At 72.1% G+C, this 56,985-nt stretch carries 53 protein-coding genes and 1 tRNA gene (2 of these 54 running past the window's edge); 39 read left to right on the top strand and 15 right to left on the bottom strand.

The features are described 5' to 3' along the window. Positions 1-1,133, top strand: part of the annotated coding region (locus ACH4PY_RS24165; RefSeq protein WP_398186492.1) for a polymorphic toxin-type HINT domain-containing protein (this coding region is incomplete at its 5' end). The annotated region extends 452 nt beyond the left edge of the window; 1,133 of its 1,585 annotated nt are in view. Positions 1,134-1,559: 426 nt separating this feature from the next. Here the strand turns inward: ACH4PY_RS24165 and ACH4PY_RS24160 are convergent. After that, positions 1,560-1,982 carry a hypothetical protein gene (locus tag ACH4PY_RS24160; protein WP_398186489.1) on the bottom strand — a complete coding sequence of 141 codons (423 nt, stop codon included), beginning with the start codon at positions 1,980-1,982 and terminating at the stop codon, positions 1,560-1,562. Between the two features lie 59 nt (positions 1,983-2,041). On the opposite strand from ACH4PY_RS24160, the gene ACH4PY_RS24155 reads away from it, so the two are divergent. The 3 genes from ACH4PY_RS24155 (at position 2,042) to ACH4PY_RS24145 (ending at position 3,736) form a co-directional block, all read left to right on the top strand. After that, the gene (locus ACH4PY_RS24155) at positions 2,042-2,809 is read left to right on the top strand and encodes a transposase (protein WP_398186486.1); all 768 of its coding nucleotides are present in this window, start codon (positions 2,042-2,044) and stop codon (positions 2,807-2,809) included. A 120-nt stretch (positions 2,810-2,929) separates the two neighbouring features. Further along, a complete protein-coding gene (locus ACH4PY_RS24150; protein ID WP_398186519.1) occupies positions 2,930-3,154 on the top strand; it encodes a GNAT family N-acetyltransferase in 225 nt (74 codons plus the stop codon). A gap of 18 nt (positions 3,155-3,172) precedes the next feature. Then, entirely contained in the window at positions 3,173-3,736 is a 564-nt protein-coding gene (locus ACH4PY_RS24145) for a hypothetical protein (RefSeq protein ID WP_398186483.1), read from the top strand. Positions 3,737-3,937: 201 nt separating this feature from the next. Here the strand turns inward: ACH4PY_RS24145 and ACH4PY_RS24140 are convergent. After that, positions 3,938-4,009, bottom strand: a tRNA-Arg gene (locus ACH4PY_RS24140). A 139-nt stretch (positions 4,010-4,148) separates the two neighbouring features. Between ACH4PY_RS24140 and ACH4PY_RS24135 the strand changes: the two genes are divergently transcribed. From ACH4PY_RS24135 to ACH4PY_RS24015, 25 genes are all read left to right on the top strand, one after another. After that, positions 4,149-4,604, top strand: a complete 456-nt coding sequence (locus ACH4PY_RS24135; protein ID WP_398186480.1) for a response regulator transcription factor — start codon at positions 4,149-4,151, stop codon at positions 4,602-4,604. A 77-nt stretch (positions 4,605-4,681) separates the two neighbouring features. Further along, positions 4,682-5,896, top strand: coding sequence for an ArgS-related anticodon-binding protein NrtL (gene nrtL, locus ACH4PY_RS24130; protein WP_398186477.1), 1,215 nt, complete (start codon positions 4,682-4,684; stop codon positions 5,894-5,896). Positions 5,897-5,911: 15 nt separating this feature from the next. Beyond that, positions 5,912-7,303, top strand: a complete 1,392-nt coding sequence (gene lysA, locus ACH4PY_RS24125; RefSeq protein WP_398186475.1) for a diaminopimelate decarboxylase — start codon at positions 5,912-5,914, stop codon at positions 7,301-7,303. A 259-nt stretch (positions 7,304-7,562) separates the two neighbouring features. Further along, on the top strand, positions 7,563-8,924 hold the full coding sequence (locus ACH4PY_RS24120; RefSeq protein WP_398186472.1) for a homoserine dehydrogenase: 1,362 nt from the start codon (positions 7,563-7,565) through the stop codon (positions 8,922-8,924). A 6-nt stretch (positions 8,925-8,930) separates the two neighbouring features. After that, complete coding sequence (gene thrC, locus ACH4PY_RS24115) at positions 8,931-10,022, top strand: threonine synthase (RefSeq protein ID WP_398186469.1); 1,092 nt, start codon at positions 8,931-8,933, stop codon at positions 10,020-10,022. 486 nt (positions 10,023-10,508) lie between these two features. Next, positions 10,509-11,432 (top strand): homoserine kinase, encoded by a 924-nt coding sequence (gene thrB, locus ACH4PY_RS24110; RefSeq protein WP_398186466.1) that lies wholly within the window; start codon positions 10,509-10,511, stop codon positions 11,430-11,432. Positions 11,433-11,793: 361 nt separating this feature from the next. Beyond that, a complete protein-coding gene (gene rho, locus ACH4PY_RS24105; RefSeq protein WP_398186464.1) occupies positions 11,794-13,833 on the top strand; it encodes a transcription termination factor Rho in 2,040 nt (679 codons plus the stop codon). Between the two features lie 339 nt (positions 13,834-14,172). Beyond that, positions 14,173-15,945: a trypsin-like serine protease gene (locus ACH4PY_RS24100; protein ID WP_398186462.1), complete on the top strand. Its 1,773-nt coding sequence runs from the start codon at positions 14,173-14,175 to the stop codon at positions 15,943-15,945. 143 nt (positions 15,946-16,088) lie between these two features. After that, positions 16,089-17,216, top strand: coding sequence for an LCP family protein (locus ACH4PY_RS24095; RefSeq protein ID WP_398186459.1), 1,128 nt, complete (start codon positions 16,089-16,091; stop codon positions 17,214-17,216). Positions 17,217-17,377: 161 nt separating this feature from the next. Further along, the gene (rpmE, locus tag ACH4PY_RS24090; protein WP_031518487.1) at positions 17,378-17,605 is read left to right on the top strand and encodes a 50S ribosomal protein L31; all 228 of its coding nucleotides are present in this window, start codon (positions 17,378-17,380) and stop codon (positions 17,603-17,605) included. A 115-nt stretch (positions 17,606-17,720) separates the two neighbouring features. Further along, the gene (prfA, locus tag ACH4PY_RS24085) at positions 17,721-18,800 is read left to right on the top strand and encodes a peptide chain release factor 1 (protein WP_398186517.1); all 1,080 of its coding nucleotides are present in this window, start codon (positions 17,721-17,723) and stop codon (positions 18,798-18,800) included. Positions 18,801-18,813: 13 nt separating this feature from the next. After that, positions 18,814-19,659 (top strand): peptide chain release factor N(5)-glutamine methyltransferase, encoded by an 846-nt coding sequence (gene prmC, locus ACH4PY_RS24080; protein WP_398186456.1) that lies wholly within the window; start codon positions 18,814-18,816, stop codon positions 19,657-19,659. Between the two features lie 79 nt (positions 19,660-19,738). Beyond that, complete coding sequence (locus ACH4PY_RS24075; protein WP_398186453.1) at positions 19,739-20,386, top strand: L-threonylcarbamoyladenylate synthase; 648 nt, start codon at positions 19,739-19,741, stop codon at positions 20,384-20,386. Further along, on the top strand, positions 20,383-21,057 hold the full coding sequence (locus ACH4PY_RS24070; protein WP_398186450.1) for a protein-tyrosine-phosphatase: 675 nt from the start codon (positions 20,383-20,385) through the stop codon (positions 21,055-21,057). Before ACH4PY_RS24075 ends, ACH4PY_RS24070 begins: the two co-directional genes overlap by 4 nt. A 226-nt stretch (positions 21,058-21,283) precedes the next feature. Next, positions 21,284-22,639, top strand: coding sequence for an MraY family glycosyltransferase (locus tag ACH4PY_RS24065; RefSeq protein ID WP_398186447.1), 1,356 nt, complete (start codon positions 21,284-21,286; stop codon positions 22,637-22,639). A 269-nt stretch (positions 22,640-22,908) separates the two neighbouring features. Then, entirely contained in the window at positions 22,909-23,334 is a 426-nt protein-coding gene (locus ACH4PY_RS24060; protein ID WP_398186444.1) for a hypothetical protein, read from the top strand. A 322-nt stretch (positions 23,335-23,656) separates the two neighbouring features. Beyond that, positions 23,657-24,463 carry a F0F1 ATP synthase subunit A gene (atpB, locus tag ACH4PY_RS24055; RefSeq protein ID WP_398186441.1) on the top strand — a complete coding sequence of 269 codons (807 nt, stop codon included), beginning with the start codon at positions 23,657-23,659 and terminating at the stop codon, positions 24,461-24,463. Positions 24,464-24,552: 89 nt separating this feature from the next. Next, entirely contained in the window at positions 24,553-24,798 is a 246-nt protein-coding gene (atpE, locus tag ACH4PY_RS24050; RefSeq protein ID WP_398186439.1) for an ATP synthase F0 subunit C, read from the top strand. A 43-nt stretch (positions 24,799-24,841) separates the two neighbouring features. Beyond that, positions 24,842-25,390, top strand: coding sequence for a F0F1 ATP synthase subunit B (locus ACH4PY_RS24045; protein WP_398186436.1), 549 nt, complete (start codon positions 24,842-24,844; stop codon positions 25,388-25,390). Continuing rightward, complete coding sequence (locus tag ACH4PY_RS24040; protein WP_398186433.1) at positions 25,387-26,205, top strand: F0F1 ATP synthase subunit delta; 819 nt, start codon at positions 25,387-25,389, stop codon at positions 26,203-26,205. The genes ACH4PY_RS24045 and ACH4PY_RS24040 overlap by 4 nt, the downstream gene beginning before the upstream one ends. A gap of 110 nt (positions 26,206-26,315) precedes the next feature. Further along, positions 26,316-27,887 carry a F0F1 ATP synthase subunit alpha gene (gene atpA, locus ACH4PY_RS24035; RefSeq protein ID WP_398186430.1) on the top strand — a complete coding sequence of 524 codons (1,572 nt, stop codon included), beginning with the start codon at positions 26,316-26,318 and terminating at the stop codon, positions 27,885-27,887. Between the two features lie 4 nt (positions 27,888-27,891). Beyond that, complete coding sequence (locus tag ACH4PY_RS24030) at positions 27,892-28,806, top strand: F0F1 ATP synthase subunit gamma (RefSeq protein WP_398186427.1); 915 nt, start codon at positions 27,892-27,894, stop codon at positions 28,804-28,806. 4 nt (positions 28,807-28,810) lie between these two features. After that, positions 28,811-30,250, top strand: a complete 1,440-nt coding sequence (gene atpD, locus ACH4PY_RS24025) for a F0F1 ATP synthase subunit beta (protein WP_398186424.1) — start codon at positions 28,811-28,813, stop codon at positions 30,248-30,250. A gap of 106 nt (positions 30,251-30,356) precedes the next feature. After that, positions 30,357-30,731, top strand: a complete 375-nt coding sequence (locus ACH4PY_RS24020; protein ID WP_031518457.1) for a F0F1 ATP synthase subunit epsilon — start codon at positions 30,357-30,359, stop codon at positions 30,729-30,731. A 187-nt stretch (positions 30,732-30,918) separates the two neighbouring features. Then, positions 30,919-31,365, top strand: coding sequence for a DUF2550 domain-containing protein (locus ACH4PY_RS24015; protein WP_398186419.1), 447 nt, complete (start codon positions 30,919-30,921; stop codon positions 31,363-31,365). Positions 31,366-31,377: 12 nt separating this feature from the next. On the opposite strand, the gene ACH4PY_RS24010 is transcribed toward ACH4PY_RS24015, so the two are convergent. Then, positions 31,378-31,950 (bottom strand): cob(I)yrinic acid a,c-diamide adenosyltransferase, encoded by a 573-nt coding sequence (locus tag ACH4PY_RS24010; RefSeq protein ID WP_398186416.1) that lies wholly within the window; start codon positions 31,948-31,950, stop codon positions 31,378-31,380. Positions 31,951-32,119: 169 nt separating this feature from the next. Here ACH4PY_RS24010 and ACH4PY_RS24005 point away from each other — a divergent pair, with 169 nt between their 5' ends. The 3 genes from ACH4PY_RS24005 to ACH4PY_RS23995 all read left to right on the top strand — a co-directional run bounded on the left by ACH4PY_RS24005 (position 32,120) and on the right by ACH4PY_RS23995 (position 36,236). Then, a complete protein-coding gene (locus ACH4PY_RS24005; protein WP_398186413.1) occupies positions 32,120-32,968 on the top strand; it encodes a 3-hydroxyacyl-CoA dehydrogenase family protein in 849 nt (282 codons plus the stop codon). A 154-nt stretch (positions 32,969-33,122) separates the two neighbouring features. Then, on the top strand, positions 33,123-33,443 hold the full coding sequence (locus ACH4PY_RS24000) for an STAS domain-containing protein (protein WP_398186411.1): 321 nt from the start codon (positions 33,123-33,125) through the stop codon (positions 33,441-33,443). A gap of 150 nt (positions 33,444-33,593) precedes the next feature. Further along, positions 33,594-36,236, top strand: coding sequence for an ATP-binding protein (locus ACH4PY_RS23995; protein ID WP_398186408.1), 2,643 nt, complete (start codon positions 33,594-33,596; stop codon positions 36,234-36,236). A gap of 555 nt (positions 36,237-36,791) precedes the next feature. On the opposite strand, the gene nucS is transcribed toward ACH4PY_RS23995, so the two are convergent. Beyond that, on the bottom strand, positions 36,792-37,454 hold the full coding sequence (gene nucS / locus ACH4PY_RS23990) for an endonuclease NucS (protein ID WP_398186406.1): 663 nt from the start codon (positions 37,452-37,454) through the stop codon (positions 36,792-36,794). 330 nt (positions 37,455-37,784) lie between these two features. Here nucS and ACH4PY_RS23985 point away from each other — a divergent pair, with 330 nt between their 5' ends. Beyond that, entirely contained in the window at positions 37,785-38,177 is a 393-nt protein-coding gene (locus tag ACH4PY_RS23985) for an SCO5389 family protein (protein ID WP_398186403.1), read from the top strand. Positions 38,178-38,227: 50 nt separating this feature from the next. Here the strand turns inward: ACH4PY_RS23985 and ACH4PY_RS23980 are convergent, their stop codons facing one another. Beyond that, on the bottom strand, positions 38,228-39,253 hold the full coding sequence (locus ACH4PY_RS23980; protein ID WP_398186400.1) for an LLM class flavin-dependent oxidoreductase: 1,026 nt from the start codon (positions 39,251-39,253) through the stop codon (positions 38,228-38,230). A 298-nt stretch (positions 39,254-39,551) separates the two neighbouring features. Here ACH4PY_RS23980 and ACH4PY_RS23975 point away from each other — a divergent pair, with 298 nt between their 5' ends. After that, positions 39,552-39,869, top strand: a complete 318-nt coding sequence (locus tag ACH4PY_RS23975) for an ATP/GTP-binding protein (RefSeq protein WP_398186398.1) — start codon at positions 39,552-39,554, stop codon at positions 39,867-39,869. A gap of 36 nt (positions 39,870-39,905) precedes the next feature. Here ACH4PY_RS23975 and ACH4PY_RS23970 read toward each other — a convergent pair whose 3' ends face one another. The 5 genes from ACH4PY_RS23970 to mce form a co-directional block, all read right to left on the bottom strand. Beyond that, complete coding sequence (locus tag ACH4PY_RS23970; RefSeq protein WP_398186396.1) at positions 39,906-40,679, bottom strand: ABC transporter permease; 774 nt, start codon at positions 40,677-40,679, stop codon at positions 39,906-39,908. 1 nt (position 40,680) lies between these two features. Beyond that, a complete protein-coding gene (locus ACH4PY_RS23965) occupies positions 40,681-41,721 on the bottom strand; it encodes an ABC transporter ATP-binding protein (RefSeq protein WP_398186393.1) in 1,041 nt (346 codons plus the stop codon). 135 nt (positions 41,722-41,856) lie between these two features. Further along, positions 41,857-42,792, bottom strand: a complete 936-nt coding sequence (locus ACH4PY_RS23960; RefSeq protein ID WP_398186390.1) for a cellulose-binding protein — start codon at positions 42,790-42,792, stop codon at positions 41,857-41,859. 105 nt (positions 42,793-42,897) lie between these two features. Continuing rightward, positions 42,898-46,461: a polarized growth protein Scy gene (scy, locus tag ACH4PY_RS23955; RefSeq protein ID WP_398186387.1), complete on the bottom strand. Its 3,564-nt coding sequence runs from the start codon at positions 46,459-46,461 to the stop codon at positions 42,898-42,900. 177 nt (positions 46,462-46,638) lie between these two features. Further along, positions 46,639-47,121 (bottom strand): methylmalonyl-CoA epimerase, encoded by a 483-nt coding sequence (gene mce / locus ACH4PY_RS23950; RefSeq protein WP_398186384.1) that lies wholly within the window; start codon positions 47,119-47,121, stop codon positions 46,639-46,641. A gap of 137 nt (positions 47,122-47,258) precedes the next feature. On the opposite strand from mce, the gene ACH4PY_RS23945 reads away from it, so the two are divergent. Then, positions 47,259-48,464, top strand: a complete 1,206-nt coding sequence (locus ACH4PY_RS23945) for an acetyl-CoA C-acetyltransferase (RefSeq protein WP_398186381.1) — start codon at positions 47,259-47,261, stop codon at positions 48,462-48,464. Positions 48,465-48,484: 20 nt separating this feature from the next. Further along, positions 48,485-49,441 (top strand): methylmalonyl Co-A mutase-associated GTPase MeaB, encoded by a 957-nt coding sequence (gene meaB, locus ACH4PY_RS23940; protein ID WP_398186377.1) that lies wholly within the window; start codon positions 48,485-48,487, stop codon positions 49,439-49,441. A gap of 10 nt (positions 49,442-49,451) precedes the next feature. Here meaB and ACH4PY_RS23935 read toward each other — a convergent pair whose 3' ends face one another. Both ACH4PY_RS23935 and murJ read right to left on the bottom strand, forming a co-directional pair. Then, positions 49,452-50,012 carry a PadR family transcriptional regulator gene (locus ACH4PY_RS23935; protein ID WP_398186374.1) on the bottom strand — a complete coding sequence of 187 codons (561 nt, stop codon included), beginning with the start codon at positions 50,010-50,012 and terminating at the stop codon, positions 49,452-49,454. A 115-nt stretch (positions 50,013-50,127) separates the two neighbouring features. Then, entirely contained in the window at positions 50,128-51,669 is a 1,542-nt protein-coding gene (gene murJ / locus ACH4PY_RS23930) for a murein biosynthesis integral membrane protein MurJ (protein WP_398186514.1), read from the bottom strand. Positions 51,670-52,143: 474 nt separating this feature from the next. Between murJ and ACH4PY_RS23925 the strand changes: the two genes are divergently transcribed. Beyond that, on the top strand, positions 52,144-53,358 hold the full coding sequence (locus ACH4PY_RS23925) for a lipid II:glycine glycyltransferase FemX (RefSeq protein WP_398186512.1): 1,215 nt from the start codon (positions 52,144-52,146) through the stop codon (positions 53,356-53,358). Between the two features lie 58 nt (positions 53,359-53,416). Here the strand turns inward: ACH4PY_RS23925 and ACH4PY_RS23920 are convergent, their stop codons facing one another. After that, positions 53,417-54,778, bottom strand: coding sequence for an MFS transporter (locus ACH4PY_RS23920; protein WP_398186371.1), 1,362 nt, complete (start codon positions 54,776-54,778; stop codon positions 53,417-53,419). Positions 54,779-54,847: 69 nt separating this feature from the next. On the opposite strand from ACH4PY_RS23920, the gene ACH4PY_RS23915 reads away from it, so the two are divergent. Next, a complete protein-coding gene (locus ACH4PY_RS23915) occupies positions 54,848-55,834 on the top strand; it encodes a DUF5937 family protein (RefSeq protein WP_398186509.1) in 987 nt (328 codons plus the stop codon). A gap of 117 nt (positions 55,835-55,951) precedes the next feature. Here ACH4PY_RS23915 and ACH4PY_RS23910 read toward each other — a convergent pair whose 3' ends face one another. Next, positions 55,952-56,245 (bottom strand): MTH1187 family thiamine-binding protein, encoded by a 294-nt coding sequence (locus ACH4PY_RS23910; RefSeq protein WP_398186368.1) that lies wholly within the window; start codon positions 56,243-56,245, stop codon positions 55,952-55,954. Continuing rightward, positions 56,242-56,592 (bottom strand): DUF3817 domain-containing protein, encoded by a 351-nt coding sequence (locus ACH4PY_RS23905; RefSeq protein ID WP_398186364.1) that lies wholly within the window; start codon positions 56,590-56,592, stop codon positions 56,242-56,244. Before ACH4PY_RS23905 ends, ACH4PY_RS23910 begins: the two co-directional genes overlap by 4 nt. Before the next feature lie 232 nt (positions 56,593-56,824). Here ACH4PY_RS23905 and ACH4PY_RS23900 point away from each other — a divergent pair, with 232 nt between their 5' ends. After that, positions 56,825-56,985 carry the start of a DUF2127 domain-containing protein gene (locus tag ACH4PY_RS23900; RefSeq protein ID WP_398186361.1) on the top strand. Its footprint extends 655 nt past the window's final position, so only the first 161 of its 816 coding nucleotides appear in the window; it begins with the start codon at positions 56,825-56,827; the stop codon falls past the right edge of the window.

The raw sequence follows: 56,985 nt of genomic DNA, 5'->3' as shown, positions 1-56,985 counted from the left end.
TCTACATGAAGGATCCGCACTGGATGGATCCCGGCAGCGGGGCCAACAACGGGATTATCCTCAGTCTGGACAGGGCGATCCACGGTTCATATTCGTGGAAGGACCTGCTCAAGGCTTTCAAGGGCCCCCTGGCCGGAACGGCTGTAGCCGTAATCGGGACAGTCCTCTGCCCCGAGTCCGCCGGCGTGGGCTGCACGGTCGCAGTCGGCGCTGCCGCCGGGCTTGCGTCACAATGTGTCAACGACTGCGACAATGCTGAAGCTCTTGCGCTCGCTGCTGCAGCAGGTGCGGCAACGGCGTATGCAGGCGCCAAAATGAATGGGCTTGGAGCAGCCTGCAACAGCTTCTCAGCCGACACGAAGGTCTTGCTCGCGAACGGCAAGACCAAGGCGATCAAGGATGTTAAGAAGGGCGACGCCGTTGAAGCGGCGGACCCCGACAGCGGTCACCATCAAGGTCCACGGCCGGTAACAGCCACCATGGTCCACCACGATAACAATCTCGTTGACCTGACGATCAGTACCCCTGACGGCCACACCTCTGTCCTTCACACCACGACCGAGCACCCGTTCTGGGACGCCACCTTCCACGGCTGGGTGAACGCGATCGACCTCGTCGCAGGCCATCGTCTCGCCACCGCGTCCGGCCAGTCCGCGACCGTTACCGCGGTGGAGGCAACCCCCGGAGTAGCCGATCGCTACAACCTCACCGTGGAGCAGCTCCACACGTACTATGTGCTGGCAGGTGCAACGCCGGTACTCGTTCATAATTCGAGCTGTCCTTCATCTATCGCCCTTGGGCTTACTGAGACGGATGACAATCCATTTGCGCTCGCGGACTTCGCGGACAGCACTGGGGCCAAGATGTATAGCGATTGGCCTCAGGGTCAGAACTGGACAACGACTGTCCGGCAAGCCCTTGACCCGAAGAGTGGCGTGCAGATTCACTTTAATCTCGACGGGATTGACGACCCGGCCGAATTTGCGCGGCCGGCGGAAGGCTTGAAGGATCCGGAGATCGGCGGGTATACCGCTTGGGAGCTCGCGCAAATCAAGTCCGCTCCTGCCTCCGTTCAAGCTAGGGTTACGTGGTATTCCAATGGAGATGTAGTTCCCAATCCGTTCGGAGGTTAAAGGCTGTGGCGTTCGTGCCTGAAGACTCACGGGAAGGCCTACCGCTGCACTTCAAGCGGTCATTCCGCCTCTGGTGTTACGAGGTCTCCCATCGTCGACTCGTCCTGCGTGGCGAAGGTGGGGGTGAGTCCGAGGGCACCCTAGAGGTCGAGTTCCTTGACGTGTTGGGAGCGAAGGTTAGATCCAACTACGGAGACCTTGTGATGAGTGAGGCGGTTGACGCCTTGGAGATCGACCAATTTGTCGATGTGCCTGAACGTCATAGCTCTCGGTATCTCAGGCTCACGGTCTCGGATGGTATCCATGATGGATTTGTGGTCTGCGGCTCATTTCATATTCATGCAGGCGGCTGAATCTCGCGTTGGTGCAGCTCTTGTATAAATATCCCTAAGGGCTGTCCCGAAAACGCCGCGCGAGAAGACGCCGTTACGGACGGCTCTCCGCGTCGTGAGCCGGTGACAGCCCTACCAGTGCGTCTACGGCCTCGCCAGCGTTCGGCGTGGCGAGTACGAGTACGGGGTCGGGCTTCCGAAGGAGGAGGCCGCTCCAGACTCGGAAAGTAGGACGGCCCTCCGGCTCGGCGGTGTCGAAGGAGATGGACCCCGCCAGCTCGTTCACGTCATGTGCGGCACGCATCCAGAACGTTGGACCGTCCACGAACCGAAGAAAGTTGTGGCTGGTGAACGGATACCACTGGCTCAACGCGCTCGCCCTGGCGGCCAGCACCAACTCCTCTGCGACAGGAGGAACCCACGAGTCGGTTCCTTGCACCGCGGCGTCGGCGGACCGCGCGCATTCCTCCACCCAGTCCCAGGCATCTGCCAGCGACCACGGGGCGTTCGTCTCCATCCACCAAGTCTGGCGCGATGTAGAGGCGGTCACGTTGGATACGATGAGATGATCTTGGTGTGGCTGGTGTGATCACGGCGTCAGAGCCGTCCTGGATAGCCCCGTTCACCGGGCTGAGCCCGCGCTGCTTCGGCGAGCTGATGACCGTGGTGCGGTGTGAGGTCTCGGACAAGCCGCGGCGCGGGAGGCCGTGGAGCCTGACATTGGAGGACCGGGTGCTGCTGGTCGCGGCGTATTGGCGCACCAACTTGACGCTGCGCCAACTCGCCCTGCTGTTCGGCGTCTCGAAGTCTGCCGCCGACCGAATCATCAACTATCTCGGGCCAAAACTTGCACTCCGGCCGAGGCAGCGCTTCGTGAAGGACACCGTCCTGATTGTGGACGGCACCCTGGTGCCCACCCGCGACCACTCGGTGGCCGAGCAGTCGAAGAACTACCGCTACTCCACGAACCACCAGGTTGTCATCGATGCCGACACCCGGCTCGTCGTGGTCGTCGGCCGGCCGCTGCCCGGCAACCGCAACGACTGCAAGGCATGGGAGGAATCCGGAGCGAAGGCTGCCGTCGGCACGACGGTGACCATCGCGGACGGAGGCTATCCGGGCACCGGACTGGTGATGCCCCACCGCCGCCGCAAGGGCGAAGAGTTGCCCGGCTGGAAGCAGGCCCACAACAAGTCCCACAAACAGGTTCGCGCCCGCGTCGAGCACGTCTTCGCCCGCATGAAGACCTGGAAGATCCTCCGCGACTGCCGCCTCAAAGGCGACGGCGTCCACCACGCCATGCTGGGCATCGCTCAGATGCACAACCTCGCCCTCGCCGGATAAACCACCCCGGCCACATAGCAGCCCACCAAGCCCGAGGACCTCAGAGATCATTTACGGGACAGCCCTTAGGTATTTGATCCGTTTCCTTCTTTGCTTGGCGGCCTTATGTAATGCCATCGGATCGCAAAGAGAGAAGCCCCCCGGATGTGGGTGGATTCCAGTGACCACTACTTCAGGGAGGACGACAGGGAAGCGTGCTTCATCCGCATCGACGGCGCCCTGGCCGGGTTCAGCATGACGCGAGGGCTCGATGACAGCGTCCGGGAGGTGAGCGAGTTCTTCGTCCTGCGCCGGCACCGCCGGCTGGGTGCGGGCCGCATCATGGTCACCGGTGACGACGAATAGCCGGAAGGAGCGGTGTCCGTGAGCGGGGACTCGGCCTTGACCACGCTGTGGCAGCAGCAGTGGCCGTACTGCCTTCCGGTCGGGTACAAGCTTCGGGGCCCTTATCGGGACGTCTGGGTGCGCTTTCACAGCTTGCCCGAGTCGAAGAGGTATGCAGAGGACGAGGCCGAGTACGCCGTCGTCCTGGACCGCTACAACACCGTTCTCGACGAACTGTTCGCAGGTGCGGACGTGTACGTGATCATCCCGGTGTGGACGGCCGGACCCGATGTCCCGCCGTCCCGGCCGGGTGCCGACTACTGGTGCGGTCTGCTGACGGAGGACGACCCGGACCCGGACTTCCGCACGTACTCCCACCTCTTCGTTGAACGTCGCCTCTGGCAGCGCGGCTGCATCGATGAGCTGCTGCGCGACGTGGCCGACGACAAGGCAGGGGGCGTCATGATCACCGACATCGGTATGCGGCGCATTTATCACCCCTACGACGGTGGCGCCGATGTCTTCGGCGCTACATCCCGAGAACGAGACAGTATCCGGGATCGTCATGTCGACTGGCTCTCCAGCCATCCGTCCGGACTCTGAACCACTCGATCTGTGTTCTCACCAGCCCCGTGAAGTGCGCGAACGAGCCCAAGATCCACACGCTATTACAACGTGATCACTGACATCGGGCTGCGTTCGGCCGCTCCCGGCTGCGCACGGGCCGGGAAAGCAGAGAACCTCGCGCACAGCGTTTCGGCTGGTCGCGAGGCGGATGGTCAAGTATCTCAATCGTCACCTGGGTGCCCCCGGCAGGATTCGAACCTGCGCACACGGCTCCGGAGGCCGTTGCTCTATCCCCTGAGCTACGGGGGCGACGGGAAGAACACTACCAGGGTGGAGGGGGTGGGGCGGACAGGGTTTGTGGGGGGTGACGTAGGGGTGGGCGGGGTGGGAGGGGGAGAAATGGGCAAAACGCGGACGCATCAGGAGTCGCGCGCCTACGCTTCGGGGTGTGGCGGGAGCGACCGGCCGGGTGCTTGTTGTGGATGACAACAAGGTGATCCGGCAGTTGATCAGGGTCAACCTGGAGCTGGAGGGCTTCGAGGTCGTGACCGCGGCCGATGGTGCCGAGTGCCTGGAAATAGTGCACAGCGTGCGGCCGGACGTCGTGACGCTGGATGTCGTCATGCCGCGGCTGGACGGGGTGCGGACGGCGGCGCGGCTGCGGGCGGACGCGGATCCGTGGACGCGGGGGGTCGGGATCGTCATGGTCAGCGGCGGCACCGCGCCGGAGGGGGTCGGGGGGCCGGGCGGGGCGGACGCCTTTGTCGGCAAGCCCTTCGAGCCCGCCGATCTTGTCGAGACGGTACGGCGGCTGGTCCGGCGGCGGGGTCCGGGTGCCCCCGGGGGGACGGGGGAGGCCGGTGAGCCGCGGGGGCAGGCCGCGGCCACTCCCGGTGGCGGGTGAGCCGTCCGTGGCGGGGGAGGTGACCTGGGGGAAATCCGCTCGGCGTGGGTGGGGGGTTCTCGCCTACGCTGTCCCCCGTGACCCCCGCTGAGCTGTCCTGGACCGTGCTGACCACGGTCAGGCGTGCCGTCGCGGCGGACGAACTGCGGGTGGACGTGCCCGAGAAGGTCGTCGTGCAGCGGCCGCCGCGGCCCGGGTGCGGCGACTACGCCACCAACGTCGCGCTCCAGCTCGCCGGGGCCGCCGGGCGCAGCCCGTACGAGGTCGCCGCCATCCTCGCGCCGCGGCTCGCCCGTGAACCGGGCATCGCCCAGGTCGAGATCGCCGGTGCGGGTTTCCTCAACATCACCCTCAGCGCGCGGGCCTACGCCGATGTCGTACGGCAGGTGCGGGAGCAGGGCGCGGCGGTGTACGGGCACGGGGACGGGCTCGCCGGGCAGCGCGTCACCGTCGTCCCGGACGCCGAGGGCGGGGAGGGCGGGGAGGCGGGCGTGGCTCCGCTGCGGGCCGGGGTCGTCGCGGAGGCCGTCAACGCCCTCCTGCGGGCCGCCGGTGCCGAGCCGGGGCCCCCCGAGCCCCTCCGCGTCACCGAGCCGGGCGGCGACGGTACGGCGCCGGCCCTCCGCGGCACGGGCGCCCCGTCTCCCGTCCCCGGCGGCCAGCAGGAGCCCGCGCCCAACGTCCCCGGCGGCCGCGCCGAGCCCGCCCCCAACGTCCCCGGCGGCCAGCAGAAGGGCGCCCCCCGCAGCCACGCCGAGCCCGCTCCCGGCGTACCCGGCGGTCACGCCGAGCCCGCCCCCGGCCCCCACCTCGGCCCCGACGCGCTGCGCTGGGCCCTTCTGCGGCCCCCCGCGGAGGACGTGCCGCGGCTCGACGCGCGCACCCTGCTCGCCCAGCGCGAAGCGAATCCGCTCTTCCGGGTGCGCTACGCGCACGCCCGTACCCGCGCGCTGCTGCGCAACGCCCAGGACCTGGGCGTACGTATCGAGGACCCGGCGGACGACGACCCGTACCGGCATCCGGCCGAGACGGAGCTGCTCGGGCTCGTCGCCGATTTTCCGCGGGTCGTCGAGACCGCCGCCCGCCGCCGTGCGCCCGATCGGCTCGCCCGGCATCTGGAGCGGCTGGCCGACGCGTATCTGCGCTTCCAGGACGAGTGCCCCGTGCTGCCGAAGGGGGACGAGAAACCCTCGGCCGTCCACGCTGCCCGGACCCGCCTCGCCGACGCGACCGGCATCGTGCTCGCCGACGGCCTGCACCTGCTCGGCATCAGCGCACCCGACCACCTCTGAGAAACCGAGAGACCAGTGAGCCGTTCCGCACACCCCGCCGGGCCCCGCCACGCCGACGTCCTGCCCGAGGGGCACTACACCGCTCCGCCCGCGGACCTGAACCACCTCGAACCGCAGGTGTGGTCCCGCACCGTGACCCGTAACGCCGACGGCGCCGTCGAGGTCGGCGGGCTGGACGTGCGCGATCTCGCCGCCGAGTACGGGACGCCCGCGTACATCCTGGACGAGGCGGACTTCCGGGCCCGCTGCCGCGCCTGGCGGGCCGCCTTCGGGACGGAGGCCGACGTCTTCTACGCCGGGAAGGCCTTCCTGTCCCGCGCCGTCGTGCGCTGGATCGACGAGGAGGGGCTGAACCTCGACGTGTGCTCCGGCGGCGAGCTGGCCGTCGCGCTCGACGCGGGCATGCCCGCCGACCGGATCGCGATGCACGGCAACAACAAGAGCAGCGCCGAGATCGACCGGGCGGTCGCCGCCGGGGTCGGCCGGATCGTCGTGGACTCCTTCCAGGAGATCGTCCGGGTCGCCGCGGCCGCCGAGCGGCACGGGCGGCGGCAGCGCGTGCAGATCCGCGTCACGGTCGGCGTCGAGGCGCACACCCACGAGTTCATCGCGACCGCGCACGAGGACCAGAAGTTCGGCCTGCCGCTGGCCGGCGGACAGGCCGCGGAGGCGGTGCGCCGGGTGCTGAAGCTGGAGAGCCTGGAGCTGGTCGGGCTGCACAGCCACATCGGCTCGCAGATCTTCGACATGTCCGGCTTCGAGGTCGCCGCCCGCCGAGTGGTCGGGCTGCTCGCCGAGATCCGCGACGAGCACGGGGTGCAGCTCCCGGAGATCGACCTCGGCGGCGGCCTCGGCATCGCCTACACGCCCGACGACGACCCGGCCGAGCCGCACCAGATCGCCAAGTCGCTCGCCGACATCGTCACCCGTGAGTGCGAGGCGGCCGGGCTGGAGCGCCCGCGGCTGTCGGTCGAGCCGGGCCGCGCGATCGTCGGCCCGACCGCCTTCACGCTGTACGAGGTGGGCACCGTCAAGCCGCTGGAGGCGCTGCGGACGTACGTCAGCGTCGACGGCGGCATGTCGGACAACATCCGTACCGCGCTCTACGACGCCGAGTACAGCGTGGCGCTCGTCTCGCGGCGCAGCGACGCCGCCCCGATGCTCAGCCGGGTCGTCGGCAAGCACTGCGAGAGCGGCGACATCGTCGTGAAGGACGCCTTCCTGCCCGCCGACCTGACGCCCGGCGACCTCGTCGCGGTGCCCGCCACCGGCGCGTACTGCCGCTCGATGGCCAGCAACTACAACCACGCGCTGCGCCCGCCGGTCGTCGCGGTGGCCGACGGGCAGGGGCGGGTGATCGTCCGCCGTGAGACGGAGGAGGACCTGCTGCGCCTCGACGTCGGCTGAGGCACAGGGCGGCGGGCGGTCCGATGACAGGATCTGCGGTCCGGGCGCGGCGCGCGGGGCGAAATGCCGCGCGCCCGTCCGCCCCTACCGCAAATCTCACGGTCCGCCGGGACGGTCTCGCATTCCGGACAGGGCGTGGCTTCTCCCTACCGGTGGGTGAGACTGGTGGCCTCCACGCCGTACGGTCCGGGCCCGGACCGGGACCGCGCGGGGGCGACACGGGAAACCACACGGGAAACCGTACGAGAGACGAGGTCGGATGATGCGTACGCGTCCGCTGAAGGTGGCGTTGCTGGGCTGCGGTGTGGTCGGCTCCGAGGTGACGCGCATCATCACGACGCAGACGGCCGACCTCGCCGCCCGCATCGGCGCCCCGATCGAGCTGGCCGGCATCGCCGTGCGCCGCCCCAACCGGGTGCGCGCCGGGGTGCCCGCCGAGCTGCTCACCACGGACGCCACCGCGCTCGTCAAACGCGGCGACATCGACGTCGTCGTCGAGGTCATCGGCGGCATCGAGCCGGTCCGCACGCTCATCACGACCGCCTTCGAGCACGGCGCCTCCGTCGTCTCGGCCAACAAGGCGCTGCTCGCCGCGGACGGCGCGAACCTGCACGCCAAGGCCGCCGAGCACGGCGTGGACCTCTACTACGAGGCCGCCGTCGCCGGTGCCATCCCGCTGATCCGGCCGCTGCGCGAGTCGCTGGCCGGCGACAAGGTCAACCGGGTGCTCGGCATCGTCAACGGCACCACCAACTTCATCCTCGACAAGATGGACAGCACCGGCGCCGGCTACAGCGAGGCGCTGGACGAGGCCACCGCGCTGGGATACGCGGAGGCCGACCCCACCGCCGACGTCGAGGGCTTCGACGCGGCGGCCAAGGCCGCGATCCTGTCCGGGATCGCCTTCCACACCCGGGTCACCATCGACGACGTCCACCGCGAGGGCCTGACCGAGGTCACCGCGGCCGACATCGCCTCGGCGAAGAAGATGGGCTGCACCGTCAAGCTGCTGGCCATCTGCGAGCGCGCCGCCGACGGCCGCTCCGTCACGGCCAGGGTGCACCCGGCGATGATCCCCCTCAGCCACCCCCTGGCGTCCGTCCGCGGCGCCTACAACGCCGTCTTCGTCGAGGCGGAGGCGGCGGGGCAGCTGATGTTCTACGGTCCCGGCGCGGGCGGTGCACCCACCGCCTCCGCCGTACTCGGCGACCTGGTGGCCGCCTGCCGCAACAAACTGGCAGGGACCACGGGAGCCGGCGAGTCCGCGTACACGCAACTGCCGGTGAGCCCGATGGGCGATGTGGTCACCCGTTACCACATCAGCCTTGACGTGGCGGACAAACCGGGCGTCCTCGCACAGGTCGCCACGGTGTTCGCCGAGCACGACGTGTCCATCGACACGGTGCGGCAGCAGGGCAGGAGCCAGAGCGGCGGCGACACCAACGACGGTGCCGCTGCCGAACAGCAGACCGGTGCGGTACGGCGCGCGGGCGGCGAGGCCTCGCTCGTCGTCGTCACCCACCGCGCACCGGACGCCGCACTGTCGGCGACGGTCGAGAGCCTGCGCAAACTCGACACCGTACGCGGCGTCGCCAGCATCATGCGTGTGGAAGGGGAGTAGCCCGCTATGAACGCAACCATCGACCAGCCCCGAATGTCCGGCACCCACCAGTGGCGCGGCATCATCGAGGAGTACCGCGACCGGCTCCCGGTCACCGCGGACACCCCGGTGGTCACGCTGCTGGAGGGTGGCACCCCGCTCGTCCCGGCCCAGCTGCTGTCGGAGCGCACCGGGTGCGACGTGTACCTCAAGGTCGAGGGCGCGAACCCGACCGGGTCCTTCAAGGACCGCGGCATGACCATGGCCATCACCAAGGCCAAGGAGGACGGCGCCCAGGCCGTCATCTGCGCCTCCACCGGCAACACCTCCGCCTCCGCCGCCGCCTACGCCGTCCGCGCGGGCATGGTGTGCGCGGTGCTCGTGCCGCAGGGCAAGATCGCGCTCGGCAAGATGGGCCAGGCGCTCGTCCACGGCAGCCGCATCCTCCAGGTCGACGGCAACTTCGACGACTGCCTCGACCTCGCCCGCGGCCTGAGCGAGAAGTACCCGGTCGCGCTCGTCAACTCCGTCAACCCGGTACGCATCGAGGGCCAGAAGACCGCGGCCTTCGAGGTCGTCGACGCGCTCGGCGACGCCCCCGACCTGCACCTGCTGCCGGTCGGCAACGCGGGCAACATCACCGCCTACTGGCGTGGCTACAAGGAGTACGCCGCCGACGGCGTCTCCACCCGCACCCCGCGCATGTGGGGCTTCCAGGCGGCCGGCTCCGCCCCGATCGTCAACGGCGCGCCGGTGCGCTCCCCGCAGACGATCGCGACCGCGATCCGGATCGGCAACCCCGCGTCCTGGCAGTACGCGGAGGCCGCGCGCGACGAGTCCGGCGGCCTCATCGAGGCGGTGACGGACCGGCAGATCCTCTCCGCGTACCGCCTGCTGGCGGCGAAGGAGGGCGTCTTCGTCGAGCCCGCCTCGGCAGCGTCGGTCGCGGGCCTGCTCAAGGCGGCGGAGGAGGGCAAGGTCGATCCCGGCCAGCGCATCGTCTGCACGGTCACCGGAAACGGCCTCAAGGACCCGGACTGGGCCGTCGCCGGCGCCCCGGCCCCGCTGACCGTCCCCGTCGACGCGGACGCCGCCGCCCAGAGCCTCGGCCTGGCGTAAGAGCTCGCCCCGTCAGGGGCGCGGGGAACTGCGCGCGCAACCATCCACCGGCCGGTGGTCCGGAACGGACCGGACTGCCCCTTTCGGTCGGTGACGACGTGCACCACCGTGGTGGGTTGGCCGCGCAGTTCTCCCCCAGGCTCCGCCTGGGAGGTGCCCCCACGCGCCCCTAAAAACGCTCGCCCGGCGCGGCAAGAGCCTGCTCGCACCGCCGTGCCCGGCGAGAACGCGCCGCCCCGCGCAGCAGGGGAAACCCGGTGGGGCGCAGGGGGCGCCCGGGAAGCCACGCCGGCGAGGCGACACGCATCGCGCGCTGTGCGTGCGCCCTATGTCGCAGGAGAACCTTCCTTCGATAAGCTGGGACCCAGCGGCACCGCAGCGTGCCCCTATCCGGCGGATGCCAACCCCGCATCGCCACTCCCGCCCCGCCGCCCGGCAATGGTGCCGCGCCCGGAGGGCGTACCGCACAAGGAGATTCGTCGAACGATGGCCGGTCCCGCGTTCCGCGCTGCCGCTGTACGAGTGCGCGTCCCCGCGACCAGCGCGAACCTCGGGCCCGGGTTCGACGCATTCGGGCTGGCCCTCGGGCTCTACGACGACGTCGTGGTGCGGGTCGCGGATTCCGGGCTGCACGTCGACATTGCCGGCGAGGGCGCCGACACGCTCGCGCGCGACGAGAAACACCTGGTCGTCCGCTCGCTGCGGACCGCTTTCGACCTGCTCGGCGGCCAGCCGCGCGGCCTGGAGGTGGTGTGCGCCAACCGCATTCCGCACGGCCGCGGCCTCGGCTCGTCCTCGGCCGCGATCTGCGCGGGCATCATCGCCGCGCGGGCGGTGACGATAGGCGGCGCGTCCGCGCTGGACGACACCGCACTGCTGGAGCTGGCGACGGAGATCGAGGGGCACCCGGACAACGTCGCGGCGTGTCTGCTCGGCGGTTTCACGCTGGCCTGGAGCGAGGGCGGGGCGGCGCGGGCGATCCGGATGGACCCGGCGCAGTCGCTGGTCCCGGTGGTCTTCGTGCCCGCCGATCCGGTGCTGACGGAGACCGCGCGCGGCCTGCTGCCGCGTACCGTCCCGCATGTGGACGCGGCGGCCAACGCCGGGCGCGCCGCACTGCTCGTGGAGGCGCTGACCAGGCGCCCCGAGCTGCTGCTGCCGGCCACCGAGGATCGGCTGCACCAGGACTACCGCACCCCGGCGATGCCGGAGACGCTGGCGCTGGTGAACCGTCTGCGCGGCGAGGGCGTCCCTGCTGTCGTGTCGGGCGCGGGGCCGACGGTCCTGGCGCTGACCGACGAGGGGGCCGCCGACAAGGTCTCCCGGCACGCGGGCGAGGGATGGGCGGCGCACCGCCTGTCGCTGGACGCTGCCGGGGCGTGTGTACTGCCGCTCGCCGGGGGGCAGTGACACGATTGCCGGGCGTGAGAGGGGGAATGTTTGTTGGATCCGGTAGTGTTAATCTCAAGCCTGCATTCGGAGCCCGATGGGCAGGATGCACCGTGTCCCTTCCGTGGGACCGCTTTTCTTCCGGGAGCCTCCCACACCGCATAGGGCACGGTCCGAGCAGTCGGATTCCTGACCCGCGCGATGCTGAGCACGCTCCGGATATTCGGTACGAGTTCCCTCCGTGCCGAAGGCACGTACGTATTTCTGCCGCCATCAGGCGGACCACCGCCCCGGTTCTGGACAGCGGGAACGCCCAGATCCGGACAGCACGACCGGTCGCCGAGCCAGACAGGCCGACGTCCGCTCCAGGGAAGGACCCTTCGTGAGCGACACCACCGATCTGATGGGCGTGCGCGCAGATGACACTGTCGCCTCGTCCGATGCCGCCGCGTCCGCGGGCGGTGCTGCCACGGCCAGCCCGTCGCGCCGCCGCCGGACCGGGACCGGCCTGGACGGCATGGTGCTGGCCGAACTGCAGCAGCTCGCCTCCGGGCTCGGCATCAAGGGCACCGCGCGCATGCGCAAGAGCCAGCTGATCGAGACCATCAAGGAGCGCCAGGCCGGCGGCGGAGCCGCGCAGGCGGCCGCCCCCGCGGCCGGCGACGGCGCGGCGGAGAAGCCCAAGCGGCGCGCGACGTCCAAGGCGCGTCTGGAGCAGACCGGCGACGACACCGCCGCGGCGGCCGCGGGCGGCGCCCGTGCCGCGACCGCGACGGCCACCGCGGCGCCGGAGCAGCGCGAGCAGCGGCAGGAGTCCCAGCAGATCGAGATCCCCGGCCAGCCGGCCGGGGAGCAGGCCAAGGCCGCGAAGAGCGACCAGAAGGCCGACCAGCGGGCGGAGAAGGCCGAGCAGGCCGCCGACACCGCCGAGGGCCGCGCCGACACCAAGGGCGAGGCCAAGCAGGGCGACGGCAAGGGCGGCGACGACCGCCAGGAGCGCCGCCGCGGCGACCGCCGGGAGCGGCAGCGCGACCGCCAGCGCAACCGTGAGGACGGCGGCGGCCAGGGCGGCGGCCGGCAGCAGCAGGGCCAGGGCCAGGGCCAGGGTCAGGGCGGCGGTCAGGGCCAGCAGCAGGGCCAGGGCGGCGGCGGTCAGGGCGGCGCCCAGGACGACGACGACTTCGGTGACGGCCGCGGTCGCCGCCGGGGCCGCTACCGCGACCGCAGAGGGCGTGGGAACCGCCGCGAGGAGTTCGGCGGCGGCGAGCCGCAGGTCGCCGACGACGATGTGCTGATCCCGGTCGCGGGCATCCTCGACATCCTCGACAACTACGCGTTCATCCGCACCTCCGGCTACCTGCCGGGCCCGAACGACGTCTACGTCTCGCTCGCCCAGGTGCGCAAGAACGGGCTGCGCAAGGGCGACCACGTCACCGGTGCGGTCCGGCAGCCCAAGGACGGCGAGCGGCGCGAGAAGTTCAACGCGCTGGTGCGGCTGGACTCCGCGAACGGCATGGCGGCCGACTCCGGCCGGGGCCGTCCGGAGTTCAACAAGCTCACCCCGCTCTACCCGCAGGACCGGCTGCGGCTGGAGACCGACCCGGGCGTGCTGACGACCCGGATCATCGACCTGGTCTCGCCGATCGGCAAGGGCCAGCGCGGTCTGATCGTGGCCCCGCCGAAGACCGGCAAGACCATGATCATGCAGGCCATCGCGAACGCGATCACCACCAACAGCCCCGAGTGCCACCTCATGGTGGTCCTGGTGGACGAGCGTCCCGAAGAGGTCACCGACATGCAGCGGTCGGTCAAGGGCGAGGTCATCTCCTCGACCTTCGACCGCCCCGCCGAGGACCACACCACGGTCGCCGAGCTGGCCATCGAGCGCGCCAAGCGCCTGGTGGAGCTGGGCCACGACGTCGTCGTGCTGCTGGACTCGATCACCCGTCTCGGCCGCGCCTACAACCTGGCCGCGCCCGCCTCGGGCCGCATCCTGTCCGGTGGTGTGGACTCCACCGCGCTCTACCCGCCGAAGCGGTTCTTCGGCGCCGCCCGCAACATCGAGGACGGCGGCTCGCTGACGATTCTCGCCACCGCGCTGGTCGAGACCGGCTCGCGGATGGACGAGGTGATCTTCGAGGAGTTCAAGGGCACCGGCAACATGGAGCTCAAGCTCGACCGCAAGCTCTCCGACAAGCGCATCTTCCCCGCGGTGGACGTCGACGCGTCCAGCACCCGCAAGGAGGAGATCCTGCTCGGCGGCGAGGAGCTGGCCATCGTCTGGAAGCTGCGCCGGGTGCTGCACGCCCTGGACCAGCAGCAGGCGATCGAGCTGCTGCTGGACAAGATGAAGCAGACGAAGTCCAACGCGGAGTTCCTCATGCAGATCGCGAAGACCACCCCGGGCCAGAACAACGACTGACCCGCGGCCGTCCCGCACACGGCCCCGCCCGCCGGTACCCCCGGCGGGCGGGGCCGTTTCCGTATCCGGGGGACGGGGGACGGGGGACGGGGGACGGGGGACGGGGGACGGGGGACGCGGACGGGACGGGGGCGCGGGGCTCGCGGATCCGCCGGGTTGCAGCGCTTCCACGGGCTTTCCGCCTGTCTGCGGCGAAAGCACCGAAGTCCGTGGCGGCGGGCTGAAGGCCGGTCATATGCTCGGCGGGCCGCGGCAGACGGGCCCGCGGCGCTTCCACCTGCTCCACCGCTTCTCCTGCCCGTCGCTCTCGACGATGCCTCCCGACGACAGGAGTCGCGGATGTTCCCTGCCCGTACGAGCACCGGCCACCGGCTGCGGCGCCGAGCGCTGCCCGCCGCACTGGCCGCGCTCGGCGCGCTCGCCGCCGGCGCGCTCGCGTCCGCCCCGGCCCGGGCCGACGCGGCCCCGCCGGCGATATCCGCCCCCGCGGCCCCCGCGCCCGCCAGGGCGCACGCCGACGCGCTGCTCAAGCGCGCGATACGTGCGCACGCCGCCACCGCCACCGCCCCGAGGGCCGCGAAGGGCGCGTCGCCCGACACGGTCGGCCCGCACGTCATCGGCGGCACGCCCGCCGGGGCCGGGGCCGCGCCCTGGATGGTCCAGCTCTGGTACGACGACGACAACGGCACCCCGAACAACACCGCCGACGACGACGCGTTCTTCTGCGGCGGCAGCGTCGTGTCGGCCTGGAAGGTCCTGACGGCCGCGCACTGCGTGCAGGGCTACGACATGCCCTCCTTCGCCATCCTGATCACCGGCACCGACCAGCTGCCCACGATCGATCCGGACGGCGCCCTCAACCTGCACGGCGGCACCGAGAACTTCGTCTCCCGCGCCTGGTCGCACCCGTCCTTCAGCGAGACGACGGCCCGCGACGACGTCGGCGTGCTGACCCTGGACCAGGCCACCGGCGCCACCGCGCTGCCGATCGCGGCCCCCGGCGACACCGCCTCGTACGCCGCCGGCACCCCGGCGACGCTCTACGGCTGGGGCCAGACGTCCTCGACCGACACCGACCTCGCGCAGACGCTCCAGAAGGCCTCCCTGCCGGTCACCGCGGACAGCGCCTGCTCCGCGGCCTACGGCAGCCTCTTCGTGCCCTCCGTCATGGTGTGCGCGGGCACCCCGTCGGCCGGCGGTGACGCCGGGACGACGGCGGGCTGCTTCGGCGACTCCGGCGGCCCGCTGGTGGTCGCCGGGCGGATCGTCGGGGTGATGTCCTGGGTCGTCGACGAATGCGTCACCAAGGGCTCCTACAGCGTCTTCAGCCGGGTCTCCGCGCTGTCCGGGGCGATCGCCCAGCGGATGGACGACACGAACCTCTCCGGTGACGGCCAGGCCGACCTGTTCGCCGTCGACGGCAGCGGCAACGGCTGGCTCTACGCGGGCCGCACCAACGCCTTCGCGGCCCGCCAGGCCTGGGGCAGCTACCCGTCCACCACGCTCGTCCGGCAGGACGACTTCGACGTGGACGGGGTGCAGGACCTGATGACGCGCACCTCGGACGGCCGCCTGCACTTCACCGAGTCCGGCCGCGACCCGGTCGTGACCGGCGCCGGGTGGTCCTCGATGGCCTCCATCCTGCTGCCGGGCGACCTCGACGGCGACGGATGGCCCGACCTCGTCGCCACCGACGCCGGCGGCAGCGCGTGGTTCTACCCGGGCGGTGACCAGACCCGTCTGGTCACCCGGTCGCTGATCGGCACCGGCTGGCAGATCTACGGCGGGGACATCTACGGCAAGGGCGACCTGACCGGTGACGGCCGCCCCGACCTGGTCGCCCGCGACAGCTCCGGCACCCTGTGGCTCTACCAGGGCACGGGCAAGGCCCCGGGGGCATGGGCGGCCCGCACCAAGATCGGCACGGGCTGGAACACGTACAACGCCTTCGCCGCCGTCGGTGACGTCACCGGTGACGGCAACGCCGACCTGCTGGCCCGCGACAGCTCCGGCACCCTGTGGATCTACGACGGCACGGGCTCGGCCGCCGCGCCCTACGCGGCCCGGGTCAAGATCGGCGCCGGCTGGAGCGGCTACTCCCTGTTCGGCTGAGGTGACGGCCTGCCGATGACGTCACGCACTCGTCACCGTATGTGACGAAAAAATCGTCCGCGTACCCCCTGACCTGGGGGTACGCGGACGACGCCGGACTCCTGCGGATGCCGACCCCGGCAGGTGCGGCGCACGATGGAGGAATGTCCGGTACAGGCAGCCCCAGGCCTCCGGCCGGCGCCTCGCCCCTGGGGGCGGGAAAGCGCCGGCGGCGCGGGCTGCGGATCACCGCGTGGGTCGCGGCGGGCGTGGTGCTCGCGGGGGCAGGCGCCGCCGGGTACGTGTACACGCGGCTCAACGGCAACATCCACAGCGTGGACATCGACGCCGCGCTCGGCGACGACCGCCCGGTCAAGCTCGGCAACGGCGCGATGGACATCCTGGTGCTCGGCTCGGACTCCCGCTCCGGCGCCAACCGCGAGTACGGCCACGACGGCGGCTCCGCCCGCTCGGACACCGCGATGGTCGTCCACCTGGCCAAGGGCCACAAGCGGGCCACCGTCGTCAGCATCCCGCGCGACACCCTCGTCCACCGCCCCGAGTGCGCCAAGCCCAAGGGCGGCACCGCCCCGGCCGCGCCGCGGGCGATGTTCAACAGCGCCTACGCCGTCGGCGGCCCGGCCTGCGCGGTCAAGACCGTGGAGAAGCTCACCGGCCTGCGCATGGACCACTACGTCGAGGTCGACTTCACCGGCTTCAAGAACCTGGTCAACGCCCTCGGCGGGGTCCCGCTCACCACCACGCAGGCGATCCGCGACCCCAAGAGCCACCTCGACCTCGACGCCGGCGCCCACACCCTGGACGGCGACCAGGCGCTCGGCCTGGTCCGCACCCGGCACGGCATAGCCGACGGCAGCGATCTCGGCCGTATCCAGCTGCAGCAGGCCTTCCTGAAGGCCCTCATGGACCGGGTACGGGGCCTGGGGCTGCTCACCAGCCCCACCAAGCTGTTCTCGGTCGCCGACACCGCCACGAGCGCCGTGACGACCGACACGGGCCTCGGCTCGGTCGGCAAGCTCATGAGCCTGGCGCAGAGCGTGCGCGGCCTGAAGTCCGGGCAGATCCACATGGTGACGCTGCCCGTACGCTTCGCACCCACCGACCGTAACCGGGTGGAGCCCATCCCGAAGAAGGCCGCGACGGTGTGGGCCGCGCTGCGCGCCGACAAGACCGTGCCGCCCTCCGCGCTCACCGGCTCGGCGGCCGACCGGACCGACGCCGGCAAGGTCGTCGGGCCCGACTCCGGGCAGCCCGCGCCGGAAAAGCGCTGACCTGCGGTAAGGCCTGATCGTCAGGGACGGGAATGATCCGCGCCCGGACCTGGTTTTGGGAGATGCGGCCAGTGCTGGCAGACTGGTCCGCTGGCCCCGGTTCACGCTGACGCAAACCCGCCAAGCGACCCGGCGCCCTCCCGACACCAAGGAGCAACCCAGTGAAGCGCGACATCCACCCCGAGTATGTCGAGACCCAGGTGACCTGCACCTGCGGCGCCTCGTTCACCACCCGGAGCACCGAGACCAGCGGCCAGATCCGCGCCGAGGTCTGCTCCGAGTGCCACCCGTTCTACACGGGCAAGCAGAAGATCCTCGACACCGGTGGCCGGGTGGCCCGCTTCGAGGCCCGCTTCGGCAAGGCCGCCGCGGCCGGCAAGAAGAAGTAGCGACCCGCAAGCGCCGGTTTTCGGTCGCCCGAGCCAGGGCGACCGGACCGGCGCTTTGTCGTCCCACTGACTCTTTCCGGCTCCTTTTCCGGACTCTTCCACGCAGGGATTGATGATGTTCGAGGCGGTCGAGGATCTGATCGGCGAGCACGCCGACCTCGAGAAGCAGCTTGCCGACCCCGGGGTGCACGCCGACCAGGCGAACGCCCGCAAGCTCACCAAGCGCTACGCGGAGCTGACACCCATCGTCAGCACGTACCGTGCGTGGCGGCAGACCGGCGAGGACATCGAGACCGCGCGGGAGCTGGCCGCCGACGACCCGGACTTCGCGGCCGAGGTCAAGGAGCTCGACAAGGAGCGCGACGAGCTGACCGAGCGGCTGCGGCTGCTGCTGGTGCCGCGCGACCCGAGCGACGACAAGGACGTCATCCTGGAGGTCAAGGCGGGCGAGGGCGGCGAGGAGTCCGCGCTGTTCGCCGGCGACCTGCTGCGGATGTACCTGCGCTACGCCGAGCGCGTCGGCTGGAAGACCGAGATCCTTGACTCCAACCCCTCCGACCTCGGCGGCTACAAGGACGTCCAGGTCGCCGTGAAGGCCAAGGCCTCCCACGAGCCCGGCCAAGGCGTGTGGGCCCGGCTGAAGTACGAGGGCGGCGTGCACCGCGTCCAGCGGGTGCCGGCCACCGAGTCGCAGGGCCGTATCCACACCTCGGCGGCGGGCGTGCTGGTCACCCCGGAGGCCGAGGACGTCGAGGTCGAGATCGGCCCCAACGACCTGCGGATCGACGTCTACCGCTCCTCCGGCCCCGGCGGGCAGTCCGTCAACACCACCGACTCCGCGGTGCGCATCACCCACCTCCCCTCGGGCCTGGTCGTCTCGTGCCAGAACGAGAAGAGCCAGCTCCAGAACAAGGAGTCGGCGATGCGCATCCTGCGCTCCCGGCTGCTGGCCGCCGCCCAGGAGGAGGCCGAGCGCGAGGCGTCCGACGCCCGCCGCAGCCAGGTGCGCACCGTCGACCGCTCCGAGCGCATCCGGACGTACAACTTCCCGGAGAACCGCATCTCCGACCACCGCGTCGGCTTCAAGGCCTACAACCTCGACCAGGTCCTCGACGGCGACCTCGACGCCATCCTCCAGGCCTGCGTCGACGCCGACTCCGCCGCCAAGCTGGCCGCGGCCGGCGACACGAACTGAGGGGCGGGGCACGGTGAACCTGCTGCTCGCCGAGGTGGCACAGGCCGCGCAGCGGCTCGCCGACGCCGGAGTGCCCTCGCCGCGCTTCGACGCCGAGGAGCTGGCCGCGTACGTCCACGGCGTCAAGCGCGGCGAGCTGCACCGCGTCGCCGACAGCGAGTTCGACGCGCGCTACTGGGAGGCGGTCGCCCGCCGCGAGGCCCGCGAACCGCTCCAGCACATCACCGGCCGCGCCTTCTTCCGCTACCTGGAACTCCAGGTCGGCCCTGGGGTGTTCGTGCCGCGGCCGGAGACCGAGTCGGTCGTCGGCTGGGCGATAGACGCGGTACGCGCCATGGACGTCGCCGAACCCCTCATCGTCGACCTGTGCACCGGCTCCGGCGCCATCGCGCTCGCCCTCGCCCAGGAGGTGCCGCGCTCCCGCGTGCACGCCGTGGAACTGTCCGAACAGGCCCTGGACTACGCCCGGAAGAACACCGCGGGCAGCAAGGTCGACCTGCGGCACGGGGACGCGCTCAGCGCCTTCCCCGACCTCAACGGGCAGGTCGACCTGGTCATCTCCAACCCGCCCTACATCCCGCTCACCGAATGGGAGCACGTCGCACCCGAGGCGCGCGACCACGACCCGGAGCTGGCCCTCTTCTCCGGCGAGGACGGCCTCGACACCATCCGCGGCATCGAGCGCACCGCGCACCGGCTGCTGCGCCCCGGCGGGGTCGTCGTGATCGAGCACGCCGACTCGCAGGGCGGCCAGGTGCCGTGGATCTTCAAGGAGGACGCGGGCTGGGCGGACGCGGCCGACCACCCCGATCTCAACAACCGCCCCCGCTTCACCTCGGCCCGCAAGGCGCGGCCGTGACCGGCCGCCCCGCCCCCCGCGCGCCCCGCACCGCGGCGCGGGCCCGTACGGCAGCACAGCAATCTTCGGAGGTCATCCCATGGCACGGCGATACGACTGCGCGGACGCAACCGACCGGGCGACCGGCATGCGCGAAGCCATCTCGGCGGTCAAGCGCGGCGAACTCGTCGTGCTGCCGACCGACACCGTCTACGGCATCGGCGCCGACGCCTTCGACGCCGAGGCCGTCGGCGACCTGCTGGAGGCCAAGGGCCGCGGCCGCAACATGCCCTCGCCGGTGCTCGTCGGCTCGCCCAACACGCTGCACGGCATCGTCACCGACTTCTCCGAGCAGGCCTGGGAGCTCGTCGACGCCTTCTGGCCCGGCGCGCTGACGATCGTCACCAAGCACCAGCCGTCGCTCGCCTGGGACCTCGGCGACACCCGCGGCACCGTCGGAGTGCGCATGCCGCTGCACCCGGTCGCGATCGAACTGCTCACCGAGACCGGCCCGATGGCCGTCTCCAGCGCCAACCTCACCGGCATGCCCTCGCCGCAGGACTGCGACGCCGCCCAGGGCATGCTCGGCGACTCCGTCGCCGTCTACCTGGACGCCGGCCCCACCCCGGCCGCCGTCCCGTCGTCGATCGTGGACGTCACCGGCCGGGTGCCGGTGCTGCTGCGGGCCGGGGCGATCAGCGCGGAGGAGCTGCGCAAGGTCGTACCCGACCTGGAGGAGCGCCGTTGACCACGCCACCCGACGCCCGCGGCATACGCGGGCACCCGGGGTACGCGCCGGCCGCCGTCCCGGGCGCCGGTGCGGACGTCTTCCGCATCCTGCACGTCTGCACCGGCAACGTGTGCCGCTCGCCGATGGCCGAGCGGCTGACCCGGCTCGGCCTGGTCCGCCGCCTCGGTGACGGCGCCGCCGGGATGCTCGTGGAGTCCGCGGGCACCTGGGGGCACGAAGGCGCCCCGATGGAGGCGCACGCCGCCGCCGTGCTCGCCGAGTACGGCGCCGACCCGTCCGGTTTCACCGGCCGGGAGCTGCTCGACGACCACGTCATCGACGCCGACCTGGTGCTCACCGCGACCCTCGACCACCGCTCCCAGGTGATCTCCATGGGCCACGCGGCGGGTCTGCGCACCTTCACGCTCAAGGAGTTCACCCGCCTGGTGCGGGCCATAGACGTCGCCACGCTGCCCGAGGGCAGCGTCACCGAACGGGCCAGGGCGCTGGTGCGGGCCGCCGCCGCGCTGCGCGGCTGGCTGCTCGCCCCGAGCCCGGACGCCGACGAGGTCAGCGACCCGTACGGCGCCCCCATCTCGTACTTCCGCAGCATCGGCGCGGAGATCCACGACGCCCTGGAACCGACCGTGACCGCGCTGACCGGCGTCGCCGCGACCGTGCAGACGTGACACCGGCGCACGCCGCCGGACGGGCGCAGGACGCGGGGGCACGTCACGGGCGGAATGTGACCGTACGGGTACAGCCCGGGCCCTCCGCAACCGCGCCCGTCACCTGTGAGTCTCAGCAGGTGTTCGCCGACCCGGCCCGGCCACCACTAGGGTGTGACGCTGTGAGGTACCACCCCCGGACGTGTGCGCAGCACCGCTACGCCCCCGAAACCGTCGGAGGCGGCTCGTGCGCGAGTATCTGCTGACCCTCTTCACGGCCGCCGCCGTCACGTATCTGCTGACCGGCCCGGTACGGAAGTTCGCCATCGCCGCCGGTGCGATGCCGCCGATCCGCGACCGTGACGTGCACCGCGAGCCCACCCCGCGGCTCGGCGGCATCGCGATGTTCGGCGGCCTGTGCGCGGGCCTGCTCATGGCCGCCCACCTCACCAACATCGGCGACGTCTTCTCGCAGTCGAACGAGCCGCGCGCGCTGCTGTCCGGGGCCGGGCTGATCTGGCTGCTGGGCGTGCTCGACGACAAGTGGGGCGTGGACGCGCTCATCAAGCTCGGCGTGCAGATGATCGCCGCCGGCGTCATGGTCCTGCAGGGCCTGACCATCCTGTGGCTGCCGGTGCCCGGCTTCGGCGCGGTCGCGCTGACCCCCGTGCAGTCCACGCTGCTGACCGTCGCGCTCGTGGTCATCACCATCAACGCGGTCAACTTCGTCGACGGTCTCGACGGCCTCGCGGCGGGCATGGTGTGCATCGCGTCGGTGGCGTTCTTCATGTACGCCTACCGCCTCTGGTACGGCTACGGCATCGAGGCCGCGGCCCCCGCGACGCTCTTCAGCGCGGTGCTCATCGGGATGTGCCTGGGCTTCCTGCCGCACAACATCCACCCCGCGCGGATCTTCATGGGCGACTCCGGCTCGATGCTCATCGGCCTGGTCTTCGCCTCCGCAGCGATCTCCATCACCGGCCAGGTCGACCCCGACGCGCTGAAGTCCTCCGCCGGGTCCACCCGGGAGGCCGTGCACTTCATGGTGCCGGTCTACATGCCGCTGCTGCTGCCGCTGACGATGATCGCCGTCCCCGCCGCCGACCTGGTGCTCGCCGTCGTCCGGCGCACCTGGCGCGGCCAGTCGCCGTTCGCCGCCGACCGCGGCCACCTGCACCACCGGCTGCTGGAGATCGGCCACTCGCACAGCCGGGCGGTGCTCATCATGTACTTCTGGTCCGCGCTGTTCGCCTTCGGCGCGGTCGCCTTCTCCGTCAACGACTCCAGCCTCGGCATCGTGCTGGCGATCGTCGCGCTCAGCGCGATCGGCCTGGTCGTGCTGCTGCTGCCGCGCTTCAAGCCCGCCGCCCCCGACTGGGCGGAGAGCGTCGTGCCGCCGCGCTACCGGCGCCGCCGGCGCAGGCTCGCCGCGGGCGCGGCCGCCGCGGAGCGCGAGATGCGCGCGCCGGAGCGTCCGGCGCTGCACGGCTCGACGGCGATCGGCGCCCGCGGCCGGCTCTCCGACCGGCGTGCGGGCCGCGGTTCCGACCGGCACTCCGGCGGCGGCTCCGACCGGCAGCCGGTCGCCGAGACCCGACGCTGAGCCGCTGAGCCGTCCCGGGCCAGGTCAGACCCGCTGAGAGCTAACTCACCCAAATCGGACGGCGTGTCGTGACCACACTCTTGTGACAGGCAGCACATGTCCATGGTAAAGACCGCATCAAATACTTTGTGATAGCGTTCACGAAAGCAGGGAAGGCGTCGTTGGACCGCATGAGCGGTCAACCGGCGTGAGGCGCCCCCTCACTCCCTGACTACGCTCGTCTCCGACGACATCCGCTTGCCCCAACTCCCGCCGGAGGAGCTGTCATCATGCTGCAGAACGACGCCCGTGTCCTCAGGGGAGCCGCGCTGGTCGCCGCTCCCGTCGGAGCTGTCGCCACCATCCTCAGTGCCGTGCTCGCCGGTGAGAAGGGCCTGGTGGGCGGCCTCGTCGCCGTGGCAGTGGTGGCGGTCTTCTTCGCCTTCGGTTCGTGGGCGCTGATGACCATGACCGCCGAGCGCCCGCAGGTCGCGATGGCCGCGGGCATGCTGGTCTACGCCGTGCAGATCCTGATGATCGGCATCTTCGTCGTGGCCTTCAAGGACACCTCGCTCTTCAACGGCAAGGCCTTCGGCCTGAGTCTGCTGGCCACCGCGCTGTCCTGGGTGGGCGGCCAGGTGAAGCAGAGCCTCACCTCGCGGATGCTGTACGTCGATCCCGTCCCGTCCGTCACGTCCGCTCCGCCGGCCGAATGACGCGGCTGGCCGGGAGCGCTGTCATGGGCGTGGCCAAGGGCCGGGTAAAGAGGCTGCAATTCCATCTGCTATCGTCCGGAAACGCATCTGGACGTGGAGGCCCCTCACACTCGTGGAGGGTGCTGCCCCCACGCCCATCGGTGTACTCGGATCCGGTGCCGCGGACGCGGCGCGGAATACGGGTTCCCGGTCTTCGATGCGGGCTCCCAGCGGACAGTGGTGACTTCGCCACGCCTTGTCCGCAGTGCCGACCAGCGGCCTCACCAGCCGCGCTGACACACAAGGTTGCCGTTACTTATGCGTCACGACGAAGGAGTCACGGGTGAGTGCCCACACGCTGCTCGCTGAGGCAGGCTGTCACATCAAGCAGGACTGCGGATTTCCTGCCCCGGGCCTCCACTCGTTCGACTTCAAGCCGATCTTCAGCATCGGCAGCTTCGACTTCACCAAGCCGATGCTGCTCGCGATCATCTGCATGCTGCTGGTGGTGGGCTTCTTCTGGGCGGCTTTCAGCAAGCCCAAGCTGGTCCCCGGCAAGCTCCAGCTGGTCGGCGAGATCGGCTACACGTTCGTGGCCCGCAGCATCGCCCGCGAGGTGATCGGCAAGAAGGGCGACAAGTTCGTCCCGTTCCTCACGTCGATCTTCTTCTTCGTGTGGTTCATGAACATCATGTCGATCATCCCGCTCGCGCAGTTCCCGCCGGCCTCGCGGTTCGCGTTCCCGGTCGCCCTCGCGGCGCTGGTCTACATCACCTACATGTACCTGACGTTCAAGACGCACGGCTTCAAGGGCGGCGTCAAGAACCTGGTGTGGATCTCGGGCCTGCCCAAGCCGCTGGTCCCGCTGATCGTGCTCCTGGAGTTCATCCAGAACTGCATCACCCGCCCGTTCACCCTCGCGGTCCGGCTGTGGGCGAACATGTTCGCCGGCCACATGCTGATCGTCATGTTCAGCGTCGCGAGCTGGTACCTGCTGACGCCGACCTGGCTGACCGCGGTGTCCGGCGGATCCTTCGGACTGGCCATCTTCATGACGGCCTTCGAGGTGCTGATCCAGTTCCTGCAGGCCTACATCTTCACGCTGCTGGCCTCGATCTACATCCAGGGAGCGCTCGACGAGGGCCACTGAGGCCCGCTTCGCGCCACGCGTACCACCCCCACCACAGACCTCCGCTGGGAAGCCCCCCAACGGACCGCATCAAAAAGGAAGACAGGGAAATGTCTGCCGACCTCGTTAACCTCGCCGCTGCCACGACTCCCGGCCGCCTCGGCGCGGTCGCCTACGGTCTCGCCGCCATCGGCCCCGGCGTGGGCATCGGTCTGGTCTTCGGTCACTCCATCGAGGCCATGGCCCGCCAGCCCGAGGCCATGCCGATCATCCGCACCAACATGTTCCTCGGCTTCGCCCTCTGCGAGGTGCTCGCGCTCCTCGGTCTGGTCGTCCCCTTCATCTTCCAGAGCTGAATCCGGCACCGGACCGTAAAGCCACTCGACGAAAGGTTCAGACATGATGACCTTCCTTGCGGAGGAGGGGGCGCAGAACCCGCTCATCCCCGACACCGCGGAACTGGTTATCGGCCTGCTCTGCTTCTTCATCGTCTTCGGCCTCCTTGGCAGGAAGCTGCTGCCGAACATCCAGAAGACCCTGGCGGAGCGGCATGACGCCATCGAGGGTGGCCTGGAGCGGGCGGAGAAGGCTCAGGCCGAGGCCAACCGCACGCTGGAGGAGTACAAGGCGCAGCTCGCCGAGGCCCGCCACGAGGCGGCCCGGATCACCGAGCAGGCGCGGGAGCAGGGCGCGACGATCATCGCGGAGATGCGCGAGGAGGGGCAGCGGCAGCGGGACGCCATCGTCGCCGCAGGCCATGCCCAGATCGAGGCGGACCGCCGCCAGGTCACGGTGACCCTGCGCCAGGAGGTCGGCCGCATCGCGACCGACCTGGCCGGCAAGCTGGTCGGCGAGTCCCTGGAGGACTCCGCCCGGCAGAGCCGCACGATCGACCGCTTCCTCGACAGCCTCGACGGTTCGGCCGCAGAGGCTGAGGCGGCCCGATGAACGGCGCGAGCCGCGAAGCGCTGGCCGCGGCACGGGAGCGGCTGGACGCGCTGACCGACAGCGCGTCGGTCGACCGCACCCGGCTGGCCGACGAGCTGGCCGCCGTGACCTCGCTGCTGCACCGCGAGTCCACGCTGCGCCGCGCCCTGACCGACCCGGCGCAGTCCGGTGAGGCCAAGGCCCAGCTGGCGACGCGGCTGCTCGGCAGCCAGCTCGGCGCCGACAGCACGGACCTGGTCGCCGGCATGGTGCGGTCCCGCTGGTCGCAGTCCCGCGACCTGGTGGACGCGCTGGAGGAGCTGGCCGACACCGCCGACCTCACGGCGGCGGAGAAGGACGGCACGCTCGACGACGTCGAGGACGAGCTGTTCCGCTTCGGCCGGATCGCCGCCGGCAGCACCGAGCTGCGGGCCGCCCTGGGCGGCCGGGCCGGTACCGACGCCGCCAAGAGCGAGCTGCTGCACCGGCTGCTCGGCGGCCGTGCGAAGCCGGTCACGGAACGGCTGGTCACCAGGCTGGTCACCGCGCCGCGAGGACGTAGCCTGGAGGGCGGGATCGAATCCCTGTCCAAGCTGGCCGCGGCCCGCCGCGGCCGGACGGTCGCCGAAGTGGTCTCGGCCACCCCGCTGAGCGAGACGCAGAAGCGTCGGCTCGGGGACGCCCTGGCCAGGATCTACGGCCGCCCGGTGCACCTGAACCTGGACGTGGACCCCGCGGTCCTCGGCGGGGTCCGGGTACGGGTCGGCGACGAGGTCATCAACGGCTCGATCGCGGACCGCCTGGACGAGGCGTCCCGCAGGATGGCCGCCGGCTGACCACCGCCCGCGCAAGCGCAGACAAGCACCACAGACAAGCACTGACGGCCCGCGTTGGGCCGACGCCCCCAAGAAGACTTCGGGCCCAACAAGGAGAGCAGGGAACCCAGATGGCGGAGCTCACGATCCGGCCGGAGGAGATCCGGGACGCGCTGGAGACCTTTGTCCAGTCGTACCAGCCGGACGCGGCCTCGCGCGAGGAGGTCGGTACGGTCAGCGTTGCCGGAGACGGCATCGCGAAGGTCGAGGGCCTGCCCTCGGCGATGGCGAACGAACTGCTGCGGTTCGAGGACGGCACGCTCGGCCTCGCGCTGAACCTGGAGGAGCGCGAGATCGGCGCGATCGTCCTCGGCGAGTTCAACGGCATCGAGGAGGGCCAGTCGGTGCACCGCACCGGCGAGGTGCTCTCCGTCGCGGTCGGCGAGGGCTACCTGGGCCGCGTCGTCGACCCGCTCGGCAACCCGGTCGACGGTCTCGGCGAGATCGCCACCGAGGGCCGCCGCGCGCTCGAACTGCAGGCGCCCACCGTCATGCAGCGCAAGTCGGTGCACGAGCCGATGCAGACCGGCCTGAAGGCCGTCGACTCGATGACCCCGATCGGCCGCGGCCAGCGCCAGCTGATCATCGGTGACCGCCAGACCGGCAAGTCCGCCCTGGCCATCGACACCATCATCAACCAGCGCGACAACTGGCGCAGCGGCGACCCGGAGAAGCAGGTCCGCTGCATCTACGTCGCCATCGGCCAGAAGGGCTCCACCATCGCGGGCGTGCGCGCCTCGCTGGAGGAGGCCGGCGCGCTGGAGTACACGACCATCGTGGCCGCCCCCGCGTCCGACCCGGCCGGCTTCAAGTACCTGGCGCCGTACACCGGCTCGGCCATCGGCCAGCACTGGATGTACGAGGGCAAGCACGTCCTCATCGTCTTCGACGACCTGAGCAAGCAGGCCGACGCCTACCGCGCCGTGTCGCTGCTGCTGCGCCGCCCGCCGGGCCGCGAGGCCTACCCGGGCGACGTCTTCTACCTGCACTCGCGCCTGCTGGAGCGCTGCGCGAAGCTCTCCGACGACCTGGGCGCCGGCTCGATGACCGGTCTGCCGATCGTCGAGACCAAGGCCAACGACGTCTCGGCGTTCATCCCGACCAACGTCATCTCCATCACCGACGGCCAGTGCTTCCTGGAGTCCGACCTCTTCAACGCCGGCCAGCGGCCCGCGCTGAACGTCGGTATCTCGGTCTCCCGCGTCGGTGGCTCCGCGCAGATCAAGGCCATGAAGTCGGTAGCCGGCCGACTCCGCGTGGACCTCGCCCAGTTCCGTGAGCTGGAGGCCTTCGCGGCCTTCGGTTCCGACCTGGACACGGCCTCCAAGGCGCAGCTCGGACGCGGTCAGCGCATGGTCGAGCTGCTCAAGCAGGGCCAGTACAGCCCGTACGCCGTCGAGGACCAGGTCGTCTCGATCTGGGCCGGCACCACCGGCAAGCTGGACGACGTCCCCGTCGTGGACATCCGCCGCTTCGAGCGCGAGCTGCTCGACTACCTGCACCGCGAGCACAAGTCGCTGCTCACGGGCATCGTCGAGACCGGCAAGCTGGAGGACGGCACCATCGACGCGCTCACCGAAGCGGTCGCCGCCTTCAAGAAGCAGTTCGAGACGTCCTCGGGCGCGCTGCTGGTCGAGGGCTGATCGCATGGGCGCACAGATTCGGGTCTACAAGCGCCGGATCAAGTCCGTCACCGCCACGAAGAAGATCACCAAGGCGATGGAGATGATCGCCGCCTCGCGCATCGTGAAGGCGCAGCGCCAGGTGGCCGCCTCTTCTCCGTACGCCGATGAACTGACCCGTGCGGTGACGGCCGTCGCGACCGGCTCCAACACCAAGCACCCGCTGACCACCGAACCCGAGAACGCGACCCGCGCCGCGGTGCTGCTCGTCACGAGCGACCGCGGCCTGGCCGGCGGCTACTCGTCCAACGCCATCAAGGCCGCGGACCGGCTGACCGAGAAGCTGCGCGCCGAGGGCAAGGAGGTCGACCACTACCTGGTCGGCCGCAAGTCCGTGGCGTACTACAGCTTCCGCGACCGCAAGGTCACCCAGTCCTGGACCGGGTTCTCGGACAGTCCGCAGTACGCCGACGCCAAGGCGGTGGCGACGCCGCTGATCGAGTCCGTGCTCAAGGACTCCGCCGAGGGCGGGATCGACGAGATCCACATCGTCTTCACCGAGTTCGTCTCGATGATGACGCAGACCCCGGTCGAGCGGCGGCTGCTGCCGCTGGCGGTCTCCAAGGAGGCCGACCAGCTGGACAAGCAGCCGCAGGCGATGGCGCAGTACGAGTTCGAGCCGTCCGCGGAGGGCGTGCTGGACGCGCTGCTTCCGCGGTACGTCGAGAGCCGCATCTACAACGCCCTGCTGCAGGCCGCCGCTTCCGAGCACGCGGCCCGCCGCCGGGCGATGAAGTCGGCGACCGACAACGCGGAAGACCTCATCAAGTCGCTCACGCGGCTTGCGAACGCGGCCCGACAGGCCGACATCACCCAGGAAATCAGCGAGATCGTCGGTGGCGCGAGCGCCCTGGCCGACGCGAACGCGGGGAGTGACTGACCACATGACCACGACTGTTGAAACCACCGCCACCGGCCGGGTGGCGCGGGTCATCGGCCCGGTCGTCGACGTGGAGTTCCCCGTCGACGCCATGCCGGAGATCTACAACGCGCTGCACGTCGACGTCGCCGACCCGACGCAGGAGGGTGCGACCAAGACGCTGACCCTGGAGGTCGCGCAGCACCTCGGCGACGGCCTGGTCCGCGCCATCTCCATGCAGCCCACCGACGGCCTGGTCCGCCAGGCGCCGGTGACCGACACCGGCAACGGCATCACGGTGCCCGTCGGCGACGTCACCAAGGGCCGCGTCTTCAACACCCTGGGCGCGATCCTCAACGAGCCGGAGGCCGAGTCCGAGGTCACCGAGCGCTGGCCGATCCACCGCAAGGCCCCGGCCTTCGACCAGCTCGAGTCCAAGACCGAGATGTTCGAGACCGGCCTGAAGGTCGTCGACCTGCTGACCCCGTACGTCAAGGGCGGCAAGATCGGCCTGTTCGGCGGCGCGGGCGTCGGCAAGACCGTGCTCATCCAGGAAATGATCATGCGTGTGGCGAAGCTGCACGAGGGCGTTTCCGTCTTCGCGGGCGTCGGCGAGCGCACCCGTGAGGGCAACGACCTGATCGCGGAGATGGCCGAGTCCAACGTCCTCCCGCAGACCGCGCTGGTCTTCGGCCAGATGGACGAGCCGCCGGGCACCCGGCTGCGCGTCGCCCTGGCCGGTCTGACCATGGCGGAGTACTTCCGCGATGTGCAGAACCAGGACGTGCTGTTCTTCATCGACAACATCTTCCGGTTCACCCAGGCCGGTTCCGAGGTGTCCACGCTGCTCGGCCGTATGCCGTCCGCGGTGGGCTACCAGCCGAACCTCGCCGACGAGATGGGCCAGCTGCAGGAGCGGATCACCTCGACCCGCGGTCACTCGATCACCTCGATGCAGGCGATCTACGTCCCCGCGGACGACCTGACCGACCCGGCGCCGGCCACCACCTTCGCCCACCTCGACGCGACGACCGTGCTCTCGCGGCCGATCTCGGAGAAGGGCATCTACCCCGCGGTGGACCCGCTGGACTCCACGTCCCGCATCCTGGACCCGCGCTACATCGCGCAGGACCACTACGACTGCGCGATGCGCGTCAAGGGCATCCTGCAGAAGTACAAGGACCTCCAGGACATCATCTCGATCCTCGGTATCGACGAGCTGGGCGAAGAGGACAAGCTCACCGTCTCCCGTGCCCGCCGCATCGAGCGCTTCCTGTCGCAGAACACCCACGCGGCGAAGCAGTTCACCGGCGTGGACGGTTCGGACGTGTCGCTCGACGAGTCGGTGGCGGCGTTCAACGCCATCGCCGACGGTGAGTACGACCACTTCCCCGAGCAGGCCTTCTTCATGTGCGGTGGCCTGGACGACCTCAAGGCCAACGCCAAGAAGCTCGGCGTCAGCTGACCTGGGGCCGTGAGGGGGGCGGACCGGCTCTGCCCCCCTCGCGCAGCCCTTATTCTTTGTCTTACGCACCCCCGCCCGCCGGTGGGTGCCGACCCGAGGAGCCGTCTTGGCCGAAATTCACGTCGAGGTGGTGGCCGCGGACCGCAGCATCTGGTCCGGCGAGGCCGCCATGGTCATCGCCCGTACCCTGTCCGGCGACATCGGCATCATGCCGTCGCACGAGCCGGTGCTCGGGGTGCTGCACTCCGGTCCCGTGACGATCCGGACCACCGACGGTGGCACCGTGGTCGCCGCGGTGCACGGCGGTTTCCTCTCCTTCGCGGACAACAAGCTCTCCGTCCTCGCCGAGGTCGCCGAGCTGGCCGAGGAGATCGACGTCGCACGGGCCGAGCGGGCGCTGGAGCGCTCGAAGGCGGACACCGACGCGGCCGCCCAGCGGCGCGCTGAGGTGCGGCTCGCCGCCGCGGCGGGCGCACACTAGGTGAACAACCCGCGGTGCGGCCCTTCCGGCCGCCGCCGCGGGAGCAGCACGAGCAGGACCACGGTGCCGCGGGCCGCCCCTCAGGGGGCGGCCCGCGGCCCCCGTACAGCAAGGGCAGACGCAGGACCGGACCCGTCCGGGGCCTGCGGCGACGTATCCAGCAGACCCAGGAGAGGAGGCCGGTGACATGATCCTCTCCGTGGAGGTGATCGGCGCGGTCGTGGCCGCGCTGCTGCTCGGGCTCTTCGTCTTCGGGCTGCGCCGCCGGCTGATCCAGCGCTCCGGGGGCACCTTCGACTGCAGCCTGCGGCTCGCCCTCCCGGGCGTCGCCGAGCCCGGCGGGAAGGGCTGGCTCTACGGGGTGGCCCGCTACAACGGCGACCGCGTCGAGTGGTTCCGGGTCTTCTCCTACGCGCCGCGCCCGCGCCAGGTGCTGGAGCGGCACGCGATCGAGGTCGAGGGCCGCCGCCAGCCGCAGGGCACCGAGGAGCTGGCGCTGCTGTCAGACGCGGTGGTGCTGGCCTGCGAGCACCAGGGCACCCGGCTGGAGCTGGCGATGAGCGACGACGCCCTGACCGGGTTCCTCGCCTGGCTGGAGGCCGCCCCGCCCGGCCAGCGCGTCAACGTCGCCTGACCCTGATCGCCGTCAGCGGTTCTCGCCGGGCACCCACAGCACGTCGCCGCGCTCCTTGTTCGCCGTCCTCGCCAGGATGAAGAGCAGGTCCGAGAGCCGGTTGAGATAGGTCGCGGTGAGCGCGTTCATGCTGTCGCCGTGCTCGGCCAGCGCCGCCCACGTCGAACGCTCCGCCCGGCGCACCACCGTGCAGGCCTGGTGCAGCAGGGCCGCGCCCGGGGTGCCGCCCGGCAGGATGAAGCTGCGCAGCTTCTCCAACTCCGCCAGGAAGGTGTCGCAGTCGCCCTCCAGCCGGTCGACGTAGCTCTGCTCGACCCGCAGCGGCGGGTACTTGGGGTCCGGGACGACGGGCGTGGCGAGATCGGCGCCGACGTCGAAGAGGTCGTTCTGCACCCGGACCAGGACGGTGGTGACGTCCTCGGGCAGGGCGCCCAGCGCCAGCGCGGTGCCGATGACGGCGTTCGCCTCGTTGGTGTCGGCGTAGGCGGCGATCCGGCTGTCGGTCTTCGCGGTACGGCTCATGTCGCCGAGCGCGGTCGTGCCGTCGTCGCCGGTGCGGGTGTAGATGCGGGTGAGGTTGACCATGACCCGAGCGTAGAGCGTGCGCGCGAGGGGGCGGCAGGGCCCGCAGGTCACGGCGTGTGCGACCAAGGACACACCGTGACGCGGCCGACATCCTGCTGCGCACCGCCCGCGGGCGGCGCTAGGGTCCCACCCAATACCCCGAGAGGCCCTAGGGAAAGGTGCGTGTGCTGTGGCGAAGAAGCTCGCCGTCGTCGGAGCCGGACTGATGGGCGCGGGCATCGCGCAGGTGGCCGCGCAGGCCGGTTACGAGGTGACGCTGCGGGACCTGACCGAGCAGGCGCTGACCCGCGGCACCGACGGCATCAAGGCGTCGTTCGACCGCTTCGTCGCCAAGGGCAAGCTCGACGCGGCCGACGCCGAGGCGGCCCTCGCCCGTATCAGCACCACCACCGACCTGGAGGCGGCCGCGGGCGCCGACCTGGTGGTGGAGGCGGTCTTCGAGAAGATCGAGGTCAAGCAGGAGATCTTCCGCGAGCTGGACCGCATCACCGGACCGGAGACCGTACTGGCCTCCAACACCTCCGCGATCCCGATCACCAAGATCGCCGCCGCCACTGCGCACCCCGAGCGGGTCGTCGGCACGCACTTCTTCTCACCCGTGCCGATGATGCAGCTGTGCGAGCTGGTCCGCGGCTACAAGACCAGCGACGAGACGCTGGCCCGCGCCCGGGAGTTCGCCGAGGGCGTCGGCAAGACCTGCATCGTCGTCAACCGGGACGTCGCGGGCTTCGTCACCACCCGGCTGATCTCCGCCCTCGTCGTCGAGGCCGTCAAGCTCTACGAGTCCGGGGTCGCGACCGCCGAGGACATCGACACCGCCTGCAAGCTCGGCTTCGGCCACGCCATGGGCCCGCTCGCCACCACCGACCTCACCGGCGTGGACATCCTGCTGCACGCCACCGGCAACATCTACGCCGAATCGCAGGACGAGAAGTTCGCGCCGCCGGAGATCATGCGCCGCATGGTGGACGCCGGCGACCTGGGCCGCAAGAGCGGCCAGGGGTTCTACCCGTACTGAGCGTGCCGACGGCACCCGCCCGGATCACCCACAGGAGTGAATTCGGTATCGGTTCGCTCACAGAGGGCAACTTCTGTTTGCGACGGGCCGTCAGTTGTGTGAAGACATACGGACCAGCCCGTTTGCCGGTGCCGAACTCCCCGGGAGAGTGATCATGCACATCAGGGGCGACCACGCCAAGCTGGTCGTCGGGGGCCGCCTCGACGTCCGCAGCGCGGCGGACGCCCGTACGGCCCTGCACACCGCGGTCGACTCCGGCCGCGGCGACCTCGTGCTCGACCTGACCGAGCTGGACTCGTGGGACGCGACCGGGCTCGGCGTCATCATGGGCGCCCATCGCAGGGCCGGTCGGGCCAACCGCCGCCTGGTGCTGCGGAATGTGCCGCCCCAGATGCAGAGGCTGCTGGTCGCGACCCGGCTGCACCGCATCCTCGCGATCGAGGCCGCGCCCACTCCGCCGGGCACGCGGTTCTAGCGCGGCGGAGCGCCCCTGCGGGGGCGCCCCGCGGCCGAGTCGCCCCCGCGCTTCAGCGAAACCGTTTCTGCCTCTAGAGTTTGGGTCCGACGACCTCCTCCCGGCGCGCCCCGCGCGCCCCCGCCAAGGACCCCTAGGACCTCTGAGGACATGGACGAGCACAACGGCGAGCCCGACCGCACGGGGCAGGACGAGCCCTTCGACGCCTTCGGGGTCCGCAAGGGCATCGGCAGGGGCGGCTCCGGTGAGCGCGGCGCGCTCGTCCCCTACCAGCAGCAGCCCCCCGCGACCCGCGACGCCCGCTTCGACACGGGTGCCTACGGGGAGAGCGCCGACCCGACCGCGTTCGAGGGGCTGCGCCCGGCGGAGTCGTCGTACGCCGACTTCCCGGCGTTCCCCGACTTCCCCGAGGTCCCCGCGGCGGGCGCCGAGGACGCCACCGAACTGCTGCCCAAGGCCGTCCGCGCGGCCCGCGAGCCGCTGGAGTTGATGGCCGCCACCCGCACCCCCAGCGGCGGCAGCGCCCGCGTCCGGCGCATCACGACCGCCGACTACCTGCTCACCGTCAACCCCATCGACGGCACCGAGGTCGTCCGCTGCCCGCCCGGCGAGCGCCGGACCCCCGTGCAGCGCACCCGCGAGGAGCGCGCGGCCCGTCTCACCGCCGCCCGCCCCGCCCCGCCGCCGGGGCCGCCCGCGCCCGAACTGCCGCTGCTGGAACGGGACGAGGAGCGCGAGCGGGTCATCCGGCTGCTGTCCCGGGGCCGTTCCGTCCGGGTCACCGGAGCCTCCGGTGCCGGGCGCACCGCGCTGCTCGAAGCCGTCGCCAAGGCCTGCGCCGACCTCGCGCCCGAGGGCGTGCTGTGGCTGTCCGGCTACCACCGCACCGTCGGCGACGTCCTGCAGAACCTGCACGACACCGTGTGGACCGGCGACGACCACCGCCCCGACCGTGCCGAACTGCCCGTTCTCCTCCGGGAGTTCGGGGCCGTCGTGGTCGTCGACGACGTGGAGTTCGGCGGCACCGCGCTCGCCGAACTGCTCGCCGCAGCACCCGAATGCGCCTTCCTGCTCTCCGCGACCACCGAGGCGCCCGCGCCCGCCGCCGAGTCCGGCGTCGAGGACGTCTACCTCGCGGGCCTGTCCCGCACCGCCTGCGTCGACCTGCTCGCGCTCGCCGCCGGCCGCGCTCTCGACGAGGACGAGACCGCCTGGGCCGCCGACCTGTGGTTCGAGTCCGAGGGCCTGCCGCTGCGCTTCGTCCAGGCCGGGGCCCTGCTGCGGCAGCGCGACGCGCTGCGCTTCCCCGCCGAGCCCGACTGGGACGACTCCGTGTGGGACAACGGCACGCCCGCGGCCCCCTCCGCGCTGCCCGACCTCAGCGGCTTCGACGACACCCCCGGCATACCCCCGGCGGCCGCGCCGCCCGCCCGCATACCCGCGGCCGACGTGCCGCTGCCCTCCCTCGCCGAGAGCGCCGCCCCCGCGGGCCTGCTCGCCTCCCGGCTCAGCGAGGCCGCCCGCGAGGCCCTCGCCTTCGCCGTCGCCCTCGACGGCGAGATACCCCACGCCTCGCACCTGCCCGCGCTCGTCGGCGACACCCACGGCGACGCGGCCCTCGGCGAGATGACCTCCGTCGGGCTCGCCGTCCCCGTCGCCTCGCACTACCGGCTCGCCGCCGGGGTCACCCGCCAGCTCGCCGCCGTCTTCACCGCCGAGGGCGAACTGAGCGAGGTCCAGGCGCACACCGCCGCCCTCCACTACGCCTGGTGGAGCGGCCACCCCTCCGTCACCCCCGCCGGCGTCGCCGCCGAGGCCGAAGCGATCCTCGCCTCCATGGCCGCCTGCCGCCACAACGGCAACCCCGGCGCCGCCGTCCTGCTCGCCCGCACCGTGGCCCCCGCCTTCGCCGCCGCCCTGCACTGGAGCGCCTGGGAACGCGCCCTGCGGCTCGGCCAGGAGGCCGCCCGGCTCACCGGCGAACTGGCCGAAGAGGCGTACTTCCATCACGAGCTGGGTGTGCTCGCCCTCTGCAACGGCGAGTACAACCGCGCCCGCGCGGAGCTGGAGGCGTCCGTGGGTATGCGCGGTGTCCTCGCGGACCGCCAGGGATCCGTCGTGGGCCGCCGCACCCTCGCCCTCGTCGAGGACGTCTCGCCCACCCCGCCGCCCCGCGCACTCCCGCCCGCGGCCGAGGCGTTCGACGACACCCCGCCGCCCGCCGCGGCCGAGACCACGCCGCTCGCCGTCATCAAGCCCGAGCCCTCGCCGGGCCCCAAGCGGCTCGCCGTCGTCGGCACCCGCCGCAATCTCGTCGCCGCGGGCACGGGTGTGCTGCTGGCGGCGGTCCTCGGCACGGTGGTCACGCTGGGCGCGACGTCCGGCTCCGACGGTTCCGACCAGACCCCCCAGGTCAAGCCCCTGGAGACCACGCAGGACGCCGGCGACCCGGACACCACGGAGCCGGCGTCCCCGCCGGAGTCCGCGTCCACGTCCGCCGCCCCTCCGTCGACCTCGCCGACCCCGACGCCGCCGAGCGCGTCGGCGACCGCGACCCCGACGCACGGGACGACGTCGCCGCCGGCGTCCCAGTCCACGACCGCGTCGCCGTCGACGCCACCGTCGTCCCCGACGAAGCGGCCGCCGACCACGCCGCCGAAGACGACGCCGCCGTCGACCACGCCGATTACGACGCCCCCGACCTCGGCGTCTCCGTCGCCGACCGACGCTTCGTCGCCGCCCGACAAGCCGGCGTCGCTCACGGCCTCGGCCACGGAGTCAGCCGAGGGCTGACGGGTGGGGTGCGCCCCGTCAGGGGCGCGTAGGGGTACCTCCCAGGCGGAGCTCTGGGGGAGAACTGCGCGCTCAGCCCTCACCGGGGCGGGGATCGTCACCGACCCGAAGGGTCTCTTCGGTCCGATCCGGACCACCGGCCGGTGGGTGGTTGCTCGCGCAGTTCCCCGCGCCCCTAAAAACGCTCGCCCCGCGGCGCAGCCGCAGCCTCAGCCCCTCGCGCAGCGGAAAACGCTCGCCCCGCGGCGCAGCCGCAGCCTCAACCCCGCGCGCCAGCGGAAAACGCTGGCCCCGCGGCGCAGGCGCACCCCTCAGCCCCCCCGCGCGCCAGCGGAAAACGCTCGCCCCGCGGCGCAGCCGCAGCCTCAGCCCCTCGCGCAGCGGAAAACGCTCGCCCCGCGCGGCAGCCGTGCCCCTAAAAGCGCGTGGGCCAGCGGCGCAGCCGTAGCCCGCAGCCCCCCGCGGCAGCGGAAAACGCTCGGCCAGCAGCGCAGGTGCAAGGCCTCAGTCCCCGCGGCGGCGGGGAGTGGGCACCGCCATCCGCAGGGGGATCGTTCAGAAGAGGCGGAGTTTGTCGTCCTCGATGCCGCGCATCGCGTCGTAGTCGAGGACGACGCACTCCATACCCCGGTCCGTCGCGAGGACCCTCGCCTGCAGTTTGATCTCCTGGGCTGCGAACACGCCCTTCACGGGCGCCAGGTGGGGGTCCCGGTTGAGAAGTTCGAGGTAGCGGGTGAGCTGTTCGACGCCGTCGATGTCGCCGCGGCGCTTGAGTTCGACCGCGACCGTGCCGCCGGAGGCGTCGCGGCAGAGGATGTCGACGGGGCCGATCGCGGTGGGGTATTCGCGGCGGATGAGGGTGTAGCCCTCGCCGAGGATCTCGATGCGGTCGGCGAGGAGTTCCTGGAGGTGCGCCTCGACGCCGTCCTTGATGAGGCCGGGGTCGACGCCGAGTTCGTGCGAGGAGTCGTGCAGCACCTCTTCTATGGTGATGACCAGTTGCTCACCCGCCTTGTTGACGACCGTCCAGACCCCGTCGTCGCCCTCCTTGAGGGTGCAGGGCGGGGACATCCAGTTGAGGGGCTTGTAGGCACGGTCGTCGGCGTGCACGGACAGGCTGCCGTCGGCCTTGACGAGGAGCAGCCGGGTGGCGGACGGGAGGTGGGCGGAGAGCCGTCCCGCGTAGTCGACGGAGCAGCGGGCGATCACGAGGCGCATGGTGGGCCACGCTACTAAAGACCGGCCCGCGTCCGCGATTCGGAGCCCCCGCCGGGACACCGGCCGCGGGCCCGCGGGGGTGCCCGCGGGCGTCCCGGTGCCCGCCGCAGGCGCCTGGCACGTGACAGGGGCGAGCCGCACCGTACGAGTTCGGCCGACTACGCGGCGGGGCCGAAAATTGGCCGGTTGTGGGTGCTACCTCCTGGTGCGGGCAGCCGTCGAACCCTACGGTGGGACCCCGGAGGCGAGGTGGGGGCAATGCCGCCGCCGGACCCTCCGGATCCCGTCCGTACGGCCCCGTGCGTTCACGGGGTCACGAGAGGAGTACCCATGTCGCTCGACGTCTCTCCGGCCCTCCTCGAACAGGCCGAGCGAGGCGAGGTCGACGAGCAGGAATTCGTCGACTGCGTCAGGACGTCCCTTCCCTACGCGTGGGAGCTGGTGAGTTCGCTGGTGGCACAGCTCAAGGTGGACGGCGGGGAGTTCGCCGACAACCTGGTGCCGCCGCCGAGCGAGCAGGAGCGCGGCCAGTTGCTGCGCGCCCTGGCCAGTGACGCGATACGCGGGGCGCTGCAGCGGCACTTCGGGGTGCGCCTGGCTTTCCAGAACTGCCACCGGGTGGCGGTCTTCCCGCTCGACGCGGTGGACGGACCCGGCTACGCCGACTTCACCTCGGTCCGCTCGCAGGTGCTGAACCAGTCCCCGGAACTGCGCGACTGCTGACCCGCGCTCGGCGCCGGCGTGCTTCCGTAACGGGTCCAGGGCATGTGAGATCAGGCCAGTTCCGGGAGGACGTCGGCGCCGAGGCGGGCCACGTTCTGCAGTGTGGTGTCGAGGTCGCCCGAGCCTTCGACGAGCAGCGCGAAGCGGGTGATGCCGGTGCGCGCGGCGGTCGCGGCGAGCCGGTCGGCGCACAGCCGGGGCGGGCCCACCGGGTGCAGGGCGCACAGCAGGTCGGTGTAGCCCAGCGGGTCGCGCATGGTGCGCGGGCCGCCGTCCACGGTGCGGTGCGCGGCGAGGCCCTGCTGGAGCCAGCCCGGCATGGCCTTGCGCAGCGCCTCGGCGGCGTCGGCCCGGGTGTCGGCGATCTGTGCGACGCCTGCGGAGACGTGCCCGGCGGCAGCCACGGCCTCCGGAGGGTGGCCCGCCTCCAGGGCGGTGCGCCGCCACAGGGCGACCATCGCGGCCTTGTCGTCGTCCCCGCAGTGCATGCCGAGCAGCATGGGCAGGCAGCGTTCGGCGGCCAGCCGGACACTGCCCGGCGATGTGCACGCCACCACCACCTCAGGGCCCGGCCGTTCCTCCAGTTCGTCCGCCCGGGGCACCACGGGCACCTCGCGGAAGGTGTAGCGGGGTCCGGTTCCGGCCACGGCGGGTTCGCGCAGCCAGCGCAGCAGGAGGTCCAGGGATTCGGGGAAGCCGGTCTCGTAGGCGGCCTTGCCAGCGCCGAAGACCTCCAGGTCGACCCATGGTCCGCCGCGCCCCACGCCGAGGGCGAAGCGCCCGCCGGAGGCGAGGTGCAGCAGCGCGGCCTGCTCGCCGAGTGCGACGGGGTGCGCGGTGGGCAGCACGCTCACGGCGGTGCCGACGGTCAGCCGCCGGGTCCTGCCGAGCAGCAGCGCGGCGAGCGTCACGGCGGACGGGCAGACCCCGTACGGTACGAAGTGGTGTTCGGCCAGCCATACCGCGTCGAGTCCCGCCGTCTCGGCGGCCTCGGCCGTCGATATCGCCCGGTGCAGCGGCTCGGCCTGGCCCTGCCCGGGAAACTGAGCTGCGAGTACGAACGTCCCCAGTCGCATCCGCCCGCTCCCTCCCTCGCCTTCGGCGGCGGCACGGGCCTGCTGCGGCCCTTCGCGGCCCGCCGGATGGACGCCGGGACCGTCCTGTCCCGACTCCCTGCCTAACGTCTGGCACGTGCCAAAGGCACGGGTTCGTGCGGCGATTTCATGATTTTCGCCAGGGGGGCGGCCGATCCACCCGATCGGGTGACGGTGCGCCCGGTGCCCACCCGCCGCGCACCTGCCGCGTTTCGGGCCCGCGGGCCCCCGGCGCGTACCCTGGAAGCCGTCCGCACAGCCACAGATGGCGAGGTGTCCCGTGTCGCCGCGACGCAACCGCCCGCACGGCGCCCAGCGCCCCGCGGAGCGCAGCCAGGAGTCGGGGGTCGGCGGTGCCGGCACCGTGGAGTGGCAGGGGGAGGAGTGGGTGGTGCGGCCGGTCGCCGGTTCGGCGTCCGCCAAGCACTACCGCTGCCCCGGCTGCGACCAGGAGATCCCGCCCGGTGTCGGGCACGTGGTGGCCTGGCGCGAGTACGACGGGCTCGACGACCGGCGGCACTGGCACCGCGCGTGCTGGAACGCGCGGGACCGCCGCACCAGCAAGGTGCAGCGGTCCCGTAACGCGCCCCGGTACTGACGCCCCGGCCGGCGTGCGCGGCGGTGCTCGCCCGGCTCAGGCGTCGCGCTGGCGCAGCACGATGTAGCCGCCGATCAGGGCCGCCAGGACCCACAGCGCCATGATGCCGATACCGCCCCACGGGCCGTACGACAGGTGCTCGTCGTTGGTCGTGACGACCCGCACGACCTGCTGCCCGGCCTGGTCGGGGAAGTAGTGCGCGACCGACTTGACCTTCGGCACCGCCGCCAGGATCGGCGAGACCAGGAAGAAGAACGGCATCAGGATGCCCAGGCTCAGCATCGGGCTGCGCAGTATCGCCGCGGCGCCCACGCACAGCAGCACCAGCAGCGTCGAGTAGATCCCGGCGCCGACGACCGCGCGCAGCACGCCCGGGTCGCTGATCTTCGCCTTGTGCGAGCCCAGCAGCGCCTGGCCGAGGAAGAACACCACGAAGCTGGTGGCCATCGACGCCAGCAGCGCCAGCCCGCCCGCCACCGCGACCTTGCTGGCGTAGAAGGCGCTGCGCTGCGGCACCGCGGCGAGCGAGGTGCGGATCATGCCGGTGCTGTACTCGCTGGCGATGACCAGCACACCGAAGACGATCAGCGCGAGCTGGCCGAGCTGCATCCCGGCGAAGCCGGTCGCGGTCGGGTCGAAGGTCGCCTGGTCGTGCGAGGACAGCGAGTCCCAGGTGTTGTTGAACACCAGGCAGATGATCGAGCCGAGGGCGACCGTCATCAGGAAGGACAGGACCAGCGTCCAGATGGTCGAGCGGACCGAGCGGATCTTCGTCCACTCCGAGAGCAGGACGGCGGAAGGCGCAGCCATGTCAGCGCCCCTTTCCGGAGCCGGAGTTGCGCCACTGCGAACCCCACTGCTCACCGCCGGGCTGCCCGCCCGGCTGCGGCGGCGCGGCGACCGGCTGCCCCGGCTGCGCGGGCGGCACCGGTGCGCCCGGCGTCACGGCGCCGTGGGCGTGGTATTCGACCGACTCGGCGGTCAGCTGCATGAAGGCTTCCTCCAACGACGCCCGCTGCGGGCTCAGTTCGTGCAGCACCAGCTGGTGCTTGGCGGCGAGTTCGCCGAGCTGCGCGGACTCGGCCCCGGTGACCTCGAAGGCGCCGTCCGCGGCGGTCGTGGCGGCGATCCCGGCCTCCGCCAGCAGGTCCTTGAGCCGCTCCGGCTGCGGGGTGCGCACCCGCACGTAGGAGCGTGAGTTGCGCTCGATGAAGTCGGCCATCGAGGTGTCCGCGAGCAGCCGCCCGCGCCCGATGACGATGAGGTGCTCGGCGGTCAGCGCCATCTCGCTCATCAGGTGGCTGGAGACGAAGACCGTACGGCCCTGGGCCGCGAGCCCCTTCATCAGGTTCCGGATCCAGTGGATGCCCTCCGGGTCCAGCCCGTTGACCGGTTCGTCGAACATCAGGATCTCGGGATCGCCGAGCAGTGCCGCCGCGATGCCGAGCCGCTGCCCCATACCGAGGGAGAAGCCCTTGGAGCGCTTGCGGGCGACGGCCGTCAGGCCCACCGTCTCCAGCACCTCGCTCACCCGGCGGGTGGGGATGCGGTTGGACTGCGCGATGCACAGCAGGTGGTTGTACGCGGTGCGGCCGCCGTGGATCGACTTGGCGTCCAGCAGCGCCCCGATGTGCTTGAGAGGCTCGCTGAGCTGTGCGTAGTGCTTGCCGTCGATCCGGACGTCACCGCTGGTCGGCGAGTCCAGGCCGAGCATCATCCGCATCGTGGTGGACTTGCCCGCTCCGTTGGGCCCGAGAAAACCGGTCACCACGCCGGGCCGCACGGTGAAGGTCAGATGGTCGACGGCGGTCTTGTCCCCGTACCGCTTCGTGAGCCCCTGCAACTCAATCATGCGCCCGAGGCTAGCAAGAGACGCCGGAGCCCCCGCACCGTTTGGGGCGCGGGGGCTCCGGAATAGGGGTTGCCACCGGGGTTCCGGCGTGCCGGGCGAACGGGGGAGCCGCCCGCCGGCCGGATAACGGCCGGGTCAGCGCGACTGCTGCGCCGGGACGCTGCGGGAGATCGGCTCGTCGTCCGGGGTGGTCGCCGCGGCGACCGCCGCACCGGTCAGCGTCGCCAGCATCTCGCGGACGTTGGTCAGCTGCGCGTTGATGCTGTCGCGGCGGTTGGTGAGCGCCGCCAGCTCGCGCTCGGACTCGCTGCGGATCCGGTCGGCCTTCGCGTTCGCGTCCGCGACGATGTCCTCGGACTGCCGCTGCGCGGTCTCCACCGTCTGGCGGGCGCGGCGCTCGGCGTCGGTCCGCAGCTTCTCGGCCTCCAGGCGCAGCTGCTCGGCGCGGTGCTCGATCTCCGCCAGCCGCTTCTCCGCCTTCGCCTGACGCGACGCCAGGTCGCGCTCGGACTGCTCGCGGCGCTTGGCCAGGTTGGTCTCGAAGTCCGCGGCGGCCTGGGCGGCCTTGGCGCGGGTCTCCTCGAACAGCGCGTCGGCCTCCTCGCGCTTGGCCTGCGCGTCCTTCTGCGCCTCGCCACGCAGGTTGGAGGCGTCGCCCTTGGCCTTCTCGACGATCCGCGCGCCCTCGTCCTCGGCCTTGGCCTTGCGGTCGGACGCGAACGCCTCGGCGTCGTTGCGCACCTGGGCGGCGGCCGACTCGGCCAGCTCGCGGTGCTGCTCGGCGGCCCGACGGGCCTCCTCACGAAGGTCCTTGGCCTCCTCCTCGGCCAGCCGCAGGATCTTCTCGACGCGGGCGCCGAGACCGGCGTAGGAGGGCTCGGCGTCGTTCACCTGCGCCGCGGCGTTCTGGGTCTCGAGGTGGAGTTCCTCGATGCGCTTCTCCAGTGCGGTGATGCGAGTCAGCGCGCTGTCACGGTCGGCGACGAGCTTGGTGATGCGGTCGTCCACCTGTCCGCGGTCGTATCCGCGACGCACGAGCTCGAAGCCGAAGGGAGAGGAAGTGTCGCTCATGGGGTTCCTGTCGATGATTCAGACCGGTGAGGTGATAGAGGGAATCCTAGGGGGCTTTGCGGCGTGTCACCGAGCCATTGCGCATTCGGCATGGAGAATGTGCGCTCAATCGAGTGGCTGATCGTCGCTGCGCTTGCCACCTGACCTGGTGGGACCCGTGGAGGCTCCAGCCGAGACCGTACTCTTCGGCGATTTGCCCGCGCCACCCGGAGCCTCGAACTGCTCCAGCGCCGCCAGCACGTCCTGCACCCGGCCGATCTCCGCGTTGATGTCCTCGCGGCGGCGCGAGAGGGTCTCCAGCTCGCGGCGGCCCTGCTCCACGATGTGCTCGGCCTCGGCGCGCGCCTCGCGCTTGACCCGCTCGGCCTCGCGCTCGGACTCCGCCTTCTTCTGCTCGGCCTCCTTGAGCAGGCCCTCGACCTTCTTCACCGCGGCGATCCTGACCTTGCTGGCCTCGGACGTCGCGGTCGACTTGATCTCGGCCGCCTTCTGCTCGGCCTCGCGCAGCTGTTCGGTCGCCGCCGCCACCAGCTTGTCGACCCGCTCGCCGACCACCCGCATCGCCTCGGCGGCCTCCTTGCGGGAGCGGTCGTGCAGCGCCTCCACCTCGGACTCCACCCGCTGCCGCAGCTCGTCGGTGCGCTCGCGGATCGTCGTGGCGTCCCGGCGGGCCTCGCCGAGCAGCGTGTCGGCGTCCGTACGGGCCCGCTCGACCATGCCGTTGCCCTCGGCCGTCGCCTCGTTGACCAGCCGCTCGGCCTCCGCGCGGGCCGCCGCGACCAGGGTGTCGGCCTGCTCCTCGGCCGCCTCGGCGAGCCGCCGGGCCTCCGCCTGCGCCTTGCCGACCAGCGTGTCCGCCTGCTCCGCGGCCTCGCTGCGGCGCTTGTTGGCAGCCTCCCGGGCCTCGTCCAGGATGCGCTGCGAGTTGGCCCGCGACTCCTCCGCGGTCTGCTCGGCCTCCGCCAGCCCCGCGCGGGCCTTGGCGCCCAGCCGCTCGGCCTCCTCGCGGGCCTTTCCGACCAGCGTGTCGGCCTGCGTGGCGGCGTCGGTACGCATCCGGTTGGCGTCCTCGCGGGCCTCGGCGCGCAGCCGGTCGGCCTCCTCGATCGCCTCCGTGACCGTACGGTCGGCCAGCGACCTGGCCGCCTCCGACTCCTCCTGCGCCTCCCGGCGCATCCGCGCGGTGTCCTCCGCGGCGCGCTCGCGCTCGGAGTTGGCGTCGGCGTGCAGCCGGTCCGCCTCGCCCTGCGCCTCGGTGCGCAGCCGCTCGGCGGCGTGCTCGGCCGCCGAGCGCAGCCCGGCGATCTCCTGCTCGGCCTCGTGGTGCAGGTTCGCGACCGCGTCCCGTACCTGCTGGGCGGTCTGCTCGGCCGCCGCGACCAGCTCGCCGGCCCGCTGCTCCGCCTCCGCGGACAGCCGGTCGGCCTCCGCCGCCGCGTCCTCGACCCGCTTGCGGGCCGCCGCGAGCAGCTCCTCGCTCTCCTCGCGGGCCCGCGCCCGCTCCTGCTCGGCCTCGGCCCGCGCGGTCGCCAGGTGCTCCTCGGCCGCCCGGCGCCGCCGGGCCGCCTCCTCCTGCGCCCCGGCCAGTGCCTCCGCGGCCTCCGCGCCCAGCCGCTCGGCCGCCGCGGACGCCTCGGCCCGCAGCCGGTCGGCGGTCTCCTGTGCCTCGCCGCGGGTGCGCTCGGCCTCCGCGGCCGCGTCGGCCTGCACCCGCAGGGCAACGTTCTCGCCCTCGGCCCGGGTCTGCGCCGCGTCGGCCGCCGCCTCGTCCCGCAGCCGTACGGCCTCGGCCTCGGCCTGCTCGACCAGGGCCCGGACCCGCTCGGCGGTCTCCTGGCGGACCCGCTCGGCGTCCTCGGCGGCCTCGGCGCGCAGTCGGTCCGCCTCGGCGCTGGCCTCGCGCAGGTTCTGCTCGGCTGCCGCGACCCGGGCCTCGGCCTCCTCGCGCAGCCGGGCGAGGTCGGCCTCGGCCTCCTCGCGCATCCGGGCCACGACCGTCTCGCCCTCGGCCCGCTGCTCGGCGGCGGCCCGCTCGGCGGCCTCCCGGACCGCCGCGCCCTGCCGCTCGGCCTCGGCCCGCAGCTCGTCGGCCTCGGCGCGCGCGGTGCGCAGCGCCTCCTCGGCCTTGGTGTTCAGCGCGGAGGCCCGCTCCACGGACTCCGCGCGCATCCGCTCGGCCTCGCCGGCCGCCTTCTGCCGCTGCTCGTCGCCGTCCGCCTTGGCCTTGGCCAGCAGCTCCTCGGCCTTGCTGGCGGCCTCCTCGATCTGCCCGACGGCCTCGCGGCGCGCCTCGCCGCGGATCCGCTCGCCCTCGGCGACCGCCTCGGCCCGCAGCTGCTCGGCCTCGCCGCGCAGCCGCCGGGCCTCCTCCTGGAGCTCGACGGTGCGGGCCCGGTACTCCTTGGTGTCGTCCTGGGCGGCGCCGCGCAGCTCCTGCGCCGCGGACTCCGCCTCGCCGCGCACCCGGTCCGCCTCGGCCTGCGCCTCCTTTCGGATGCGCTCGGCCTCCTCGCCCGCGCCCTTGGTCGTCGAGCGGGCGTCCTCCGACGCCTTGGTCAGGATCTCCTCGGCGGAGCGGGCGGCCTGTGCGAGCTGCGCGGCCGCGTCCTCGGCGGCGGCCGCGCGGGCGGTCTCCTGGGCCTCGGTACGGATCCGGTCGGCCTCGGCCCGCGCGTCGGCGACGGTCTGCTCGGCGTCCGCCTTGGCGGTCTCGGCCTCCTTGGTCGCCTCGCTCACCATGCGGGCGATCTCGGCCTTGGCCGTCCGGGTGCGCTGCTCCATCTCGGCCTCGGCGGCGGCCAGCCGCTTGGCGGCGCCCGCGGCGGCCTCCTCGCGCAGCTTGTCCGCCTCGGCGGTCGCCGCGCGCAGCCGCTCGTCGGCCTCCCGGACGCGCTCCTCGGCGAGCCGGGACAGCTCGGTGGCGCGCTGCCGGGCCTCGTCGGACTCGCTGCGGCTGGTGCTGCGCAGCTGCTCGGCCTCGGTGGTGGCCTCCTGGGCCTGCGAGGACGCGGCGGTCAGCAGCCGCTCGGCGTCCGTACGCGCCCGCCGCAGCACCTGCTCGGCCTCGGCGCGCGCGGCCTGGGCGTCGGAGGTGAGCCGGTCCCTGGTCTGCTCGGCGACCCGGGTGGCCTCGGCGCGGGCGGCGGCGAGCGCCGCCTCGGACTCCGCGCGGGTCTCGTCCAGCAGCCGGCGGGCCTGCGCCTCGCTGCGGGCGCGCAGCTGCTCGGCCCAGGCGACGTTCTCGTTGACGTGGCCCTCGACGCTGGCCCGCCGCTCGGCCAGCTCCTCGTCGAGCTGGCGGCGCCGGGCGATGGCCTCGGCGTGCCACTCGGCCTCGAAGCGGGCCTGGTGCTCGGCCTGCTCCTGGAGGAGACGCTGGGTCTGGGCGCGGGCCTCGCGCAGCTCGCGCTCGGCGTCGGCGCGCAGCTGGTCGGCCTGGATCTGGGCGTTGCGCAGCAGCTGGTCGGCCTGGTGGCCGATGTTGTCGTACGCGGGGCGGGAGGCGAGCATCCGGCGGGCCTCGTGCAGCTTGGCACGCAGCACCTCGACCTGGTAGCCGAGGTCGTCGGCGTGATCGACCGCCTTGCCCCGCTCGGTCCGCAGCCGCTCCATCTCGGCCTCGAACTGAGAGAGGTGGTCGTCAGCCCGGTAGCTGTCGTTGCCCCGCACTCCGCGGTCCCATCGGTCTCCTGGCGTTCTCACCCGCCAACCGGGTGAGCTTCTCCGTGACCCTGTTTGAATCAGGGCCTACGAAGAATGGTGTCAGATCAACGGCGCGGAGCGGGAGCGTACCCAGACCCCACCCCGGTCGGCCCGGCCACTCTACCGGGCAGCACGGGGATAAGGTCAGTGGTCCTCGACAGGTCGGTGCTCGCCGGAGGGCGTGTCGGCGGCCGCGGGGGAGTGGGTTCCGGCGGCGGTCACCAGTTCGGTCAGGACGCCGTGGCAGTCCTTCGGGTGCAGGAAGGTGATCCGCGAGTCCATGGAGCCGCGCCGCGGCTCGTCGTAGAGGACCCGTACGCCCTTGCCGCGGATGGCCTCGGAGTCCGTGTCGACGTCCGCGGTGCCGAAGGCGATGTGGTGGACGCCCTCGCCGTTCTTGGCCAGCCACTTGCCGACCGCGCTGTCCTCCCGGATCGGCTCCAGCAGCTGGAGGTAGGAGGAGCCGCCGTCGTCCGTACCGTTGATCCTGAGCATGGCCTCGCGTACGCCCTGCTCGTCGTTGACCTCTGTGTGGAAGACCTCGAATCCGTAGGTGGCGCGGTAGAACTCGACGGTCGCGTCGAGGTCGGAGCAGGCGATCCCGATGTGGTCGATACGAGTCAGCATGGAACCAGTGCACCGTAAGGCCCGCGATTACACAACGTGCGCGCTGTCACACGTTCCGCCGGGTGACGTGGCGTCTACCGGTCAGTACATTGACGCTAACCCTCGTTAACCTCTCTTCTGTCGAAGGGATCCGCACCATGACAGCCAGTACCAGCAGCACACGCTCGGTCATCGTCGCAGGTGCCCGTACGCCCATGGGCCGGCTGCTCGGCAGCCTGCGCGGCTTCTCCGGGGCCGAGCTCGGCGGCATCGCGATCAAGGCCGCGCTGGAGCGGGCCGGGGTCCGCGGCGACCAGGTCGAGTACGTGATCATGGGGCAGGTGCTCCAGGCCGGCGCCGGCCAGATCCCCGCCCGGCAGGCCGCGGTCAAGGGCGGCATCCCGCTGTCGGTGCCCGCGCTCACCGTGAACAAGGTGTGCCTGTCCGGCCTCGACGCGATCGCGCTCGCCGACCAGCTGATCCGGGCCGGCGAGTTCGACATCGTGGTGGCCGGCGGCCAGGAGTCCATGACCAACGCCCCGCACCTGCTGCCCGGCTCCCGCGCCGGCCACAAGTACGGCGCGATCGAGATGCTCGACTCCATGGCCCACGACGGCCTCACCGACGCCTTCGAGAACATCGCGATGGGCGAGTCCACCGAGCACCACAACACCCGGCTCGGCATCGCCCGCGCCGACCAGGACGCCTTCGGCGCGCTGTCCCACCAGCGGGCCGCCGCCGCGCAGAAGAACGGCCTGTTCGACGCCGAGATCACCCCCGTCGAGATCCCGCAGCGCAAGGGCGACCCGGTCGTCTTCGGCAAGGACGAGGGCATCCGCCCGGAGACCACCGCCGAGTCGCTGTCCCGGCTGCGCCCCTCCTTCACCGCCGACGGCACGATCACCGCGGGCACCGCCTCGCAGATCTCCGACGGCGCTGCCGCCGTCGTCGTCATGAGCCGCGCCAAGGCCGAGGAGCTGGGTCTGTCCTGGATCGCCGAGATCGGCGCCCACGGCAACGTCGCGGGCCCCGACAACTCGCTCCACTCCCAGCCCTCCAACGCCATCGCGCACGCCCTGCGCAAGGAGGGGCTGACGGTCGGCGACCTGGACCTCATCGAGATCAACGAGGCCTTCGCGGCCGTCGCCGTCCAGTCCATGAAGGACCTCGGCGTGACACCTGAAAAGGTGAACGTGAACGGCGGCGCCATCGCGCTCGGCCACCCGATCGGCATGTCCGGAGCCCGTATCGTGCTGCACCTGGCGCTGGAACTCGGCCGCCGCGGCGGCGGCACCGGCGCGGCCGCCCTGTGCGGGGGTGGCGGGCAGGGCGACGCGCTGATCCTGCACGTGCCGGCGAGCTGACGTTACGGAGGACGGCTGCGATGGTGGATGTCGGGGAGCTGGTCGAGCAGGCACGGGCCGGACGGCCGCGGGCGGTGGCCCGGCTGATCTCGCTGGTCGAGGGGGCCTCCCCGCACCTGCGCGAGGTGATGGCCGCACTCGCGCCGCTCACCGGCGGGGCGTACGTGGTGGGCCTGACCGGCTCGCCCGGCGTCGGCAAGTCCACCACCACCTCGGCCCTGGTGACCGCCTACCGCAAGGCGGGCCGCCGGGTCGGGGTGCTCGCCGTCGACCCGTCCTCGCCGTTCTCCGGCGGCGCGCTGCTCGGCGACCGGGTGCGGATGTCGGAGCACGCCTCCGACCCGGGCGTCTACATCCGCTCCATGGCCACCCGCGGCCACCTCGGCGGCCTGGCCTGGGCCGCCCCGCAGGCCATCCGGGTGCTGGACGCGGCCGGCTGCGACGTGATCCTCGTCGAGACCGTCGGCGTCGGGCAGTCCGAGGTCGAGATCGCCGCGCAGGCCGACACCTCCGTGGTGCTGCTCGCCCCCGGCATGGGCGACGGGATCCAGGCCGCCAAGGCCGGCATCCTGGAGATCGGCGACCTCTACGTCGTCAACAAGGCCGACCGGGACGGCGCCGACGCCACCGCCCGCGAGCTCAACCACATGCTCGGCCTGGGGGAGTCCCGCGCCCCCGGCGACTGGCGCCCGCCCATCGTCAAGACCGTCGCCGCGCGCGGCGAGGGCGTCGACGAGGTCGTCGAGGCGCTCGACAAGCACCGCGCGTGGATGGAGGAGCGCGGCGTCCTGGCCACCCGCCGGGCCGACCGCGCCGCCCGCGAGATCGAGACCATCGCCCTCACCGCGCTGCGCGCCCGCATCACCGCCCCCGGCTCCTCCCACGACCTCCCGGCTCTCGCCCACCGCGTCACCGAGGGCACCCTCGACCCGTACACGGCGGCGGACTCCCTCATCGAGGGCCTGACGGGCGCGTAGCGGCCCCGCCCTACGCCCGGTCCTGCCGGGCGCGCAGGACCGCCGCCGACTCCAGGCACCAGGCGCGGGTCTCGCGTTCGAGCGCGAGGCCGCGGCGGCAGGTGAGGTAGGGGCCGATCGTCGGGGAGTCGCGGAGGTAGTCGGCCTCGGGGAGGTCGCCGCGCAGCAGGGCCAGCAGGTCCTCGTAGCCGGCGATGCGGGCCAGGGAGGATTCGGCGCGCGCGTCGAGCTGGGCGATGACGCGGGCCGGGTCGACATGGTCGGCGGTCTGGACCATCACCAGCAGGTCGTCGCGGATGAAGGTGGGCTTGGAGTCGGCGGCGACGAAGCGCTCCAGCTCCGCGAGGCCCTCCGCGGTGACCGTGAAGACCCGCTTGTTGGGGCGGCTGGTCTGTACGACCTCGCGCCCCGCGACCAGGCCCTCCTTCTCCAGCTTGGACAGCTCGGCGTAGAGCTGCTGGGGCAGCGCGTGCCAGAAGTTGGCGACCCCGATGCCGAACGCCTTGGCCAGCTGGTAGCCGCTGAACTCGTTGTCGAGCAGTGCCGCGAGCACGGCGTGCCGCAGTGCCATCGGGGCTCCCTCCCGCCCGTTCCCGCCCGTCCCGCCCGGGGGGACGGGTGAACCGCTCAGCTTACTCAAGGATTTTAGTATTCGCTTTTGTGAGTACGGCCATTTCGCGGCCGGTTCACGACCTCCGCGGGCGCAGCCGCAGCCCCAGCGGCCGGGCCAGCACCAGCGCGGGCGCCAGCAGCGCCGCACCGCCCAGCAGCAGGCCCGCCGCGTCGCCCGCCAGGCCCGTACCGAGCCGGTCGGTGCACACGTGCGCCGCCCACAGCGACAGGTACGCCCCCGGCAGGAACGCGCCCAGCAGCCGCAGATGGTGGCCCAGCACCCCCGGGCGCCAGCCCAGCCGGCGGCGCAGCAGCGTGGACGTCGCCAGCAGCCCCGCCGTGCACGCCACCGCGTAGCCCGCCGCCATGCCCGTGACCGCCCAGCGGGCCGGCAGCAGCGCGTACGAGGCCGCCGCCAGCGACGCGTTGACGGCCGCGATGAGGACGTTGAGGAAGAACGGGGTCCGCGTGTCGCCGAGCGCGTAGAAGCCGCGGGCCAGCAGGTACTGGCCGGCGAACGCGGGCAGGCCGAGCGCGAAGGCGGTCAGCATCCAGCCGATCGCCGCCGCGTCCGCGTCGGTCGTCGCGCCGTGCTGGAAGACCACACCGGTGATCTGCGGGGCGAGCGTCACGAACGCCAGCGCCGCCGGGACGACCGCGACCCCGGACGCGTTCAGCCCGCGCGTCAGGTCCGCGCCGATCGCCGCGTGGTCGCCGTCCGCCGCCGCCCGGCTCATCCGCGGCAGCAGCGCGGTCACCAGCGACACCGTCACGATGCCCTGCGGGACGACCCACAGGTTGTACGCGTTGCTGTACGCGGCATAGCCGACGCCCGCGCCGTGCCCCGCCGCCAGCGCGTGCTCGCCCGCGGACGTGGACAGCCGGGTCACCACCCAGTACGCGCCCTGGTTGACCAGCACCAGCAGCAGCGTCCACACCGCCGCCCGCATCGGCTGCGTCAGGCCCGCACCGCGCCAGTCGAACCGCGGGTGCCAGCGGAAGCCGGACGCGCGCAGCGACGGCAGCAGGCCGAGCGCCTGCACCGCGATACCCGCGGTGCTGCCCAGGCCCAGCACCAGCGCGTCCCCGTCGTCGATGCCGCCGCGCGCGGTGCCCAGGTAGAGGCCGAACACCGCGATGACCACCAGGTTGTTGAGCACCGGCGTCCACATCATCGCCGCGAAACGGTCCCGCGCCCCCAGCACCTGGCCGAGCAGCGTGAAGACGCCGTAGCAGAGGATCTGCGGCAGGCAGTAGCGGGCGAGCGTCACCGTCAGGTCGCGCTGCGCCCCGTCGAACTCCGGCGCGTACGCGGACACCAGCAGCGGCGCCGCGAGCACCGCCAGCGCGGTCACCGCGAGCAGGCCCACCGCGCACAGCGTCAGCAGCCGGTCGGTGTACGCCTGCCCGCCGTCCGCGTGCTCCTTCGCCGCGCGCACCAGCTCGGGGATGAAGACGGACTGGAGGGCGCCGCCGATCATCAGCGCGTACACGATGTTCGGGACGGTGTTGGCGACGCTGAAGGCGTCGCCCGCCGCGGCGGTGCCGACGGCCGCGGTGATCACCGCGAGCCGGAGGAACCCGGTGGCCCGGGAGACCAGCGAGCCCGCCATCATCGCCCGGCCGCTGCGGGCGAGGGATTTCTTGGCGTGTCGCGTACGGGGGCGGGTTGCCGTCGGCGCCAACCCGTTCCCCTGTTCTTCGCGCTCGCGCGCGGGACGGGGGGTGCGGGCCTTTTGTGCCACCGGGCGGTGGCGGCCTTCCGGGCGGTGCGCCCGGACCCCTGCGGATGTCTTCCGCTCATGGTGACGCCTGTGACCCGCGCGCAGTTCCTTGCGCTCCTCTCGCTCCGGGGTGCCACCTGCGGTGGGCCCGCGACCGGCCACGACGATTCCTGCGCTCCGCCACGGCGCGAGGTGGCAGCCCGGTTCGAAACGGCCACCGGCAGAAAGTGTGGGGGCGGGGGCGCGCCCCGGGACATAGCCGCGGGGTGTCGGGAATCTCTCGGTCACAAACGGTCCGGCACAGGCGTGGGAAGTCGTGAGCGGGCCGTTCCCGGACCGCCGTACGGGGAGGACCGCGTCGTGACGATGACCACCCACCAGCACGTACCGAAGGCCAGTGTCCCGGCCGGGGAAGGGAACGCGCTCCGGCTGGAGCCGATCGGCGCGGACCTGCACGCCGCCTTCCTGCGGCGGCCGGGCGGGCACACCGCGAGCTTCCTGCAGACGCCGGCCTGGGGGCGGGTCAAGTCGGGGTGGCGGGCGGAGAGCCTGGGGTGGTTCGACGACGCCGGGCGGCTGCTCGGCACCGCGCTCGTGCTCTACCGGCAACTACCGGGCCTGCGGCGGCTGTTCGCGTACCTGCCGGAGGGCCCCGCGGTGGACTGGGCCGATCCGCAGCTGGAGCGGTGGCTGGCGCCGCTCGCGGACCATCTGCGGGAGGCGGGGGCCTTCGCCGTACGGATGGGGCCGCCGCTGGCCTACCGGCGGTGGTCGGCGCGGACGTTGAAGGACGCGGTGGGGCCGGGGCGGCGGGTGGGGGACATCCTGCCGGACCTGGTCGAGCCGCTGGGCGCGGCCGTCGCCGACCGGCTGCGCGAGTCGGGCTGGCGGCGCTGCGGCGAGGACGGCCAGGGTGTGGGGGTACCTCCCAGGCGGAGCGCTGGGGGAGCACAGCCGCGGCTGGTGTTCGAGGTGCCGCTCGCCGGGCGCGGTCTGGACGACCTGTGGACGGGGCTCAACCAGGAGTGGCGCCGCAACATCAAGAAGGCGGGCAAGAGCGGGGTGCGCACCGACGTGGAGGGCCCGCGGACGCTGCCCGCCTTCCACGAGCTGCTGCGCGTCACCGAGCGCCGCGACGGCTTCGACCTGGGCCGCGACCTCGATTACTACCAGCGGCAGTACGCGGAGCTGAACGCCGAGCAGCCGGGCCGGATGCGGCTGTACACCGCCCGCCACGAGGGCGAACTGCTGGCCGCGCACACGCTGCTGGCCGCTCCGGACGGGGTCCGGGTCTGGTACCAGACGGGAGCCTCCGCCGACCACCGCCGCGAGGTGCGGCCGAGCAACGCGCTCCAGTGGCGGATGCTGTGCGACGCGCTGCTGGCGGGCGCGGCCGTGTACGACATGCGCGGGGTCCCGGACGACCTGGACCCGGCGTCCCGCGCGCACGGCTTGCTGCGCTGGAAGCTGGGCACCGGCGGGGAGGCCGTCGAGACGGTGGGGGAGTGGGAACTGCCGTTGCAGGGCGCGGTCAACAAGGCCCTGCACCGTGCGATGCACGCCTACCTGACCCGCCGCTGAGCCCCGCGGCTGCGCCGGGAGCCGGGCGAACCCGCAGGTCCGCGGTGGGCGACGCGCGTCACGCGGTGAGCATCACCGGCGCCTGGCGGGTGCGCCGCACCGCGCGCAGCACGAGCAGCACGCACACCGTGCCGCCCGCGCCCGACCCGGCGATGACGGCGTAGGGCGGGGCCCATTCGGCGAGCGCGCCGCCGACGGTGATGCCGAGGCCCTGGAGGGTCATCAGGCCCGCGCCGAGCAGCGTCATGGCCTGGCCGCGGGTGTGGTCGGGCACGTCGGTGACGAACCACTTGTCCATGCCGAGCGCGTACGCCGCGCTGAGCCCGGTCAGCAGCAGCAGGACGAGCGCCACCGGCAGCGACGGGTCGATCGCGAAGAAGACCAGCGGGACGAGCGAGATGCCGGCCAGCGGCAGGACGATACGGTCCCGGGCCGCGGGTGACAGCAGCGTGCCGGCGAGGATCTCGCTCGCGGCGGTGCCCGCGGGCATCGCGGCGAGGAAGAGCCCGTAGCCGACCGAACCGGCGCCGACGTCCTCGGCGAAGGGCGCGGCCAGGCCCTCGGCGACGATGAAGAACATCGGCGGTATCCACCACATCAGCAGCAGCGCCCGGATCCGCGGGTCGGCCATCAGGCGCCCGGCGGACTGCAGCGACTCGCGCAGCAGTTGCCCGCTGTGGGTGACGCGGGCGGGGCGGTCGCGGGTGCCGAGCCGCAGCAGCAGCGCCGACCCGGCGAAGGTCGCGGCGGTCAGCAGCAGCGCGGAACGCGGGCTGAGCCACACCAGGATGAGGCCGCCGACGCCGAAGCCGACGATCTGCGAGCCCTGGGCGACGATCCGCACCAGCGAGCGGCCGAGCACGTACCGCTCGCCCGTGAGGATGTCGGCCAGGCTCGCGGCGCGGGTGCCGGTGAACAGCGGCGCGATGAGCGACATCACCACGCGCAGCGCGAAGAGCGCCGCGATGGGTGTGCCGGGTATCGCGGTGGCCGCGACGCAGGCGCAGGACAGGACGTCGCAGGTGACCAGGACCCGGCGCGCGGGGTAGCGGTCGGCGATGCCGGACAGCAGCAGCCCGCTGAGCGCGTAGGGCAGATAGGTCAGGGCGAAGACGAGGGCGGACAGCACCGCCGAGCCGGTCTCGGCGTAGACGAGGACGGCGAGCGCGACCTCGGCGAGCACCCCGCCGAGCATGGACAGCACGTGCGCGGCGAAGATCGGGCGGAATTCGCGTATCCGGAAGACCGCTCCGTAGCCGATGGCGGGCGCGGTTTCCCGCTGGTTCTCCTGCTGGCCGCCGGGGGTGTTGGCGGTGTTCCGCGGGACGTCCGCGCTTTCCGCGCGGGTTTCCGCGCGTGTTTCTCCGGCCGGCGAAGCGGGGTCGACCCCGCGTGGCGGGTGCTCGCTGTCCGTTGTCATGCCATCACCCTGGAGCCACTCGGACCCCACGTGTAGTCTTTCGCGTACAGCCGAATCTTGGGGGTCATGATGTCGCTTCGCATGCGATTTGCGGCTGAGGACCTGCTCAAGTGCCGTTTCGCGATCTCCCCGCTGCGCGAGACGCAGGGCGCGGTGCGTACGCTCTCCCGCCCCGACCGGCACGGCCACCACCTGCCGTGGCTGCGGCAGGTACGGGCCGCGGCGGCCGGGCTGGACCTCGCCCCGCTGTGGCTGCTCGCGCCCGAACACGGCTACGGCCCCGACTTCCTGCAGCCCGTCCCGGACCTGCCGCTCGCCTCGCTCGACGAGGAGCTGGACCGGGTCCGGGCCACCCCGGCGGCCACCGCCCGCCGTCAGCTGGCCGCCTCCCTCGCCCAGACCCCGGGCGCCGCGGACAGCCGCCGGGGCCGCGCGATGCTCAACGACCCGGCGGGCACCGTGCAGCAGCTCGCCGGGCTCTTCGAGCACGTCTGGGCGGCGCTGCTGGCCCCGCACTGGCCGCGGCTGCGCGCGGTGCTGGAGGCCGACGTGGCCTACCACGCCCGGCGGCTCGCCGACGGGGGCATGCAGCGGCTCTTCACCGGGCTGCACCCCAGGCTGCACTGGTCCGACGGCGCCCTGACCACCCCCGGCACCGCGGGGCCGCTGCCGGAACCCACCGGGCGCGGCCTGGTGCTGGTGCCCAGCGTCTTCTTCTGGCCCGAGGCGGGCGGCGCCTTCGACCCGCCCTGGCAGCCCGTCGTCGTCTATCCCGCGCGCGGCATCGGCGGTCTGTGGGCGCCCGGCGGACCGACCGCGTCCGACACCCTGGTGCGGCTGCTGGGCGCCAACCGCGCGGCGATACTCAGCGGGCTGGACGCCCCCAGCACCACCACCGCGCTGGCCCACCGGCATGTGATGGCCATGTCGTCGGTGTCCGCGCATCTCGCGGTGCTGCGCGACGCGGGCCTGCTGACCTCGCGCCGCTACGGCCACCAGGTGCTCTACGAGCGCACCCCGCTGGGCATCGCGCTGGCCACCGGCGGGCTGCTCTGACCTGCCGGACGGGCCCTGCGGCGGCCGGAGTCACCGGGTCCGCACAGCAGCGGTACGGCTTCCGCACATGACGCGAACGTGACCGCGGTGCTTCCGGAAGATGTCCGGATCTTGCTGTCAGTCGGCCAGATACCGTTCGACCGTGGCCACCTTGGAGTCGAGGCCCCCGGTCACCCCCGGCCGCAGATCGGCCTTGAGGACGAGCGAGACCCGCGGCGCCCGCGCCTCGACCGCGGCGACGGCGCGGCGTACGACGTCCATCACCTCGTCCCACTCGCCCTCGACCGAGGTGAACATCGCGTCCGTGCGGTTCGGCAGCCCGGACTCGCGCACCACCCGCACGGCGTCCGCCACGTACTCCCCGACCTCCTCGCCGACACCCAGCGGTGTGACGGAAAAGGCGACGATCACGCGCCCACCGCCTCGGAGCGCCCGTGCGCGGCCACCGCCGCGGTCACGGCGGCCTCCGACTCGCGGGCCAGCGTGCGCTCGGCGAAGAAGCCGCCGGTCGGCAGCACCGACAGCAGGAGCAGCCAGCCCGCGCGCTTCCAGCCCCACCGGGCGCTGCGCCAGGCCAGCGCCCAGAAGACGACGTACAGGATGAAGAGGATGCCGTGCACCATGCCCATGACCGGCACCGCGTTGAAGTCCGTGGCGCGCTTGAGCACCGAGCAGACGAGCAGCAGCAGGAAGGAGACCGCCTCGGGGGCGGAGATCAGGCGCAGCCTGCGCAGCGCGCCGGCGGTCTTCAGGTCCACGGGGTACCTCACTGTCGTACGGGGCGGGCCGGTCCGGCCGGTCGGGACGGTTCGCGATCCGGTCTTGTGATCGCATTCACAAGACCTCCCCATTATCAACCCCCGGCATCGACGACCTGCCCCGGGGGTAGGTCCGGGGCGAGGAAACCGCGCGAAGGGCGGTAGCGTCCCTGTCCACGACACCGTTCGTGATGAGTGCACGACACCGAACACCCACGGGGACCGAGGGACGATGAGCATCGACTGGGACCGCCGGCACTGCGCGCGCAAGGGCCACATCACCTACGCGCCCGACGAGCTGCGGCTGCGCGCCCGGCTGCACGCCGCCACCGCGGTCGGCGAGGTGTGGCGCTGCCTGCGCTGCGGCGACTTCGTGCTCGGCGAGCCGCACGG

It is taken from the genome of Streptomyces sp. NPDC021224, assembly GCF_044332905.1.
Taxonomy (GTDB): Bacteria; Actinomycetota; Actinomycetes; order Streptomycetales; family Streptomycetaceae; genus Actinacidiphila.
The sequence above is the reverse complement of the archived record's forward strand: the minus strand, read 5'-3'. Positions and strand labels throughout refer to the sequence as shown.

What these genes read in the sequence shown, in the direction of transcription:
- ACH4PY_RS24060 (WP_398186444.1), top strand. Translation starts at nt 22,909, where the DNA reads ATGCTGCAGAACGACGCCCGTGTCCTCAGGGGAGCCGCGCTGGTCGCC.
- mce (WP_398186384.1), bottom strand. Translation starts at nt 47,121, where the DNA reads ATGCTGACTCGTATCGACCACATCGGGATCGCCTGCTCCGACCTCGAC.
- ACH4PY_RS23960 (WP_398186390.1), bottom strand. Translation starts at nt 42,792, where the DNA reads ATGAGCGACACTTCCTCTCCCTTCGGCTTCGAGCTCGTGCGTCGCGGA.
- ACH4PY_RS23945 (WP_398186381.1), top strand. Translation starts at nt 47,259, where the DNA reads ATGACAGCCAGTACCAGCAGCACACGCTCGGTCATCGTCGCAGGTGCC.
- ACH4PY_RS23980 (WP_398186400.1), bottom strand. Translation starts at nt 39,253, where the DNA reads ATGCGACTGGGGACGTTCGTACTCGCAGCTCAGTTTCCCGGGCAGGGC.
- ACH4PY_RS23985 (WP_398186403.1), top strand. Translation starts at nt 37,785, where the DNA reads ATGTCGCTCGACGTCTCTCCGGCCCTCCTCGAACAGGCCGAGCGAGGC.
- prfA (WP_398186517.1), top strand. Translation starts at nt 17,721, where the DNA reads ATGTTCGAGGCGGTCGAGGATCTGATCGGCGAGCACGCCGACCTCGAG.
- ACH4PY_RS24040 (WP_398186433.1), top strand. Translation starts at nt 25,387, where the DNA reads ATGAACGGCGCGAGCCGCGAAGCGCTGGCCGCGGCACGGGAGCGGCTG.
- ACH4PY_RS24160 (WP_398186489.1), bottom strand. Translation starts at nt 1,982, where the DNA reads ATGGAGACGAACGCCCCGTGGTCGCTGGCAGATGCCTGGGACTGGGTG.
- ACH4PY_RS23965 (WP_398186393.1), bottom strand. Translation starts at nt 41,721, where the DNA reads ATGATTGAGTTGCAGGGGCTCACGAAGCGGTACGGGGACAAGACCGCC.
- ACH4PY_RS23970 (WP_398186396.1), bottom strand. Translation starts at nt 40,679, where the DNA reads ATGGCTGCGCCTTCCGCCGTCCTGCTCTCGGAGTGGACGAAGATCCGC.
- nucS (WP_398186406.1), bottom strand. Translation starts at nt 37,454, where the DNA reads ATGCGCCTCGTGATCGCCCGCTGCTCCGTCGACTACGCGGGACGGCTC.
- ACH4PY_RS23920 (WP_398186371.1), bottom strand. Translation starts at nt 54,778, where the DNA reads ATGACAACGGACAGCGAGCACCCGCCACGCGGGGTCGACCCCGCTTCG.
- meaB (WP_398186377.1), top strand. Translation starts at nt 48,485, where the DNA reads ATGGTGGATGTCGGGGAGCTGGTCGAGCAGGCACGGGCCGGACGGCCG.
- ACH4PY_RS23995 (WP_398186408.1), top strand. Translation starts at nt 33,594, where the DNA reads ATGGACGAGCACAACGGCGAGCCCGACCGCACGGGGCAGGACGAGCCC.
- thrB (WP_398186466.1), top strand. Translation starts at nt 10,509, where the DNA reads ATGGCCGGTCCCGCGTTCCGCGCTGCCGCTGTACGAGTGCGCGTCCCC.
- ACH4PY_RS24095 (WP_398186459.1), top strand. Translation starts at nt 16,089, where the DNA reads ATGTCCGGTACAGGCAGCCCCAGGCCTCCGGCCGGCGCCTCGCCCCTG.
- atpE (WP_398186439.1), top strand. Translation starts at nt 24,553, where the DNA reads ATGTCTGCCGACCTCGTTAACCTCGCCGCTGCCACGACTCCCGGCCGC.
- thrC (WP_398186469.1), top strand. Translation starts at nt 8,931, where the DNA reads ATGAACGCAACCATCGACCAGCCCCGAATGTCCGGCACCCACCAGTGG.
- ACH4PY_RS23935 (WP_398186374.1), bottom strand. Translation starts at nt 50,012, where the DNA reads ATGGCACTGCGGCACGCCGTGCTCGCGGCACTGCTCGACAACGAGTTC.
- ACH4PY_RS24010 (WP_398186416.1), bottom strand. Translation starts at nt 31,950, where the DNA reads ATGGTCAACCTCACCCGCATCTACACCCGCACCGGCGACGACGGCACG.
- atpA (WP_398186430.1), top strand. Translation starts at nt 26,316, where the DNA reads ATGGCGGAGCTCACGATCCGGCCGGAGGAGATCCGGGACGCGCTGGAG.
- atpD (WP_398186424.1), top strand. Translation starts at nt 28,811, where the DNA reads ATGACCACGACTGTTGAAACCACCGCCACCGGCCGGGTGGCGCGGGTC.
- ACH4PY_RS24120 (WP_398186472.1), top strand. Translation starts at nt 7,563, where the DNA reads ATGATGCGTACGCGTCCGCTGAAGGTGGCGTTGCTGGGCTGCGGTGTG.
- ACH4PY_RS24030 (WP_398186427.1), top strand. Translation starts at nt 27,892, where the DNA reads ATGGGCGCACAGATTCGGGTCTACAAGCGCCGGATCAAGTCCGTCACC.
- ACH4PY_RS24075 (WP_398186453.1), top strand. Translation starts at nt 19,739, where the DNA reads ATGGCACGGCGATACGACTGCGCGGACGCAACCGACCGGGCGACCGGC.
- ACH4PY_RS24100 (WP_398186462.1), top strand. Translation starts at nt 14,173, where the DNA reads ATGTTCCCTGCCCGTACGAGCACCGGCCACCGGCTGCGGCGCCGAGCG.
- murJ (WP_398186514.1), bottom strand. Translation starts at nt 51,669, where the DNA reads ATGATGGCGGGCTCGCTGGTCTCCCGGGCCACCGGGTTCCTCCGGCTC.
- ACH4PY_RS24015 (WP_398186419.1), top strand. Translation starts at nt 30,919, where the DNA reads ATGATCCTCTCCGTGGAGGTGATCGGCGCGGTCGTGGCCGCGCTGCTG.
- ACH4PY_RS23915 (WP_398186509.1), top strand. Translation starts at nt 54,848, where the DNA reads ATGTCGCTTCGCATGCGATTTGCGGCTGAGGACCTGCTCAAGTGCCGT.
- ACH4PY_RS24045 (WP_398186436.1), top strand. Translation starts at nt 24,842, where the DNA reads ATGATGACCTTCCTTGCGGAGGAGGGGGCGCAGAACCCGCTCATCCCC.
- ACH4PY_RS23925 (WP_398186512.1), top strand. Translation starts at nt 52,144, where the DNA reads ATGACCACCCACCAGCACGTACCGAAGGCCAGTGTCCCGGCCGGGGAA.
- ACH4PY_RS24000 (WP_398186411.1), top strand. Translation starts at nt 33,123, where the DNA reads ATGCACATCAGGGGCGACCACGCCAAGCTGGTCGTCGGGGGCCGCCTC.